44 protein-coding genes (1 of these 44 running past the window's edge) are annotated in these 57,671 nt (G+C 43.7%); 12 read left to right on the top strand and 32 right to left on the bottom strand.

The genetic code is table 11. The annotated features are described in order from the left end of the window. Positions 1–729 precede the first annotated feature (729 nt). Positions 730–3,447 (bottom strand): preprotein translocase subunit SecA, encoded by a 2,718-nt coding sequence (gene secA, locus ACHUGF_RS09340; RefSeq protein WP_394130644.1) that lies wholly within the window; start codon positions 3,445–3,447, stop codon positions 730–732. A 50-nt stretch (positions 3,448–3,497) separates the two neighbouring features. Further along, positions 3,498–4,400, bottom strand: coding sequence for a M23 family metallopeptidase (locus tag ACHUGF_RS09345; protein ID WP_394130646.1), 903 nt, complete (start codon positions 4,398–4,400; stop codon positions 3,498–3,500). A 27-nt stretch (positions 4,401–4,427) separates the two neighbouring features. Here ACHUGF_RS09345 and ACHUGF_RS09350 point away from each other — a divergent pair, with 27 nt between their 5' ends. Beyond that, positions 4,428–4,883, top strand: a complete 456-nt coding sequence (locus tag ACHUGF_RS09350) for a DUF721 domain-containing protein (RefSeq protein ID WP_394130648.1) — start codon at positions 4,428–4,430, stop codon at positions 4,881–4,883. Positions 4,884–4,885: 2 nt separating this feature from the next. Here the strand turns inward: ACHUGF_RS09350 and lpxC are convergent, their stop codons facing one another. From lpxC to mraZ, 15 genes are all read right to left on the bottom strand, one after another. Next, the gene (gene lpxC, locus ACHUGF_RS09355) at positions 4,886–5,806 is read right to left on the bottom strand and encodes a UDP-3-O-acyl-N-acetylglucosamine deacetylase (RefSeq protein WP_394130650.1); all 921 of its coding nucleotides are present in this window, start codon (positions 5,804–5,806) and stop codon (positions 4,886–4,888) included. 199 nt (positions 5,807–6,005) lie between these two features. Next, on the bottom strand, positions 6,006–7,193 hold the full coding sequence (ftsZ, locus tag ACHUGF_RS09360; protein WP_394130651.1) for a cell division protein FtsZ: 1,188 nt from the start codon (positions 7,191–7,193) through the stop codon (positions 6,006–6,008). A gap of 26 nt (positions 7,194–7,219) precedes the next feature. Further along, positions 7,220–8,455: a cell division protein FtsA gene (gene ftsA, locus ACHUGF_RS09365; protein WP_394130653.1), complete on the bottom strand. Its 1,236-nt coding sequence runs from the start codon at positions 8,453–8,455 to the stop codon at positions 7,220–7,222. Continuing rightward, positions 8,452–9,222 (bottom strand): cell division protein FtsQ/DivIB, encoded by a 771-nt coding sequence (locus ACHUGF_RS09370; protein ID WP_394130655.1) that lies wholly within the window; start codon positions 9,220–9,222, stop codon positions 8,452–8,454. Before ACHUGF_RS09370 ends, ftsA begins: the two co-directional genes overlap by 4 nt. Before the next feature lie 113 nt (positions 9,223–9,335). Further along, entirely contained in the window at positions 9,336–10,802 is a 1,467-nt protein-coding gene (gene murC / locus ACHUGF_RS09375; RefSeq protein WP_394130656.1) for a UDP-N-acetylmuramate--L-alanine ligase, read from the bottom strand. Continuing rightward, positions 10,795–11,910, bottom strand: coding sequence for an undecaprenyldiphospho-muramoylpentapeptide beta-N-acetylglucosaminyltransferase (gene murG, locus ACHUGF_RS09380; protein ID WP_394130657.1), 1,116 nt, complete (start codon positions 11,908–11,910; stop codon positions 10,795–10,797). The genes murC and murG overlap by 8 nt, the downstream gene beginning before the upstream one ends. Further along, entirely contained in the window at positions 11,907–13,124 is a 1,218-nt protein-coding gene (gene ftsW, locus ACHUGF_RS09385) for a cell division protein FtsW (protein WP_394130659.1), read from the bottom strand. The genes murG and ftsW overlap by 4 nt, the downstream gene beginning before the upstream one ends. Then, positions 13,117–14,436: a UDP-N-acetylmuramoyl-L-alanine--D-glutamate ligase gene (murD, locus tag ACHUGF_RS09390; RefSeq protein WP_394130661.1), complete on the bottom strand. Its 1,320-nt coding sequence runs from the start codon at positions 14,434–14,436 to the stop codon at positions 13,117–13,119. The genes ftsW and murD overlap by 8 nt, the downstream gene beginning before the upstream one ends. Positions 14,437–14,440: 4 nt before the next feature. Then, positions 14,441–15,523: a phospho-N-acetylmuramoyl-pentapeptide-transferase gene (gene mraY / locus ACHUGF_RS09395; protein WP_394130663.1), complete on the bottom strand. Its 1,083-nt coding sequence runs from the start codon at positions 15,521–15,523 to the stop codon at positions 14,441–14,443. Further along, positions 15,524–16,894, bottom strand: a complete 1,371-nt coding sequence (locus tag ACHUGF_RS09400) for a UDP-N-acetylmuramoyl-tripeptide--D-alanyl-D-alanine ligase (RefSeq protein ID WP_394130665.1) — start codon at positions 16,892–16,894, stop codon at positions 15,524–15,526. Then, entirely contained in the window at positions 16,891–18,378 is a 1,488-nt protein-coding gene (murE, locus tag ACHUGF_RS09405; RefSeq protein ID WP_394130667.1) for a UDP-N-acetylmuramoyl-L-alanyl-D-glutamate--2,6-diaminopimelate ligase, read from the bottom strand. The genes ACHUGF_RS09400 and murE overlap by 4 nt, the downstream gene beginning before the upstream one ends. Next, positions 18,375–20,111, bottom strand: a complete 1,737-nt coding sequence (locus ACHUGF_RS09410) for a peptidoglycan D,D-transpeptidase FtsI family protein (protein WP_394130669.1) — start codon at positions 20,109–20,111, stop codon at positions 18,375–18,377. The genes murE and ACHUGF_RS09410 overlap by 4 nt, the downstream gene beginning before the upstream one ends. 13 nt (positions 20,112–20,124) lie before the next feature. Then, complete coding sequence (gene ftsL / locus ACHUGF_RS09415; RefSeq protein ID WP_394130671.1) at positions 20,125–20,439, bottom strand: cell division protein FtsL; 315 nt, start codon at positions 20,437–20,439, stop codon at positions 20,125–20,127. A 12-nt stretch (positions 20,440–20,451) separates the two neighbouring features. Beyond that, positions 20,452–21,393, bottom strand: coding sequence for a 16S rRNA (cytosine(1402)-N(4))-methyltransferase RsmH (gene rsmH / locus ACHUGF_RS09420; protein WP_394130673.1), 942 nt, complete (start codon positions 21,391–21,393; stop codon positions 20,452–20,454). A gap of 47 nt (positions 21,394–21,440) precedes the next feature. Beyond that, positions 21,441–21,899 carry a division/cell wall cluster transcriptional repressor MraZ gene (gene mraZ, locus ACHUGF_RS09425; RefSeq protein WP_394130675.1) on the bottom strand — a complete coding sequence of 153 codons (459 nt, stop codon included), beginning with the start codon at positions 21,897–21,899 and terminating at the stop codon, positions 21,441–21,443. 543 nt (positions 21,900–22,442) lie between these two features. Here mraZ and ACHUGF_RS09430 point away from each other — a divergent pair. After that, a complete protein-coding gene (locus ACHUGF_RS09430; RefSeq protein WP_394130676.1) occupies positions 22,443–22,715 on the top strand; it encodes a hypothetical protein in 273 nt (90 codons plus the stop codon). A gap of 26 nt (positions 22,716–22,741) precedes the next feature. Here ACHUGF_RS09430 and glpK read toward each other — a convergent pair whose 3' ends face one another. The 3 genes from glpK to ACHUGF_RS09445 all read right to left on the bottom strand — a co-directional run bounded on the left by glpK (position 22,742) and on the right by ACHUGF_RS09445 (position 26,275). Beyond that, a complete protein-coding gene (gene glpK, locus ACHUGF_RS09435) occupies positions 22,742–24,241 on the bottom strand; it encodes a glycerol kinase GlpK (RefSeq protein WP_394130678.1) in 1,500 nt (499 codons plus the stop codon). A gap of 14 nt (positions 24,242–24,255) precedes the next feature. After that, the gene (locus tag ACHUGF_RS09440; protein ID WP_394130680.1) at positions 24,256–24,783 is read right to left on the bottom strand and encodes a nuclear transport factor 2 family protein; all 528 of its coding nucleotides are present in this window, start codon (positions 24,781–24,783) and stop codon (positions 24,256–24,258) included. Between the two features lie 145 nt (positions 24,784–24,928). Continuing rightward, the gene (locus ACHUGF_RS09445) at positions 24,929–26,275 is read right to left on the bottom strand and encodes an outer membrane protein transport protein (protein WP_394130681.1); all 1,347 of its coding nucleotides are present in this window, start codon (positions 26,273–26,275) and stop codon (positions 24,929–24,931) included. Positions 26,276–26,790: 515 nt separating this feature from the next. On the opposite strand from ACHUGF_RS09445, the gene ACHUGF_RS09450 reads away from it, so the two are divergent. After that, positions 26,791–27,702 carry a hypothetical protein gene (locus ACHUGF_RS09450; RefSeq protein WP_394130682.1) on the top strand — a complete coding sequence of 304 codons (912 nt, stop codon included), beginning with the start codon at positions 26,791–26,793 and terminating at the stop codon, positions 27,700–27,702. Here ACHUGF_RS09450 and ACHUGF_RS09455 read toward each other — a convergent pair. Next, positions 27,699–28,625, bottom strand: coding sequence for a LysR family transcriptional regulator (locus tag ACHUGF_RS09455; RefSeq protein WP_394130684.1), 927 nt, complete (start codon positions 28,623–28,625; stop codon positions 27,699–27,701). The two genes, ACHUGF_RS09450 and ACHUGF_RS09455, sit on opposite strands and share 4 nt — an antisense overlap. Before the next feature lie 199 nt (positions 28,626–28,824). Between ACHUGF_RS09455 and ACHUGF_RS09460 the strand changes: the two genes are divergently transcribed. After that, entirely contained in the window at positions 28,825–29,901 is a 1,077-nt protein-coding gene (locus tag ACHUGF_RS09460) for an efflux RND transporter periplasmic adaptor subunit (protein WP_394130686.1), read from the top strand. Positions 29,902–29,904: 3 nt separating this feature from the next. Beyond that, a complete protein-coding gene (locus ACHUGF_RS09465) occupies positions 29,905–32,988 on the top strand; it encodes an efflux RND transporter permease subunit (RefSeq protein WP_394130688.1) in 3,084 nt (1,027 codons plus the stop codon). A gap of 168 nt (positions 32,989–33,156) precedes the next feature. Here the strand turns inward: ACHUGF_RS09465 and ACHUGF_RS09470 are convergent, their stop codons facing one another. Beyond that, on the bottom strand, positions 33,157–33,438 hold the full coding sequence (locus tag ACHUGF_RS09470; RefSeq protein ID WP_394130689.1) for a hypothetical protein: 282 nt from the start codon (positions 33,436–33,438) through the stop codon (positions 33,157–33,159). 68 nt (positions 33,439–33,506) lie between these two features. Here ACHUGF_RS09470 and ACHUGF_RS09475 point away from each other — a divergent pair, with 68 nt between their 5' ends. From ACHUGF_RS09475 to ACHUGF_RS09485, 3 genes are all read left to right on the top strand, one after another. Beyond that, positions 33,507–34,520: a LysR family transcriptional regulator gene (locus ACHUGF_RS09475; RefSeq protein WP_394130691.1), complete on the top strand. Its 1,014-nt coding sequence runs from the start codon at positions 33,507–33,509 to the stop codon at positions 34,518–34,520. 120 nt (positions 34,521–34,640) lie between these two features. Beyond that, positions 34,641–35,327, top strand: coding sequence for a hypothetical protein (locus ACHUGF_RS09480; RefSeq protein WP_394130693.1), 687 nt, complete (start codon positions 34,641–34,643; stop codon positions 35,325–35,327). Between the two features lie 130 nt (positions 35,328–35,457). Beyond that, positions 35,458–36,210 carry a substrate-binding periplasmic protein gene (locus tag ACHUGF_RS09485; protein ID WP_394130695.1) on the top strand — a complete coding sequence of 251 codons (753 nt, stop codon included), beginning with the start codon at positions 35,458–35,460 and terminating at the stop codon, positions 36,208–36,210. A gap of 88 nt (positions 36,211–36,298) precedes the next feature. Here ACHUGF_RS09485 and ACHUGF_RS09490 read toward each other — a convergent pair whose 3' ends face one another. The 5 genes from ACHUGF_RS09490 to dmeF form a co-directional block, all read right to left on the bottom strand. After that, a complete protein-coding gene (locus ACHUGF_RS09490; RefSeq protein WP_394130697.1) occupies positions 36,299–38,581 on the bottom strand; it encodes a carboxypeptidase-like regulatory domain-containing protein in 2,283 nt (760 codons plus the stop codon). A gap of 248 nt (positions 38,582–38,829) precedes the next feature. Continuing rightward, a complete protein-coding gene (locus tag ACHUGF_RS09495) occupies positions 38,830–41,286 on the bottom strand; it encodes an alpha/beta hydrolase family protein (protein WP_394130699.1) in 2,457 nt (818 codons plus the stop codon). A 225-nt stretch (positions 41,287–41,511) separates the two neighbouring features. Beyond that, positions 41,512–42,588, bottom strand: a complete 1,077-nt coding sequence (locus tag ACHUGF_RS09500; protein ID WP_394130701.1) for a DUF4382 domain-containing protein — start codon at positions 42,586–42,588, stop codon at positions 41,512–41,514. Positions 42,589–42,704: 116 nt separating this feature from the next. Then, positions 42,705–43,127: a MarR family winged helix-turn-helix transcriptional regulator gene (locus tag ACHUGF_RS09505; RefSeq protein ID WP_394130703.1), complete on the bottom strand. Its 423-nt coding sequence runs from the start codon at positions 43,125–43,127 to the stop codon at positions 42,705–42,707. A gap of 2 nt (positions 43,128–43,129) precedes the next feature. Next, entirely contained in the window at positions 43,130–44,137 is a 1,008-nt protein-coding gene (gene dmeF, locus ACHUGF_RS09510; protein ID WP_394130705.1) for a CDF family Co(II)/Ni(II) efflux transporter DmeF, read from the bottom strand. 420 nt (positions 44,138–44,557) lie between these two features. On the opposite strand from dmeF, the gene ACHUGF_RS09515 reads away from it, so the two are divergent. The 3 genes from ACHUGF_RS09515 (at position 44,558) to sigZ (ending at position 46,894) form a co-directional block, all read left to right on the top strand. Continuing rightward, positions 44,558–45,112: a TMEM165/GDT1 family protein gene (locus ACHUGF_RS09515; RefSeq protein ID WP_463602289.1), complete on the top strand. Its 555-nt coding sequence runs from the start codon at positions 44,558–44,560 to the stop codon at positions 45,110–45,112. 161 nt (positions 45,113–45,273) lie between these two features. Continuing rightward, positions 45,274–46,155: a glutathione S-transferase family protein gene (locus ACHUGF_RS09520; RefSeq protein WP_394130707.1), complete on the top strand. Its 882-nt coding sequence runs from the start codon at positions 45,274–45,276 to the stop codon at positions 46,153–46,155. A 157-nt stretch (positions 46,156–46,312) separates the two neighbouring features. Further along, the gene (sigZ, locus tag ACHUGF_RS09525; protein ID WP_394130709.1) at positions 46,313–46,894 is read left to right on the top strand and encodes an RNA polymerase sigma factor SigZ; all 582 of its coding nucleotides are present in this window, start codon (positions 46,313–46,315) and stop codon (positions 46,892–46,894) included. Here the strand turns inward: sigZ and ACHUGF_RS09530 are convergent. Further along, a complete protein-coding gene (locus ACHUGF_RS09530) occupies positions 46,891–47,877 on the bottom strand; it encodes an NADH:flavin oxidoreductase (RefSeq protein WP_394130711.1) in 987 nt (328 codons plus the stop codon). The genes sigZ and ACHUGF_RS09530 overlap by 4 nt on opposite strands. Positions 47,878–48,138: 261 nt before the next feature. Between ACHUGF_RS09530 and ACHUGF_RS09535 the strand changes: the two genes are divergently transcribed. Next, complete coding sequence (locus ACHUGF_RS09535; RefSeq protein ID WP_394130712.1) at positions 48,139–49,320, top strand: MerR family transcriptional regulator; 1,182 nt, start codon at positions 48,139–48,141, stop codon at positions 49,318–49,320. Positions 49,321–49,465: 145 nt separating this feature from the next. Here ACHUGF_RS09535 and ACHUGF_RS09540 read toward each other — a convergent pair whose 3' ends face one another. The 4 genes from ACHUGF_RS09540 to ACHUGF_RS09555 all read right to left on the bottom strand — a co-directional run. After that, complete coding sequence (locus ACHUGF_RS09540; protein ID WP_394130713.1) at positions 49,466–52,648, bottom strand: efflux RND transporter permease subunit; 3,183 nt, start codon at positions 52,646–52,648, stop codon at positions 49,466–49,468. After that, positions 52,645–53,907, bottom strand: coding sequence for an efflux RND transporter periplasmic adaptor subunit (locus ACHUGF_RS09545; protein ID WP_394130715.1), 1,263 nt, complete (start codon positions 53,905–53,907; stop codon positions 52,645–52,647). Before ACHUGF_RS09545 ends, ACHUGF_RS09540 begins: the two co-directional genes overlap by 4 nt. Further along, positions 53,904–55,292 (bottom strand): TolC family protein, encoded by a 1,389-nt coding sequence (locus ACHUGF_RS09550; RefSeq protein WP_394130717.1) that lies wholly within the window; start codon positions 55,290–55,292, stop codon positions 53,904–53,906. The genes ACHUGF_RS09545 and ACHUGF_RS09550 overlap by 4 nt, the downstream gene beginning before the upstream one ends. 368 nt (positions 55,293–55,660) lie before the next feature. Beyond that, positions 55,661–57,671, bottom strand: partial view of an ankyrin repeat domain-containing protein gene (locus ACHUGF_RS09555; protein WP_394130718.1) — the 3' portion only. Its footprint extends 1,022 nt past the window's final position; the window shows 2,011 of its 3,033 coding nt (coding positions 1,023–3,033); its start codon lies off the right edge, out of view — the gene reads right to left on this strand; its stop codon occupies positions 55,661–55,663.

The following is a 57,671-nucleotide window of genomic DNA, read 5'->3' on the forward strand; positions in this document are numbered from 1 at the left end:
TTGCATGTGTTAGGCCTGCCGCCAGCGTTCAATCTGAGCCATGATCAAACTCTTCAATTAAAAGTTTTTTCGAACTTTCGTTCGACTCAATGAATTCTACTGTCATGCGCTAACTTTAATGTGTCAAAGACAATCAAAGTTAACTTGTGTCAAGTATGAACATTCGTTGAGATTTAAATTTTGATGACTTACCTTTCTAATGAAAGAAATGAGTAGGTCATTTCGAATTTCTCAACACTGTGAATGTCCACACAGATTATTTGATAAATTGTTAAAGAGCGTTGACCGTTTCAACCGGTCAGGGCTGCGTATTTTACGCATTCCCGTTGTGGCGTCAAGGGTTTTTTCAAACTTTCTTTTCGCCGTTGATTTGGATGCTCATTTGCGATTCAAATCAAGCTGTCACGTTTGCTGCATACCGAAATTGTTTGCCGCTGTGCCGTGTCAGTGGATGCGCATTATAGGGAGATTTAGAAACCGCGCAAGGGCTTTTATACAAAAAGATCGCTTTTTTTATGTTTTTTTTGCACTGGCCAGCTTACCCACATTTGACCCACCATTTACCCCCAAAGTTATCCACATTTACTGTTTTTACGGTCAATTTTTCAGCACACTGATCTGTGATGCTTTCCAATTCAAAGTGGTTATTTAGCTAAAGGTTGTTTTGTTTAAACCTAATAACAAAAAAGCAGCGAATTATCGCTGCTTTTCATTTTAACCCAATTTAAATTAGGTCAGTTTGCCGTGGCATTGTTTGTACTTCTTACCAGAGCCGCATGGGCAAGGGTCGTTACGACCAACTTTTTCACCATCACGAATAACTGTTCTATTCGCGGCTGGTGCTGGCTCATCTTCATTTAGGCCTTGAGCTGCAGCGTGTTGGTAATCGCGTTGAATTTTCTCTTGTTCTTCACGGCGACGTTGCTCCATTTCATCTACATCAGATTGTGCTTGTACCTGAACTTTAGATAATACGCTGATGACATCATGTTTGAGTGTTTCCAGCATTTGCTGGAATAGCTCAAATGATTCGCGCTTATACTCCTGCTTAGGATTCTTCTGCGCATAACCACGTAAATGGATACCTTGGCGTAAATGGTCCATTGCAGCTAAATGCTCTTTCCACAAGCCATCGAGTGTTTGTAGCATCACAGCTTTTTCAAATTGGCGTAGCACTTGTGGGCCAACCATCTCTTCTTTCGCTTTATAAGCTGTGGTCCATGTTTCTAGAATACGCTCACGTAATGTTTCTTCGTGAAGGTCATCTTCTTTGTCTAGCCACTCTTGTACAGGCATAGATAATGACAATTCATTTTGTAAACGCTGCTCTAGACCTGGTACATCCCAAAGCTCTTCAACTGATTGCGGTGGTATATATTGATCAATGATGCCTGTGATAACGTCTTCTTCAATATTCTTAACGGTATCTTCAATGCTTTCGGCATCCATCAACTCGTTACGTTGTGAGTACACAACTTGACGCTGGTCATTGGCAACATCATCATACTCAAGTAATTGCTTACGAATATCAAAGTTACGTGCTTCCACTTTACGCTGTGCATTTTCAATCGCACGCGACACCCATGGATGCTCAATTGCTTCACCTTCTTCCATACCGAGCTTTTTCATCATGCCTGATACACGGTCTGAGGCGAAGATACGCATTAAGCTATCTTCCATAGAAAGGTAGAAACGAGATGAACCCGCATCACCTTGACGACCAGCACGACCACGAAGCTGATTATCGATACGGCGTGATTCATGGCGCTCAGTACCTAGAATATGTAAACCGCCTGCTGCAAGTACTTCATCGTGACGCACCTGCCAATCTGCTTTGATTTTGGCGATTTGCTCTTCAGATGGATTATTCAGTGCAGCGATTTCCATGTTCCAGTTGCCACCTAACACGATATCGGTACCACGACCTGCCATGTTAGTTGCAATGGTAACCGCACCCAACCGACCTGCTTGAGCAACGATGTCGGCTTCTTTTTCATGGAATTTAGCATTCAGTACACTGTGAGGGATTTTAGCTTTTTTCAGTAACATAGCTAAAAGCTCTGACTGCTCAATAGATACAGTACCGACTAGCACAGGCTGACCACGCTCACGACAGCCTAGGATGTCCTTGATAATGGCATCATGCTTTTCATCTGCCGTTAGGTAGACTAAATCGGCCATGTCATTTCTAACCATAGGGCGGTTTGTTGGCACAACAACGGTATCTAAACCATAAATATGCTGGAACTCAAACGCTTCAGTATCAGCTGTACCAGTCATACCCGCTAGTTTTTCATATTGGCGGAAATAATTCTGGAATGTAATAGAGGCGAGTGTTTGGTTCTCGTTTTGGATTTGAACACCTTCTTTTGCTTCTACAGCTTGGTGCAAACCTTCTGACCAACGACGGCCAGGCATTGTACGACCTGTATGCTCATCGACAATTACGATATCACCATCTTGGACAATGTAATCGACATCACGCTCAAATAAGGTGTGTGCTCTAAGTGCTGCATTAACATGGTGTAGCAATGAGATGTTTGAAGCAGAGTAAAGCGAATCGTCTGCGGCTAACATGCCACGCTCAATTAGCAGTTGCTCTACTTTTTCCTGACCACGTTCAGTTAAGTGAACTTGCTTTGCTTTCTCATCAACACTGAAGTCACCCTCACCTATTTCGTCTTCTGTGTCTTCTTTTTCTTGCTGGATAAGATTAGGGATCAGCGTATTTACTTTAGTATAAAGCTCTGAGCTGTCTTCAGCTGCACCAGAGATGATCAATGGTGTACGCGCTTCATCAATTAAAATTGAGTCAACTTCATCGATAAGTGCATAGTGCAATGGACGCTGGACACGCTCTTGCGGTGAAAACGCCATGTTGTCACGCAAATAGTCAAAGCCAAACTCATTGTTGGTACCATAAGTGATATCTGAGTTATATGCTTCTTTCTTTTCAGCTTGGCCAAGACCGGCTACGTTAATGCCAACCGTTAAACCTAAGAACTCAAATAACGAACGGTTAAACTCAGCATCACGTCGCGCTAAGTAATCATTGACCGTAATAATATGTACGCCTTTACCTGTAATACCATTTAGATAGGCAGGTAAGGTTGCTGTCAGTGTTTTACCTTCACCAGTTCGCATTTCTGCAATACGGTTACTGTCTAACACCATGCCACCTAACAACTGCACGTCGAAGTGGCGCATTTCAAATACACGCTTTGAAGCTTCGCGAACAGTAGCAAACGCTTCTGCCATAATGGCATCTAAGGTTTCGCCTTTTTCTAAACGCTCACGAAATTCTGCCGTTTTTGCTTTTAGTTCTTCATCAGACAGTTTTTCATATTCTGCTTCTAATGCATTTATGTTTTTGACAACTTTGCCAAGGCCTTTTAATGTGCGGTCGTTGCGGCTGCCGAATACTTTTGTCAGTAATTTACCTAACATCTTAATCACTTTTCTCTAATTGGTTGGCGCTAAAAGCGCAATTACCTGATTTATAAAATAGCTTTGCGATAAACAAATTTTCGCGGATCAATTTGTTGTCCATTTCGCAAGACCTCGTAATGCACATGGGGGCCTGTGGAACGACCTGTGCTTCCCATACTGGCAATTCTATCGCCTTTGGCAACGACATCACCAACGTTTACTGACAAAGATTTATTGTGCCCATAACGAGTGTGGTAACCATTTCCATGATCAATTTCCACTAACTCACCATAGCCAAACATACTTCCCGACCATGTAATTACACCTGCTGCGGTTGCAACTACATCGGCACCCTCACTACCCGCAAAATCAATGCCTTTATGCATCGTTCTACGACCGTTGAAAGGATCATTACGTAAACCATAAGCCGACGATAACCAGCCTTTGGTTATCGGTCGCCCTGAAATGTAGCGTTCTTTATCTATATGGAGATTAGAAGCGACGGTTTCAAGTAACGATAATTGCAGATTATTATTATCGATTCTTGACGCCAAAGAATTCATGTCGTTGATGAGCTGATTTAGCTCAATTTCACGGCCTGCTTCATTAAAGCCACCTAGGCCAACTTCATTAGCGAAGTCGAACTGGTCTTCAATTGAGTTATTGTCAGCGACTTGCTGACCTAAGGCCTCTAGACGTGTCACTTTTGCCTGCATTTTGGCCACATGAGTGACCAACAGTGCAAGCTGTGACTCAGTTGCTGACTTTAAATCATCAACTTGTTGTTCTTGCTGTTCACGCAGCTGATTATTATGTTCAACTTCAGCTTGCTGTTGCTCAAATTGATTTGAGCTGTGTTTGTAAAGACCGGTACCTGCCACCATCAACATAATGGGGAGTAGCAACCAACGTTTGCCTGGTTGCCAGCGGGTTACTCCATTCCGACCTTGAATAAAAACTGTTACACTCATAGCCTATCTTAGCCATTTAATTATCATATGAAAAAGCCCCCTCAAGATCTCAGCAACTTATTACACTTGTCAGGTAAATTCCCTGAGCTTGCTGAGAAAGCAGAACTACTAAATCATCTTAACCAACATGTTAAGCAAGCTTTAGCAGGTCCTGTGGCAGAGCAGCTTCATGTGGCTAACCTCCGCCAGGGTGTTCTTGTTATTGAAACAACATCTGCAGCTTGGGCTGCAAGAGTTAATTTTCAAAAGCCTAAACTACTACGACAACTTCAGGCTGAAACTTTACCGATGCTAACTGCTATTGAAGTAAAAATAAATCCTAGATTAGCAATAGTTGAATCCAACAAGCCAATTAATCAATCAAAACTGAGTCTTGAATCAGCAAAACACATTGAAGCATTAGCAGAACATGTTGAAGGGTCACTCGGTGAAAAACTAAAACGGCTGGCTGCATTAGCCAGCCGTGATAGGCAAAACAAATAAGTTTAGGCGAGTACAGCGCCGCCTGGCACCATAAAGCTCACAGGCACTTCAGCCTCGGTATCAAAGCTCACTAATTCCCAAGCATCTTGCTGGGCAAGTAACGCTCTAACTAATTGGTTATTAAGTGCATGACCTGTCTTAAATGCACAGAACTCACCAACGATAGCATGACCAGCAACATACAAGTCACCGAATGCATCTAAAATCTTATGCTTAACGAATTCATCGTCATAACGCAGTCCATCAGGGTTTAGGACACGATATTCGTCAAGCACAACTGCATTTTCCATGCTGCCGCCTAACGCAAGATTATTGGCACGTAGATATTCAATATCACGCATAAAGCCAAATGTTCTTGCACGACTGATATCTTTTACAAATGCAGATGTTGAGAAGTCCATTACCATATGCTGTTGGCTTCGAGAGATTTCAGGGTGATCGAAATCAATCTTGAAGTCGACTTTAAAACCTTTGAAAGGTTTTAGTTCAGCCCACTTATCACCGTCTTCAACACGGATAGGCTTGGTAATTTTTAGGTATTTCTTAGGCGCAGCTTGATCTTTAATGCCTGCACTTTGCAGCAAGAAGACAAACGGGCTAGCACTACCATCCATAATCGGAATTTCTGGCGCATCAACTTCAATGATTGCATTATCAATGCCTAAGCCTGCTAATGCTGCAAATAAATGCTCAATCGTCGAGATTCGTACACCATCATCATTCACTAGTGCTGTACACATAGTGGTTTCACGTACAAGATCTGCCTTCGCCGGAATTTCAACAACCGGATCTAGGTCTGTACGCTTTAAGATAATACCGGTATTGACCGGGGCGGGCATAATGCACAGAGTAACCTTGTTGCCAGAGTGTAATCCGACACCAGTACTCTTCACCATTTTTTGAACAGTTCTTTGAAAAATCATTCAGTTACCCGTAAATATTCTTAATAAACAATCAGATGCACTAAAATACTATAAAGCCTTGCGCAGAGCTGGACACGCATACTATCACAAGTTTGGCATTTCACAAAAAAATAGCTAATTTATGAACGTAATACGTGAGCTCAATAACAAAAAAACCATTACACTCAACAAGTTTGTAACTTATATCTTTACTAGCAAATTAATCTGCTTGCTTACGCAAAAATGCAGGAATATCTAAGTAATCTGCATCAGTACGTTGCATTGGCGCAGGTTGCTGCTGTGTCGCAGTATTACCCGTTGTTAGACCGTGTTGTACTGTTGGTTGCGCCGCTGGTTCGTCTACTGGCTCAACCGCTGCAGGCTCAATCGTAATTGGCTCTGGCTTTGGCGTCGCAACAGGCTTTGTTACTAATTGGATATCAGGCTTTTTCTCTGCGCCAATACCAGTAGCAACAACAGTAACACGTAGCTCTTCACTCATTTCTGGATCAATGACAGCACCCACAACAACTGTAGCATTATCTGAAGCATATGCCTTAACATGGTTACCCACTGTTTCGAGCTCTTCAATGCTAATATCCATGCCAGCAGTAATGTTAACCAATACGCCGCGTGCACCAGCTAAATCAATATCTTCAAGTAATGGGCTTGCTACAGCAGCTTCAGCAGCTTCTTCTGCACGGTCATCACCAGTTGCTACACCAGTGCCCATCATGGCATTACCCATTTCTGACATAACCGTCTTCACGTCTGCAAAGTCGACGTTAATGAGACCAGGGCGTGTAATAAGTTCAGCAATACCTTGCACTGCACCTAATAAGACATTATTCGCTGCTGCAAAAGCATCTAATAATGTCGTGCCACGGCCGAGTACTTTTAGTAGCTTTTCATTAGGGATGGTGATCAGTGAATCAACATGTTTTGCGAGTTCTGCAATCCCTTGATCAGCAAACGTCATACGCTTTTTGCCTTCAAATGGGAACGGCTTAGTCACGACCGCAACGGTAAGAATACCTTCTTCTTTTGCAATTTCAGCCACTACCGGTGCTGCACCTGTACCAGTACCACCGCCCATACCAGCAGCAATAAATACCATGTCAGAGCCTTTGATTGCAGCGCGAATATTTTCACGATCTTCTTCTGCAGCTTGACGGCCAACTTCTGGGTTAGCACCTGCTCCTAAACCTTTAGTGACATCGCGTCCTAATTGAATAGTTGAGCCAGCTCCTGATTTACGCAATGCCTGTGCATCCGTGTTTGTGACGATAAACTCAACACCTTCAATGCTGTGTTTAACCATATGTTCGACAGCGTTACCACCGCCGCCACCGACGCCGATGACCTTAATCACCGCTTCGTCTGAATGAGTGTCCATGATCTCAAACATTGTCTGATCTCCGTATATTTGCGTTATTAAAATTCACCCTTGAACCAGCTTTTAGCTCTATTTAAGAAGCTGGTAACCCCTTGACGTTCAGGTCGTTCAGTTTGTCGCTCAATGACTCTGTTCGCCCCATAGTGCAACAACCCTATACCCGTAGCGTAAATAGGCTGGTCCACATATTCGTAAAGCCCTTTTATAGGCAATGGTGTTGCCACACGTACTGGCATACCAAATGTCGCTTCGGCAATATCAACAGCTCCATCAATAGATGAAGTACCACCCGTTAATACAATACCTGCCGCAACTTGATCTTCTAGGCCACTCTCTTGCAGCTGTTTAAGCACTAACTCAAATAGCTCTTGATAGCGTGGCTCAACCACTTCAGCTAAGGTATGACGCGACATGCTTCTAGACGGTCGCCCACCCACTGAAGGGACTTCAATACTTTCCTCTCTGCTCACCGTGTTACTGCGAGCTGAGGCATATTGCACTTTAATTTGTTCAGCATTTGGCTGAGGTGTTCTGAATATCTTGGCGATATCACTAGTCACTTGATTCCCCGCGACAGGGATCACTGCACAGTGTCTTAATGCGCCATTGGTGTAGATTGCAATATCTGTGGTACCGCCACCGATATCCACTAAACACACACCTAAATCTTTTTCATCGTTAGTGAGTACGGCATCTGCTGAGGCAATCCCAGAAAACACTAAGTCATCAACGGTTAAATTACAGCGCTCAACGCTTTTAGTAATATTTTTGGCCATATCATTGGCACAGGTTACGATGTGCGCTTTGGCTTCCATACGCATACCCGACATGCCAATAGGACTCTTAATACCATCTTGAACATCGATTGAATATTCTTGAGGTAACACATGCAAGATGCGGCGTTCTGTTGGTATTTTTACCGAACGAGCAGTGTGAATAACGTTATCGACATCTTCTTGAGTCACTTCTTCATCGTTAATCGACACCATGCCATTTTCATTCTGACAAGCGATATGCTTACCTGAGATACTTAAATAAACAGAAGCAACTTGGCAATCAGCCATCAGCTCTGCCTGATCTAAAGCTCGCTTAACACTGCGCATAACAGAGTCGAGATCATTGACCCCCCCTTTGTCCATGCCACGAGAAGGATGATTCCCTAAACCTATGACGCTAATCTCACCATCGGGAAGTACCTCTCCAATAATGACAGCTACTTTTGATGTCCCTATGTCCAACCCTACAATCAGGTTTTTTTCCAGATTTTTGGTCATTTATCGTCGACTCTCTTTTCTGTGTTATGCCAACCAACGGCAAACCCCGTGTCGTATCTCAAATCAATTGTTTCGATCTGTCTGTCACTTTGCATCAGCGTTGGATATACATTAATAAAACGCTGTATACGCGACATCTTATCTTCACGTCCTAACTTGACCTTTATGCCATTGCCCAATACAGCCTGCCATGCATGGCGTGGACTCAAATTCAAACTGGCAAGTGCGAAACCATTTATACTCAATAATTCATTCAGTTGCTGATAAGCAGTTAACACTTCTGCAGCTGTATCATCAGGGCCTGCTAGTTCTGGTAAGTCTGCAACTTGTGGGTGAGCTAAGGCGTCAAACACTTCACCATTCACATTCACCCAAGATTCGCCATTCCACTTAGCAGCGGCTTGCTGTTCCTGCAGCGTCACTTTAAATCTAGCTGGCCATTCGCGCCTAACTGATGCATGGTAAACCCAAGGCAACCCCTCTAGGGCTTGCTGCACATCCATCACATCAGCACTAAAAAAACTATTCTCTAACATCGACTGCAGGGCAGTCTGGATTTCCTCATCAGAGGTAAACCTTCTGTCCCCTTTTACGGCAACAGCTTCAATTGGGAGTGCGTCTGCATCATTTAACAATGCATGTAACGAGTACGCTGACCAAAAAACACCAAACAATACGCTAATTAGAAACAGTAACCCAGTACATAAATACCAGTTAACCTGCCTGAAACTTTGCGCTACTTGACGTCCTTTTTCTCCCCAAGACACGGTTAAAGCCTCTCTACACGATGAATGTGATTATACTCGCAGAGATCAGTCATTATATCGACCAATTACACACTATTAAAGTGTGATTTATCTCAGAAACAAATCCACACAAATCAATCATTTCCGTTAATACTTTTGATCAAATCAAAGCCTAAACAACTTGAAGCTAAGTTTTTTGACAATGCGCCAATATTACCTGCGCCTTGTGTTAGCAGTAGATCGTCGTTACTCAACACGTCTGGTAACACCGCCGTAAGCTGCTCAGGACTTGATACAAATACTGGGTCAAGTTGCCCACGAGCTCTGATAGAACGGCATAAAGCGCGTCCATCTGCACCAGGAATTGGCGCCTCACCAGCGGCATAAACATCTAATAGCACTAGGCAATCGACTTGAGATAGCACATCCACAAAGTCTTCATATAAATCACGTGTACGACTATATCTGTGTGGCTGATATGCCATCACTAATCGTTTGTCAGGCCACCCTGCTCTTGCCGCCTTAATCGTGGCTAATACTTCACTTGGATGATGACCATAATCATCAACCAGCATCACGTTACCATTCGGTGTATCAAAATCACCTAAATGCTGAAAACGCCTGCCAATGCCTTCAAACTTGGCTAACGCTGCGACAATAGCAGCATCATCAATTTCATCTTCGGTTGCCACTGCAATCGTCGCTAACGCATTTAATACGTTGTGAGCGCCGGGTAAATTCAACACAATATCTAAGTCAGGTTTACCTTGCCTTTTCACGGTAAAACTAGAATGATTGCCTTGCTGAACAAAATTCACAGCTTGCACGTCAGCATCAGCGCTAAAACCATAAGTCACAATTTGACGGCCGACTCTTGGCATAATTTCTCTGACGATTGCATCATCAATACACATCACAGCTACACCGTAAAACGGCAAGTTATGCAAAAAATCGACGAAGGTGTTCTTTAACACCTCTATATCACCGCCATAGGTATCCATATGGTCAGCTTCGATATTAGTGATTACACTCACCATAGGCTGTAGATGCAAAAAGCTAGCATCACTTTCATCGGCTTCAGCAATCAGGTAACGACTGGTACCTAACCTTGCATTGGTTCCTGCGCTATTTAACAGCCCACCAATAACAAAAGTCGGATCACGCTCTGCTTCACCATATACACTTGCAATTAAACTCGTCGTCGTGGTTTTACCGTGAGTCCCCGCAACAGCAACGCCATGGCGATATCGCATTAGTTCAGCCAACATCTCTGCTCGGCGAACAATGGGAGTACGATTTTCTTTCGCAGCAACAATTTCAGGGTTTTCACTATCAATTGCAGTAGAAACCACTACCACATCAACGTTGCTAACACTCTTGGCTTCATGACCAATAATGACTGTCGCGCCAAACTTAACTAAACGCTCGGTAACACTATTCTCGGCAATATCAGAGCCACTGACCTGATAACCTTCATTGAGTAATACTTCGGCAATTCCACCCATGCCAGCACCGCCAATTCCAACAAAATGAATGCGCTTAATGCGTCTCATTTCTGGGATCATACTTCTGAGCTGTGCATACTTTTCTGTCTTAGTCATTTTTACCCTTACCCACAAATGAAGCACATACATTGGCGACAGATTCCGTTGCATTCACCACAGCCACTTCATTTGCTTTTTGCCCCATCAGGGCTAATTTATCTCTATCTGCGGCTAGACTCCCTAGCACGCTGGCCAAACTATCAGCTGTTAACTCGGGTTGAGGTAACAAGACCCCAGCACCAGAATCAACCAACACTGATGCATTTATTGTTTGATGGTCATCAACGGCATGTGGATAAGGTACTAAAATGCTCGGTAAACCCACAGCTGCTAATTCAGATACGGTTAACGCACCAGAACGGCAAACCACCACATCAGCCCAGCGGTATGCCGCTTCCATATCATCAATAAACTCAGCCACGTTGACTGCCACTAACTGACGATGTGCTTGATAAGCAGCTTTTACAGCATCAAGGTTATTCTTTCCAACTTGATGCCACACCGTAAAGCTATGCTGTTGGCTCAATTGCGCCACAGCTAAGGGCATTGTGTCATTGAGCACTTTGGCCCCTAAACTTCCACCCACAACCAGTACTTTTAAATCATCTTGATGATTAGCCTGCCTGTGCTTTGCCAGTGCCACTAATTCTTGGCGAATTGGGTTGCCTACTACATCTACATTGTTTACGTCTGCTGCAAATGTGTTGGGAAATGCACACAACACCTTATTTGCCATTTTTGATAATATTTTATTGGTCATCCCAGGTATGGCATTTTGCTCATGCAACACTAGCGGAATACCGCTCAACTTTGCGGCAACGCCGCCAGGGCCACTAGCAAAGCCCCCCATACCTAGCACGACATCAGGTTTAAATTCCGCAATAACCTGCTTTGCCTGAATAATCGAGCGTATAATTTTAAATGGCGCGGCGAGTTTCCTGATTAAACCATTGCCTCTGACGCCTTTGATATCGATATATTCAATATCAAACCCATGCTGAGGCACCAAACGAGCTTCCATGCGATCTGCCGTGCCTAACCAGCGTACTTGCCAGCCTTTATCAGCTAGATACTTAGCTACGGCTAACGCTGGAAATACATGACCACCAGTTCCACCGGCCATGACTAATATTTTTGGTGCACATGTTGATGCAACCGAACTCATGTTCTGCTCCTACCCTGAACGGCTTGGACTAAACTCAAGCGCCGTTCGTGGTCAATTCTCACTAATAACATTACTGCTGCAGTCATCACCCAAAGGCTACTACCGCCATAACTAACAAAGGGCAAGGTTAAGCCCTTAGTTGGCAACATGCCGATACTCGCACCGACATTCACCACAGTCTGAAAACAAATCCAAATGCCAACACCATAGGCCACATAACCTTCAAATGGTTTTTGCGCCATCAAACATAAATTGCCTAAACGGATGGCTCTTAGCGCAACAAAGAACAACACCAAGAGCACTACAACAATGCCAATAAATCCAAGTTCTTCACCAATAACGGCAAAAATAAAGTCGGTGTGCGCTTCAGGCAAATAAGCCAATTTTTGAATGCTATTACCTAACCCCTGCCCAAACCAATCACCACGACCATAGGCCATTAATGACTGTGTTAGCTGATAACCACTGCCAAAAGGGTCATCCCATGGATCCATAAACGATGTCACACGTCGCATTCGATATGGCTCAACCCAAACTAAAAATACAAAGGTTAAAAAGCCAAGTAGTATCAATACAATAAAGTGTACGATTCTCGCACCAGCCAAAAACAGTAAACTGACAGTACACACAAACAATACAACCACTGTGCCTAAATCTGGCTGGAACAAAATGAGTAACGCAAACAAACCATAAACACCGATAGGTTTATAGAAGCCTTTGCGATTCTCTAACAACTCGCCATGGCGCCTTACCAAGTAGCCAGCCATATATACAATAAATATAAACTTCGCTATTTCAGCTACTTGTATACGTATTGGACCAAGTACTAGCCAGCGTCTTGCACCATTCACCGAAGTACCAAACACCAATACCGCAATCAGCATGGCTAATACGACAAGCATGAGCAAACCACTGTGTTGTTCCCAGTATTTCACCTCAAATTTGAGTACCACTGCAGCGATAAAAAAGCAGCCAATCAAATAAAATGCATGACGATTAATAAAGTAATAGGGATCGCCCTTTAATTTGGTAGCTTCCGGCATCGAAGCCGACATCACCATGACAAAACCCAGCCCCATGAGTGCAAGGATTGCCACAACAAAACTACGGTCATACAACTGTAAACCTGTAGTTTTTTCTTCACCCAGCAATGACGGTAAACGCCATTTAGCGCCTTGTTTGAACAAACTTAATTGTTGTTCAACATTAGGCATCCGCAATTTGCTCCACACATTGGGTAAAATCATCACCCCGTGCCATAAAATTACTGTACATATCTAGGCTGGCGCAGGCTGGAGACAAGATAACAATATCGCCAGACATCGCTTCAGCGGCAGCATGTTCAACCGCTTGTTTCATATTTTTGACTTGCACAGTGCCAGACTTCAGCTTGGCAATTTTGTCGCCGTCTGCACCTAAGGTAATCAGCTCAGTCACTTGTGACAGCACGCCCTCAAGTGGCGCAAAGTCAGCACCTTTGCCGTCGCCTCCGGCAATGAGGTAAATATCGCCTAAATGCGAATCAAAACCTTCAATGGCAGCAACGGTAGCGCCAACATTGGTCGCTTTAGAATCATTGATGTAATACACACCATTCTTCTCTGCCACTAACTCACAGCGATGGCTTAAGCCTTTGAACGCTTTAGCAACATTGACCATACTGTTTTTATCAACGCCACAAGCATCAACTAATGCCATTGCTGCCATCACATTGGCATGGTTATGACTACCAATAATGCCAATGTTATCTAGTGCCATGATCTCACTAGTTCCGTGAAAAATTTGTCCATCAACAATGCCCCAACCATCACTCTCTGGTACATCTAAGCCAAAGCTATTCTGATTCATGGGTTCATCAGGTTTAGTCAACTCATCTTCGCGGTTATACATCAAAAAGCGTGTTTGCTGATATAAGCGTACTTTGGCGTCTCGATATGAATTGATATCACTGTATCTATCCATATGGTCTTCACAAAGATTCAAGCAGGCAGCGGCAATACAATTGAGCGATGATGTGGTTTCTAACTGGAAGCTTGAAAGCTCTAACACATAGAAATCAGCGTCTTGGCTAAGCAAATCGAGCGCAGGCGTACCAATATTACCGCCCATCACCACCTTATGACCTGCATCCGCCAACATATCTTTGACTAATGTGGTGACCGTCGATTTACCATTTGAACCAGTGATGCCAATCACACAAGGTTTACGTGAGGCTAGTTCCCTGGCAAACAGCTCAATATCACCAATCACTTCGATACCCATATCAAGTGCAGCACGCACTTCAGGGGTATCTAACGCAATACCTGGACTGACGATCAATTGCTGAGCTTGCACGATATAACGGCAATCAAACCCTCCTCGCACTAACTCTATATCAGGGAATTCATCAGCTAACGTCTTAGCGCCAGGAGGCTGCCTACGGCTGTCCATCACCAAAGGTGTTATCCCTTTTTGCATCAAAAAGCGCACGACAGACAACCCCGTCGCGCCCAGTCCTAATACAATGTGTGAATATCGATTTTGCATAGGGTTACCTTAGCTTCAGCGTTGCTAAACCTAGCAACACTAAAAACAGCGATATAATCCAAAAGCGCACGATCACCCGTGGCTCAGGCCAGCCTTTTAACTCATAGTGATGGTGAATCGGCGCCATTCTAAAAATACGTTGGCCACGTAATTTATAAGAGCCAACCTGTAAGATCACTGACACGGTTTCCATCACGAATACACCACCCATGATCACCAATAAGATTTCTTGTCTCACCAAAATAGCAATCACACCCAGTGCTGCACCTAAGGCAAGAGAACCTACATCACCCATGAACATTTGTGCAGGGTAAGTGTTAAACCATAAGAAGCCTAAGCCTGCACCTACAATTGCGGTGCACACAATCACTAACTCACCTGCCAGCGGCAAATGAGGAATATTCAAATAATTAGCAAACTGAGCATGACCAGATAAATAAGCAATTAAAGCAAACGCTGCTGCAACCATCACGGTTGGCATAATAGCGAGACCATCTAGGCCATCAGTAAGGTTCACCGCATTACTTGAGCCGACAATGGTAAAGTAAGCCAGCACTAAGTACATTAACCCCAGTTGCGGCATAACATCTTTGAAGAACGGCACCACAAGCTGAGTTTCACCTGGTGTTTGTGCCGTCACATACAATACAACGGCGACAACTAAGGCTGCGATTGACTGCAAGGCATATTTCCATTTGGCGATAAGCCCCTTGGTGTCTTTTCGTACGACTTTTCGATAGTCATCAATAAAGCCAATACCACCAAAACTCGCCAGTACAAATAAAGTGACTAATACGTAACGGTTACCAAGATCACCCCACAACAGCACACTGATAAAAATCCCCGCAAGGATTAACAGTCCACCCATGGTAGGCGTGCCACGTTTACTAAAGTGCGATTCAGGCCCGTCGTTACGGACTACTTGACCAATTTGCATGACCTGCAAACGCTCAATTAATTTTGGTCCCCACCACAAGCTAAAGATCAATGCCGTCATCAAGCCCAAAATGGCTCTGAATGTAACGTAAGAAAAAACATTGAACCCGCTATAAAACTGGGTTAAATATTCGGCCAAATATGCCAACATTTACACTAACTCCCCACGCTCAAAAGCGCTTTTTAATTCTTCAATCACCCGTTCCATTGCTGCACTGCGCGAACCTTTTACAAGTACAGTGATTTTCCCTTGAACGCGATTTAACTCATGCTTCAGTGCTTGCAGCAACGCCGGCAGTTCATCGAAGTGGCTACCAGAAAACGCTGCACTTGTATAAGTGGTTAAATTCCCACAACAAAAAAGTGAATTTATGTGTTTATCTTTTGCATATTGCCCAATCTCTGCATGCAAAGGGGCAGCATTGTCGCCTAATTCGCCCAAATCTCCCAGCACTAAACAACGATATTGTGTACTTTTGTTAAGCCAATCGATTGCGGCTTTAACCGAGGTTGGGTTGGCGTTATAACTATCATCAACTAATAAAAAGCGGCCTAGCTGTTGTGGCTGCATTCTGCCTTTAACTGGTAAAAGGCCCATTAGACCTTGTGCAATATCAGCTAAATCAATGCCTACCGCGACGCATATAGCACAAGCAGCAAGGGCATTACTTACCTGATGCTCACCTGCTAAGGGCAATTGCACTTGAACCGACTGTTGCTGGTAATGCATCGCAAAGCCAAAACAGCCATGCTCATCCATTACCACATCAGTTGCAGTTACTTCAGCCTCTGCACCCAATCGTGAAAAACGAATAACGTTTTTGCCTTGTGCTTGCTCAATCATGAAATCGCTGTACTTATCGTCCGCATTGATAATCGCAATACCATCGTCACGTAAGTGATTAAAGATTTCAGACTTAGCGGTAGCAATCCCCTGTTCTGAGCCGAAACCCTCCAAGTGGGCGCTGCCGATATTGTTGACTAATGCCACATCTGGTAACACTAAAGATGAAGTGTAATTAATTTCACCCTGATGGTTTGCGCCTAATTCGAACACTCCAAATTGGTCACTTTCGGTCAAACGCAACAAGGTTAATGGCACCCCGATGTCGTTATTAAAGTTGCCATCAGTAAAAAGTACCTGATGTTGCTGGGCTAAAATCGCGGCGACCATTTCTTTAACGGTGGTTTTACCGTTTGAACCCGTTAATGCAATACGCTTAGGATTGATTTGCTCGCATACCCATGCACCGATGTTCCCTAAAGCCGTGTGCGTGTCTTTGACGATAAGTTGAGGAGTTGCCACTTCTAATTGATGGTCAACAACTAGTGCTACTGCACCGTTATCTATGGCTGTCCCAACAAACTGATGGCCATCAAAGCGCGCACCTTTCAGTGCCAAAAACAAACCATTAGCATCTATCTTACGGCTGTCGGTTGTGACCGACTCAATAATAATATCGTCGCCAACTAACGTTGCGTTTAAAGCGGTTGCGAGTTGACTCAAGGTGACGTTAATCATAAGGCCGCCACCATCAACTTCGCTGTGAGTTCACGTTCATCATAGTGGCGTTTTTCGCCCGCTACTTCTTGATATGTTTCATGACCTTTGCCAGCTAACAGCACCACATCACCTGGCTTAGCGAGCGCAACCACTTGCTTAATCGCTGCAACACGATCGACTTCAAACAATGCCTTCTCAGGTGTTTCAAGCCCTTGTTGAATATCGTCAATAATGGCTTGTGGATTTTCGCTACGCGCATTATCACTGGTAACCATTAGTTTATCTGCGCCTTGCTCAGCGGCTTGCGCCATTAATGGTCGTTTACCTTTATCTCTGTCACCACCGCAACCAAATACACACCATAATTGCCCTTGGCAATGTACTCTCAATGCACTCAACGCTTGAGTAAGAGCATCAGGTGTATGGGCATAATCGACCACTAACGTGGCTTTATCAGCTCCACTGAAGCGCTCCATTCGCCCTGGAACGGGTGTCACTTTTGGCAGCACATTGACCATTGCAGCCATGTCGTAACCTTGCTGATGCAAAGCTGCAATCACAGCTAATAGGTTGGATAAATTGAACGCACCTAATAATGGGGATGTGAGTTGCAGCGTTTGCTGACCACCAAATGGTGCGGGGTAATGTATACGGGCATCAACACCTGCATCATGGAATCTAATATCCGAACAATAATAATCAGCTTGTTCATCTTGCATGCTGTATGAACAATATTTTGCATCATCGAGTTCGGCCAACCATTGTTTGCCGATCTCATCATCAAAATTAATGATGCCATGCTGAACTTGCGGGAAGTTGAATATACGCTTTTTCGCGGCGGCATATGCTTTCATATCACCATGAAAATCTAAATGATCGCGACTTAAGTTGGTGAAAACAGCCGTAGTAAAAGGTACCGCTTCAACACGACCTTGCACTAAACCATGACTCGATACTTCCATCGCACAAACTTGGCAGCCTAATGTTTGATAACAACGCAGTTGATTCATCACAGTAATGGCATCGGCAGTGGTGTTACCGCTATCGACTAAATCATGTAACAAACCATTGCCTAGGGTTCCCATAACCGCAGCTTTTTGCTGCATTAATTCAATAATTTGTGCTGCAATTTGGCTAACTGAGGTTTTGCCATTGGTTCCCGTAATCCCAATAATCGCCATCTCTCGAGGATTCACTGGATAAAACTGAGCTGCGATGGCAGAAAGCTGGCGGTGCAGCTGGAAAAAATGAATCACGGGGATCTGTGCATCAGTCATATCTACCTGACCATGCGCTTGCGGTTCATCCGTGTGACTCAGTACTGCGGCTGCGCCTGATTCAATGGCTTGAGTAATAAATTTTCTGCCATCTACCTGAAAACCAGGCAAAGCAACGAACAAAGTACCTGTAGATACTTTGCGACTGTCTAACGTGAGCGCACTAATACGCTCAGCCCCTGAGTAATGAAACCATGGGGCTAGTAAATCATTTAACAACATCATTCTGCGCTCCTTGGCGCAGCAGCCAAATTAATGGCTTCTCTTTTAGAAATAGGCTCAACATTTAGCATCTGCAACGCACCTGACATGATATTGGCAAAAGCAGGGCCAGCGACATCGCCGCCATAATACTTGTCACCTTTGGGTTCGTTAATCACAACAGAGATGGCTAATTTAGGGTTATGTACCGGTGCAACGCCAGCAAATAGCGCGACATAATCATCACCATAACCACCGGCTACAGCTTTACGACTCGTACCGGTTTTACCTGCAACTGGATAACCTTCAATGTGAGCTTTACGCGCCGTACCACCCGCTTCGGTTACGCCAACAAGCATACGCATCACATCGTTGGCAACCTCAGGAGCAATAACTTGTTGCCCTTCAGGCTGATGCTTCAATTTCATAATAGAAACCGGATACAACATGCCACCGCTGCCCAAAGTGGCGTACATTCTGGCAATTTGAAGCGGCGTTGCTGTAAATCCATAGCCAAAAGATAATGTGGCTCTTTCAAAGTCTGACCAACGACGGCGGTCTTGAATTAAACCTGCACTTTCGCCAGTCAGGTTAATGCCGGAATAGTTGCCCAACCCCATCGACTGATACGTGCCTAAGAGCTGTTGTACAGGCATAGATAACGCAATTTTACTGATACCCACGTTACTAGAACGCACAAGAATTCTAGAAAGTGACATGTCACCATTGTTACTCGAGTCACGGACTTGGCGGCCGCCAATTCGCATCCAGCCCGGTGAAGTTGGAATTAATTCATCCCTTTGCACTGTGCCAGCTTCAAGCGCTGCAGCGACGACAAAAGGTTTCACTGTTGAACCCGGCTCAAAGGTATCTGTCAACGCACGGTTGCGCATCCGGTGTGACTGTAAGTTTTGACGTGAATTGGGGTTATACGAAGGCGTATTCACCATGGCTAACACTTCACCCGTATGTACATCGAGCACGACAACTGAACCTGAAGTGGCCTGATACATTTCGGTGGCACGCTTAAGTTCACGATAAGCTAGCTGCTGAATACGCTGATCAATACTCAGTACAATATCGTTAGAGCTTTCTCCCTCTTGCACGATATCTAGGCGCTCAACTACTTTGCCGTCTCTAGATTTACGTACTTTCTGCTTAGACGGTGTGCCGGTTAGCCAGGTATTGTAAGTATTTTCAATCCCTTCAATGCCCACATCATCAATGTTAGTAATACCAATCAATTGCGCAGAGATTTCTCCACCCGGATAGTAACGACGTGACTCAGACTTCAGGTAAATGCCACCAATCTTTAACTTCTGAATGTAATCCGCAACTGCAGGGGTAACTTGGCGCTTTAAGTACACAAAACGACGCTTCGGATCACGCTGTACTTTGTTTACTAATTTATCAACGGGTTCATGTAATACATCAGCAAGTGCTTGCCAGCGGCGCATGTCGCTGAATGCATCCTTGTCATGAGCATGCTTTGGATCAGCCCAAACCGCTCGCACAGGGACACTAACCGCCATCATTTCACCATTACGATCGGTAATAAGGCCTCGCTGTACTTGATTACTGGTGGTGCGCAAGGTGCGCATATCACTCTCTTGACGTAACCTTTCAGGCTCAATGATTTGAATGTAGGCGGCGCGGGCAATTAAACTACCAAGCAACAAAAAAACGAACCCCACCACAACGTATAAACGCCATGGAATAAGTGTCGGATTCTTTTTTCGCTTCGCTTGTCTTGCCATTATCCCTAACTCATTATTTGTTGCGAATGACCACTTCCTCACGCGGTAGTGGTCGTGCCATTTGCAACTGTTTACTTGCGATACGCGTCACTCGGCTGTGTTCAGAGAGTGATTGCTCTTCCAAGAGCAAATTTCGCCATTCAATATCTAAACTGTCTTGTTGTTGTAACAAGTTATCCCACTGTGATGTGAGCTTGCGTGTCGCATCACTGGTATGTACCACTAAAATCGCATTAGCCATCGCAATGATGGCTAATAACACTATCCACTTGTGATGCCATATATCTTGCAACACCACACGGGGTAAATTCAGTGATGATTGAGTCACGTCACAACACCCTTAATAGTCCAACCTTTCCGCCACACGCAGAACTGAACTTCGCGCACGCGGGTTTACTTCTAATTCTGCTTCCGATGGCTTTAATGCTTTACCTAAGCCTTTTAACTTTTTGTTTTTATTTATTTGGTCTTCGGTAATCGGCAAACCATGAGGCACACTTTCACCTTGGCTATGACGACGAATAAAGCGCTTTACCATGCGATCTTCTAGTGAATGAAAGCTAATCACTGACAAGCGACCTTGCGGTGCCAATGCTTGTAATGAACCTTCCAGCGCCTGATCGATTTGCTCAAGCTCACTATTGATATAAATGCGTATCGCTTGAAACACTCGCGTTGCAGGATGTTTATTTTTTTCTTTTTTCTTGGTGATCCTAGCGATCAAATCAGCAAGTTCTTTGGTACGCGTGAATGGGGTTTCTTCGCGATCGGCAGCAATACAACGCGCAATATGGCGTGAGTTTTTTTCCTCTCCATAGGTTTTGAACACCCATGCCATGTCTTCAATTTCAGCTTTAGCTAACCATTGCGCAGCCGTTTGGCCTTTGCTGTTATCCATGCGCATATCCAGCGGACCATCACGCAAAAAACTAAATCCACGTTCGGCATCATCCAGTTGTGGTGACGACACCCCTAAATCCAGTAACACACCATTGATTTTGCCGGTTAACCCGAGTTCTTCCACATACTCGGCTAATTGACCAAAGCCGCCATGTACAATTTGAAAGCGAGGATCATCGGCAAATTGTTTCGCCGCTTCAATTGCTTGAGGGTCACGATCGATCGCAATCAATCGACCGTTATCACCCAGCTGCTTTAATACTTCTCTTGAATGTCCACCACGGCCAAACGTGCCATCTATATAGATGCCGTCCGGCGAAATATTGAGGCCATCTACAGTCTCTTTAAGCAGTACCGATAAATGTGCAAACTCTTGGGTCATGGTGTCTTCTTATCTCGTTGATATTATTAATTGATAAACAAAAAAGTTTATAGAGAGAAATCTGCAAGTCGCTCACTACTAGACAAATCAATCGATTCGATAAACTCATTATCTTTTGCTTGCTGCTCTTGCCATGCGTTCTCATCCCACATCTCAAATTTGTTACTCAAACCCACTAACATGGTTTTTTTCGACAAATTGGCATATTGCTTCAAAGCTGCGGGTATCACTATTCGGCCATGGGAATCCAATTCACAATCCTGAGCGTGACCGAGTAGTTTGCGTTTAAACACGCGTTCATCGGGGACGGTATCCGACAGGGCAATAAGTTTAGTTTCAACTTTTTCCCATTCATGTAACGGATATATCAAAAGGCAGGCTGCACTAATATCTACCGTAATCACGACAGTGCCGTCATGTTCAACACGCAATGCGTCACGGTATCGCGCTGGTATAGCGATCCGTCCTTTAGCATCCATATTGATAGCACTAGCGCCTCTGAGCACGATTTCTGTTCCCTGTTTTTATCTTTTGATCCACAAAGATCCACTTTTTCCCACAATTGTTAAGTTTAGGGACTCTATGCAATGGTTGTCAAGGAAAGAAAAAAGATATTAAAGCCAGATACCAAGCGGTTTAGCAGGCGATTGAAACAACTGTAAAAATCATCAAAATTTTGAGTATGAGATCGATACAGATCCTGCTTACTTGTTCAATTTATTACACTAATGATTATTTTTTGTACTGAGCAGTATTGAGATGAAGTAATAATACTGAGTATTTTAATCCGCTTAATAGATTAAAAAGACATAAATGCAACACAAAAACAAATACTAGATACATTAATGACGTATTTAGTCATTCTTCGGTTGCAAGTTAGGGTATCATTTTGACAATGGCTAAATTTTATTCAAATGCGACCGATAATATAAATAAGAGGCTGAGTATTTATGGGCGCAAAGCGAAGTTAATCGCAAGTCTAAAAGAAAAGTATTTAGTCGTTATCAACAAGCAGAGTCGATTGGAATGACAGAATTAAGGCGGAGCCTATGACGGGATTAGACAGCATATATGCCATGTTGGCGACACCTAAGCGCATCAAAATAGATAAAAAGCGCCGTGTTGAACAGGTAAACGTTGGCGCTGCCATCAATGCGGACAGCCATGAAGCGCCGCAATCACAGCTGCCACCAGCTACGCAGCAAGCTATGACTTCAAAGAGTCAAACAACGCGTAGCCACGTGAGGCAAGATGACATCACAGACGACGATGCAGTGCTGACTAGCACGACTGATAAACATAAAATTGATGTCGAAGTGTAAAGTGTAATACTAACGAGTTAACTTATTCAGCTTTCTATGGGTAAGTGATCACTTACTTGTGCGATAGCACTTTTCCAACCAATTAACCTTTGCTGTCTATCTTCTGATGGCATTCGTGGTGAAAATTGCCTTTCAATATTCACCACATCAACTAACTCATCTGTAGATTGCCACACCCCAACAGCAAGACCCGCTAACAAGGCAGCTCCTAACGCTGTCGTCTCAATAACTTGCGGCCTAGCAACTTCGACATGGCTCATATCCGCTTGAAACTGCATTAACAAATCATTGGCAGCAGCGCCGCCATCAACTCGGATCTCAGTGAGTTCAACCTCAGAATCTTTGATCATCGCTGCAATCACATCACATGATTGATAAGCAATCGCTTCTAAACCTGCCCTCACTATATGATAGCGGTTCACTCCCCGCGTTAAACCGACAATCGCCCCCCGTGCATCAGCATCCCAATATGGCGCGCCCAAGCCTACAAATGCGGGCACTAAATAAGCCCCATTGGTATCAGCGACAGACTCAGCAATGGCTTGGCTTTCTTTTGCATGAGCAATTAATCCAAGCTCATCACGTAACCATTGCAATATCGCTCCGCCCATAAATACCGAGCCTTCTAGGGCATAACAAGGCTGACCATTTTCACCTACTGCCATGGTCGTTAATAAACCATGGTGAGATTCAACGGCTGTCTCACCTGTATTCATTAACAAGAAGCAACCTGTACCATAGGTGTTTTTCACCATACCTTGGTGGATACATTGCTGACCAAATAATGCCGCTTGTTGATCACCGGCCATGCCCGCTACCGCTATCTTGCCACCGACAATGCCAGTATCACCATAATGACCACAAGAAGGCTTAACGTCAGGAAGCATTTGAGGTGGAATATCAAACAATTGCAGCAAATCGGTATCCCACTGCTGTTGATGGATGTTGAACAACATAGTACGGCTAGCATTGGTCGGCTCAGTCACATGCACTTTACCTTGAGTCAGCTTCCATACCAGCCAAGTATCTACCGTACCAAATAATAAATCGCCAGTTTCAGCTCGCTCACGCGCGCCCTCGACATTATCTAATATCCATTTGATCTTGGTCGCCGAAAAGTAAGGGTCCAACACTAATCCTGTTTTAGCTCGAATTTGCTCTTCATGGCCTTGGGCTTTTAACTGCTCACAGATATGTTGGCTGCGGCGACATTGCCACACAATAGCTGGATAAACAGGTTTACCCGTCAACCGATCCCAGACAATTGTCGTTTCTCGTTGATTAGTAATACCAATCGCAGCGATTTGTTCATGAGTAATACCCGCCCGTGATAACACTTCGGTCAACGATGAACTTTGCGATGACCATATTTCCATCGGGTCATGCTCCACCCAGCCAGCTTTAGGATAGTGCTGGGTAAATTCACGTTGAGAAATAGCCACTATATTTGCTTGGCGATCAAACACGATAGCTCTTGAGCTTGTTGTACCTTGATCTAATGCAACAATAAATTGTTTATCGGCCATCATTTATCCTTATATTAATCGCACTTGTGACTCGGGTAATACCAGACGGCCTTGACTAACTTATGCTCTATTTCAAACACTGCCACACTGCATTGTGAAACACGCTTACCTTGTGAGCTGTTATAGGTCACTTTTTCGACTGTCGATACAAAATTGGCCGACGATAAATAATCCAAAATCGTTGACTTAGTTGCATATTTTGAATCGAAATAAGCTCGCATGCTCTGCATTAAAGCCGCTTTACCCTCAGTCTGAATGTCCATCTTAGCCACACTGACGTTGAACCATTTCACCTCATCAGCCACTAATTGCTCAATGAGTGGCAAATCTTCCCCATTAAATGCATGTATCAAGGTATGTACCAGATCAACAGCTTGAGGATTTGATTCAGATTTCTGATTAATAGGCGTGACAGAAGATACATCCGATTGCTGTGCTACAACACTCAAGCTGAGACCCGCACTAGTACACATCAAAACTGTCACGATAAATAAGGTGGTTATCCGCAGCACATTCATTCCCAAATCACTAATTGATATCATGATTATAGCTACTGATTTTGATCAAAAAAGCCCTGAAAATATCAGGGCTTAATATTTGATAAAATAATCATAGCCAATAGCTACATTATTCAGTTACAGCACAATTTCCACTCACTAAATAAATACAGTGGAATGCCAAAACCATTTACAACTTATAGTTTAATTGTATGCCTGCCAACCAGACATCACCGCTTGCTTCACCATCAAAGGTCACATTCGCTAAACCAAATAAATCTTGGTGCTCAGTGATTGGCGCATCACCATGCATGTTAATGTAGGTAACCGCAAAATCTACGCTTAGTTTATCACTGGCTTGGTAACCTGCCCCTACACTAAACCATAAACGGTCAGCATCAGGGATAGTAGTGGTACGATACTCATCATCAACTGCGGTTTTATCTAACGCGATACCGCCGCGAAGTAACCACTTATCATTTAAGTCGTAAGTGGTACCAACTGCAAAACGCCAGTTATCTTTGAAGTTTTCTACTTTAACCAAATCTGATGGCTCGCCTGAAATCGGTTTATCATCAGGGAAATAAGCCACTAACTCTTCAAACACACTCCACTGAGTCCAGTTTACACTTGCGTGCATCGCCCAATTTTCAGTGAGTTGATGATGTGATGCTAATTCAGCAAAAGCAGGCAACTCTAGTGGTAAGTAGCCTGGGATCTCACCGCCATCTGCACCCACATAAGCTAAACCAGAAGCATGACCATCAAGTTCTAATTCCACACCACTGTGATAAGCAAGGCCAAGACGATGATTTGGATTAATCTGCCAGCTAGCACCCATTTTCCAACCCAAAGCAATATCATCACCTTCCATTGCTTTTAGTGAGGTGCCTGCACTTGGAATTTGTGCTTTCACGGCATCAGGTAAAGTTGGAATCGCTTTTAATCCTTCCACCCATGCAGGTGTTGAGGCACTGATTTCGCCTTCACCATAAACAACACGGATACCTGCACCCACATTAAATTGCTCATTCACTTTGTAAGCAATGTTTGGATTGAACTCAACAGTAGTAATCGCTGTAGAATCGCCAAAAATGGCTGCTGCATGAGCACTATCAATTTCAGTCGATAAACCATAGTTAGAATTAACCGATAAACCCCAGGTCCACTGATCATTTAATTGGTTTGAATAGTAGAAGTTAGGAATTAATGCGCCACCAGCTACGTCTGTTGCATCACCATTAATCATGATGGCATCAGCAAGAAGTGCTGATTCCACACTGATATCACCTAATACATCAATGTTTGGCTGAACATAAATGCCACCTGCTGATAACTGTCGACCTTCAAGGTATGTCAACATAGCAGGGTTGCGTGACTGTGCAGAGGCGTTATCAGCCATTGCTGCTTCACCTGCAAAAGCACGGCCTAAACCTGTTGCCGAATATTCAGCTAGTTGGAAACCAGCAGCAGAGACTGATGAGCTCATACTAAGAACGACTGCACTAACAGCCAAAGTAACGATTGTTTTTTTCATTATGCTTCTCTCGTTGATTGGCGTGTTTTGTTTACTACGAGCGATTTGCGACAGTGATAATTCCGCAAATAGAGTAAAAACTCAACACAAAACGGGGGCACGTTACTCTTTTGTTAGATGCTTTGCAATAGTGCAACTAGCCAGTTCATTAGGGGAATTATTGTGACAGAGGTCTCATTTTGCGCATGTGACAAAACAAATTGATAAACACTTGTAAGCCAAAGTAAGCAGCGTATAAAGTAGTTAAATACAAGACTATGATTTTAAATGTAAATATGTGTAACAAACAGAGTGAGCACTCGCTGAAAAACGTGACCAGAATCATACTATTATGTAATCCTCTGCTACAAAGGAATTAAAAAAGATCAAAAAATTGTAGACTGTCACCAAATAATTGCTTTATTTGCTGTTTGTTTTTGAATCATTAACAACTTTGAAGACTTTGTAGAGCGCTTTCGTCAAAATGAGTGTGGTAGACACCTTAAAATCATGGACTTTGGTTTAAGCTTATTCATATGACCCTTAAAAAATATTTGTCTATTATCTTATTCAGCTTATGCATGCCACTCATGCTACAGGCAAATGACACCTTCATTTTGAATCACGCCACGTCAGCTGATGATCAACGCTATCTCTACAGTGTAAAACTATTGAAACTCATCATTTCAGAAACCGAAGCAGAATATGGTGAAGCGAAATTGGACTTTTATCCCACCACGATGAGTCGCGATCGTACATTAAAGGAACTTACTGAAGGGCAAAACATCAATGTCGTCGCCGAAGTCTCAACACAACAATGGAATAAACAATTATTATCAGTGCAGCTCCCTATTCGTAAGGGGATTCTGGGATATCGTATTTTTATTATTCGTAAAGACACAGAATTTGAGTTTTCACAACTGCATACATTAGCGCAATTGCAAACTTTCCCGACTGGCACTATTAGCACATGGTCTATCCATAGCACGCTACAACAAGCAGGTTTTCAACTCATCGATGGTTCCAGTTATTCTGGACTGTTTCATATGCTTCAGAAAGGTCGATTTGATAGCTTTAGTCGCGGTATCAATGAAGCGTATAAAGAAATGCAATATTATCAGCCCAAATACACTGACTTAATGGTGGAGCCAACATTATTGCTCAAGGTGCCACTGTTCAGTTATTTTTATATTTCTCCCAATACACCACACATCGCTAAACGCATTGAGTCAGGTCTGAATTCATTGATAGCTAATGGAAAATTTGATGCTCTGTTTTTTCAGGAACATTGCAGCGCACTAATTAATAGCCAAATGCATTTGCGTAGAACCTTCGAGATCAGCAGCCCACATATTTCTGAGAGCCAATACGCTACTATGCAGCAGCAAAATGACTTGTTACTTTCCTCTGATAAAGACTATACGCAGGACTGTCAGCCCTATTACTAACCTACGGCCAGTTCAGCGCCAATCTGTTCATTTATACGACTGCAGCGTTGAATTTCATCAACAAAATGATCAATAAACCGCTGACAAGCAAGGCTAATATAGCGTCTAGATGGATACACCATAAATACATTACCTTGGTATGGCTCGATGTCAGGAAACAGTTTCACTAATCGACCACTCTGCAAGTGATCTTCACAAAATGGCAGTGGCATTAATGAAATACCTCTACCAGCAAGGGTCGCATCCATACATACATCAAGATTATTCACGTATAAATTACCCTTCACCTTTATTTTTAAGTCATTGCCGAAAGGGATTTCATTAAACACTTTGCCATTGGGGTAGCGAAATAAAATTGAATTGTAATTCTGTACATCTTCTGGGCCTGTTGGTGTACCAGCCGCTGCCAAGTAATCTGGACTGGCAAATATATGCACCGTTTCACTGAACACTTTGCGCGCCACCATTTCACTCTCATTGAAGGCTTCTTCTAACATGAAGGCAATATCAATGTTGTTACGGATCATATCCTGTGGTTCAGCGCTGATAATAATCTCTACCGTGACTGACGGGTGTAAATCCATAAAATGATAAATGGCTTGGCAAATTTGCAGCATTTCTGGAATAGGAAATAACAGAATACGCAAAGACCCGCCAACTTCAGCTTTAGTGTCAGTTATTTCAGATAAGGTTTGCTCTAGATAAGACATCATATCTGTGGTTTTTTGATAGAAATGGCTACCTGAGGCGGTCAGGGTCATTGCTCGACTTTGCCGGTGAAAAAGCTTGACTCCCAGTTCGTCTTCTAATTGCTGCAAACGTCGACTCAGGGTGGATTTAGGCAAATTCAATATATCAGCTGCCTCAACTAAACTGCCTGTTTCTACAATTCGATGAAACAAGGAAATATCTTCTGTTTTCATGATTTACCCCTTACCCAAATAGCATCCATATAACAACTTGCTCACATGCTTATAGATAATTCAAGCTAATATAGTCTCAATTTATGGAACCCATAGTTTCAAATCATTCCGTTTTTATCAACTCCATTAGCTGTTAGAGTAGCGGCGTTGACCAAATAAGCAACATTTCATCTATTTAAATCACATTTGAGAACCACACATGAAGCCTTTATCAATGGCCGTTTTTGCCATGCTAATAATGTTGACCGTTACCGGTTGCAACACCGAGTCCAAAGAAGTGGCCGCACAAACGATTAGGCCGGTGAAACTCATGGAAGTCACTCATTTACAATCACAATCTCTTAGAGTATTTCCAGCCAAAGTGGCTGCGACTAAGCAAGCAGAGTTAGCCTTTAGAATTTCTGGACATCTCGTCGAACAATCTCTATTTGAAGGGCAAAGTGTAAAGCAAGGTGATTTACTTGCCCGCTTAGATGATCGAGATGCGCAAAATGCACTGCTCAATTATGAGGCTGACTTCGCTTTAGCCAAGGCCGACTATCAACGCACCGGAGAGCTATTGCGTCGTTCATTAGTGTCTCAAGCTGAATTTGATTTAGTCGAAGCCAAATTAAAATCTGCCCAAGCCAATTTATCGACGGCCAAAGATCAACTCAGTTATACCGAACTACACGCACCATATGACGGTACGATAGCTAAGACCAACATTGAAAACTTTCAGATGGTACAAGCCAATCAGACTATTTTAACCATTCAAAAAGATGCCAACATCGATGTGGTCATACAAATACCGGAATCTTTAGCGGGTCATATCAGCCAACTCGCAGCCAAGCAAATAGCGCAAGTACGCTTTAGCGCTAATCCAGCAAAAGCTTATGACATCGAACTGAAAGAGTATGCAACACAAGTGACACCAGGTACGCAAAGTTATCAAGTGGTGTTCACTCTTGCACGCCCAACAGATCTAGGTGTATTACCCGGTATGAGTGCTGAAGTCAGTATTGATTTTAGTCCTACGGTAAATGGCAAAGTCAGTGCTGTCGTTCCCTTAACCGCTGTTAGTAAGCGTGATCTAGATGGACAACACACAGTGTGGATATTTGATCCTGAGAATAAAGTCGTTAACCAACAAGCAGTCAATATTGGCAATGTCACCACTGATGGTATTGAAATCACCAGTGGTATTAAAGTGGGTGATCAAGTTGTGGTTGCAGGTGTGCAATATTTATCAGAAAACCAAGCAGTGAAACCGCTTCGCTGGCAGCGTGGAGTATAGTCAATGAATTTTGCACAGTACGCCATTACCCATAAGGTAGTCAGCTGGATGTTTGCTTTGTTGCTGCTGATTGGCGGTAGCATCTCATTCCTGAACTTAGGTCAGTTAGAGTTTCCCGAGTTCACCATTAAAAATGCATTAGTGGTCACCTCATACCCAGGTGCATCGCCTGAGCAAGTGGAAGAAGAAGTCACTTTGCCATTGGAAGATGCGCTCCAGCAACTCGATGCCATTAAGCACATCACATCGATTAATAGCGCTGGCCTGTCACAGATTGAAATTGAAATCACTGATAACTATGACCAAGCAGCCTTACCGCAGGTTTGGGATGAAGTGCGCCGTAAAGTGAATGATACCGCCGTAACACTGCCCCCAGGTGTCTACACGCCCAAAGTGATCGACGATTTTGGCGATGTATTCGGTATATTGCTCAATGTGAGTGGTGACGGCTATAGCAATCAGGAACTACAAAACTACGCCGACTTTTTACGACGCGAGTTAGTCTTGGTTGATGGCATTAAAAAGGTCGCCATTGCAGGGCGTATTAATCAACAAGTGATCATTGAAATTTCGCAGCAAAAGCTCAATGCCTTGTCACTGGATCAGGATTACATCTATGCTCTGATTAACAATCAAAACGTGGTATCAAACGCAGGTAGCGTAGTCATTGGTGACAATCGCGTCCGTATACACCCTACAGGTGAGTTTGACAGTGTCCAGCAAATGCGGAACCTGCTGATCAGCGCGCCGGGGAGCACAAAACTTGTTTACCTAGGTGATATTGCCGACATTTATAAAGACACCATTGAAACGCCTGACAACATTTACCATGCCAATGGTCATGATGCGCTCTCAATCGGGATATCATTTTCAAGTGGCGTCAATGTGGTTGAAGTCGGCCAAGCCGTGAATCAACGCATGGCAGAGTTGATCGGGGAATTACCACTCGGTATGCAGCTTGAAACTGTTTATGACCAAAGCCTAATGGTTGATCAAACGGTACGAGGCTTTCTGGTCAATTTAGCGGAATCCATTGCAATTGTGATTGGTGTACTGCTGATATTTATGGGGGTACGTTCTGGCATCTTAATGGGGTTAGTGCTGCTATTAACCATATTGGGTACCTTCATCATGATGCAGATACTCAATATTGAATTACAGCTGATTTCACTCGGCGCACTCATCATTGCATTGGGGATGCTAGTCGATAATGCCATTGTGGTCACAGAAGGTATTCTCATTGGGCTAAAACGAGGCCAAACTCGTCTTGAAACTGCAAAACAGGTGGTTTCTCAGACTCAATGGCCGTTACTTGGAGCCACGGTTATTGCCATTATTGCGTTTGCACCGATTGGTTTGTCTGACAATGCCACGGGCGAGTTTTGTGTATCCTTATTCCAAGTCCTGCTGATCTCATTAACTATCAGTTGGATCACAGCGATGACGTTGGTGCCCTTTTTCTGCAACTTGATGTTTAAAGACCAACCATTACAAGATGATAGTCAAGAAGATCCTTATAAAGGATGGCTATTTTTGGTCTACCGAGCAACTTTAAAAACAGCAATACGTTTTCGTGCTGTGACTATGCTGCTGGTTATTAGTGCACTCATTATGGCTGTGATGGGCTTTGGCCACGTTAAAAATGTTTTCTTCCCAGCTTCAAATACACCGATTTTCTTTGTTGATGTTTGGATGCCAGAGGGGACAGATGTTAAAGCGACCCAGCGTCATCTGCAGGCGATGGAGCAATATCTGTTAACTGATCAAGCTGATAATCAAGTGGGTATGGTTAACCTCACCACGGTTATTGGCCAAGGTGCACAACGCTTTGTTTTGCCTTATGTACCTGAAAAAGGCTATAGCTCATACGGTCAGTTATTGATTGAAATGCAAGATTTAGCTTCACTGGATGCCTATATGCGTCAGCTAGAGCAAAAAATTAGCATTGAGTTTCCTGAAGCAGAGTACCGTTTTAAATATATGGAAAACGGCCCAAGCCCAGCAGCTAAAATTGAAGCACGTTTTTATGGTGAAGACCCAAAAATATTGCGCCAACTCGCGCAGGAAGCAAAAGAGATCTTCGATGCAGAACCCACCGCAGTTGGAGTGCGCCATAACTGGCGTAATCAGGTCAACGTAGTCAGACCGCAGCTAGCAGAGGCACAAGCTCGTGAAACCGGGATCAGTAAATCTGATTTAGACGATGCCTTACTGACCAACTTCAGTGGCAAGCAAGTGGGTACTTATCGCGAAAATAGTCATCTTTTTCCGATTATAGCCCGCGCACCTGCTGCTGAGCGACTCGATGCACAAAGTATTTGGAAGCTACAAGTGTGGAGTTCAGATCACAATGCCTTTGTACCCGCAACACAAGTGATTTCAAGCTTTGAAACTGAGTGGGAAAACCCATTAATCATGCGCCGTGATCGTAAGCGAGTTATTTCAGTGCTTGCCGATCCAATGAATGGCATTGATGAAACTGCTGACTCCGTATTCAGGAAAGTGAGACCATTGGTTGAAGCGATGGAGTTACCTGCAGGGTACGAGCTTGAATGGGGCGGTGAATACGAAACGTCTTTAGAAGCACAAGAGTCAGTATTCAGTTCCATCCCAATGGGCTATCTGGTGATGTTTTTGATTACTGTGCTGTTATTTAACTCAGTCAGGCAACCGCTAGTTATATGGTTTACCGTGCCATTAGCACTCATTGGTGTGGTATCAGGATTACTTATTTTTGATGCGCCCTTTAGCTTTATGGCATTACTCGGACTGTTAAGTTTAACAGGTATGATCATCAAAAATGGTATTGTGTTAGTTGACCAAATCAATCTCGAGCTCAGCCAAGGTACAGCTCCCTATCAGGCAGTGATAGAGTCATCAGTTAGCCGTGTTCGCCCCGTATTAATGGCGGCAATTACGACAATGTTAGGTATGGTACCGCTGCTCACCGATGCCTTCTTTGGATCGATGGCCATTACTATCATCTTTGGTTTAGGCTTTGCTTCAGCGCTAACCTTAATTGTGTTACCTGTGGCTTACACTATCGCGTTTCGGATCCCGTATCCGAGCAAAGTTTCAGTAGAGTAGTTGGTCACAATTAATATGATTACTTATTTGGATTAAATGGCAACACTAAACCAACCGGTCTAATTGATGATTGCCGTTTTGTCATGTTCTGTTTTGACCTATCATGACACCCGCTTTTAGAGTGAGTTAGATAACAAAATAGCCAGCTGTTACAGTAAGCTGGCTTTTTTACTGGTCGAATTGGGGCTTGTTTATCATTTTATGAGTACCATGGTTAAGCTTAGACACAACAGGATTTAGCGGCTGAGTGAGCTCAGACACCATAGAGCCAATCACCTGTTCAGCTAATTGCCCTGCCTCTTGATGAAGTTGTGAGTGACTGCCTGCAATAGAGTCATCATTACCTGGGTTGACCGCTAACGCACTCAGTTGCTTTAGCGATTTATTGGTCAACTTTTTAGATTTCTTCTGTAGCTTATTAAGCTTTTTTAATGCGTTTTTCGAACCCATTATCATTGTCTACCACTTAATGACATGCCCATAAAGTAGCAAAAAATACACCTCAAATTGTGATTTCAATGATAAAAAACTACACTGAACAAACGGTTAAGTTTGCACAAAACGAACAAGGAACGACATTGATATCATCGCTCACTAAACAGCTCAGTTTATTTGTCGATGTGGTGCAACAAGGCTCTTTTACTAAAGCCGCTACTTTGCATGACATGGATAATTCACAACTATCCAAACAGATAAAAAAGTTAGAGTCTGAACTTGGCGTGCAATTACTCAACCGCTCTACTCGTTCGTTTTCTCTCACTTCTGCAGGCGAAGAAATCCTTAAGCAAGCGCAACAATTAACAGACACTCTAGACCAAATTAAAAACATTGCCGATGCTTATCAGTCTGAGCCTAAAGGTATTATCCGAATTTCGTCGTCTCACTTTTTTGGGCAGCTATACCTGCAACCTGTGATTAATCAATTTATGCAGCGCTATCCCAATGTTAAAGTCACTCTCATATTAGATGACAAACTTACGGATATTATTTCAGATCAGTTTGATGTGGCCTTTAGAGTTGGCAAACTCACTGAGTCTAACTTGATTGCTAAAAAAATTGCTAAAACCCACTTCGCACTTGTGGCCTCAGAAGCATTTATTGCACAACATGGTTTGCCCACCACGCCACAAGACTTGGTGCAACTACCCGCCGTTACCTATAACAATGGTAATGTACAGCTCGATCAGTTAGTGATCACCGAAGAACCGCACGGACAATGCTATCAAACATTCAAAATGCAAGGTAACTACAAAGTCAGTGATGTACGCAGCTTAATTGACGCTGTCACGGCTGGAGTGGGATATAGCCTGATAGATCTATTCAATCTTGAAGCTCCCATTGCCGACAATAAGCTTGTGCAACTATTAACAGAATATCCTATTTCTACTATGGATACAGGTATTTACGCAGTTTATCCGCACCGCAAACAGACTATGTTAGTCAGTGAGTTTATTAAAGCGGTGCAAGATTACATCGGTACACCACCGTTTTGGATGCAACATATTCCCGACTACTCCATGCAATTTAAGTAATTAACTAAACTGTTGAGACTCGACCACTTACGTATGAATTTATACCTGCAAACTTGTTGAAAAGCCGCACTCTGATACGCTATGCAACTCATATTTACTTCAACGATTAAAGGACTATCAATGAAGCTCGTCACTATGTTTGCCTTCGGGGCGCTAATCCTATCGCCTTTCACTCAGGCCAACGCTCCGCAAAAAATGACCCAACAACAAATTGATGCCATGGTGGCGTTTTCTGTACAACAAATGCACCGTGAAGGTGAGTTTTCCTCCATGTCACAATGTACTGGTGTGAGCGCGCAAAAGTTAGAACAAGCATTTCGTCACTCACTCAGCACCTGCTTTAGCCACCATAGTGTGGACGAGCACAAAATGGATGCTTGTTTTAAGCAAGAGATCATCGCACAAACAGGCTTGTCACAATCGACAATTGATAACTGCGCTGGGGAAAATGACGTTCAGGATGAACAGATTACACAGCTCGAAGTGCAAATCGAAAAGTTGGAACGAGACATTGAGCATACAGAGGAGCATGCACTGTCTGATACACAAACAGCACAACTAGAAGACAAGATGGCTCAGTTAGATCACTTATATACCGAATTACATCAGTTGCAAGACCAAGCTATGTACGGCCAATTATCAGAAAATGAAAAGCGATTAGAAAAACTCTATCAAGAGCTTGGCGACAACGCGCCTACGGCAGCACAAGAAGCAAAAATGAAACAGTTAATGGATGCTATTGCGCTGGAAAAACAACAAGAGTTATCTCAATTGATGCAAGTCATTGGTGATTCTCAGCGTCAATGAGCCCTCGCACATATGTTGTTTATTGACAGCACATAACCGCCAAACTGGTTGACGCATTGATTACCGCCAACTAGGTTTATCCATAGCAAGGAGCGACATCTCGTACAGATTTTACTAAAGGACATCCTCAATGAAGGCTAATCGCGCCTCAAAACTCACGCTGTTGTGCAAAATACTGCTCGGGCTTGTTTGCGGATTATTCTCTCTGTTTAGCTCCGCTTTACTCAGTAATACGCTACATTTCAAAGGGATTGAAAACCTTTCAGAGCAAGAGATTGGCAATATTGTTTTCAATCAAATCTGTCATGAGATGGGACTTAAAGTAAAGGTTGAGTTACTCCCAGCCAATCGCGCTGAGCGCGCTGTTGCCTCTGGTCTCGCTGCAGGCGAAATCATGCGTATATATTCATACGGTGAAACTAACGATCAAGTAGTGCGCGTTCCTACTCCTTATTACTCATTAAAAACCACCGCTTTTGCATTGACTAACAACTCACAGGCAACAGACTTACTGCCCAAGCTAGAAGAGGCCAACGTCGGAATTGTACGCGGCGTAAAGCACACGTTGAGATACATAAAAGAAAGCAAACAAGCCATGCAGGTGATGTCTACCGAGCAGCTCATTGAGCTGCTGAGAATGAAACGAATCGATTTAGCCATCACGAGCCATGTCGATGGCATACAGTTTCTTAATAAAAATCTGATCGCTGATATTCGCCCCTTACAACCTATTCTTGCAAATCATCACCTCTATATTTACCTCAACAAGCGATACGCCAGTTTGGTGCCATTATTTGATGACAAAATTAAGCAGTTGCAAGCATCTGGCAAATTGGATGTAATGATCCGTGTCGCTGAAGAGCAAGTGATGAGTATTCAATAATCTTCCAGCAAAAGTACGGCAATATAAAATAGAAAAGCACAAAGACGAATAGTCTTTGTGCTTTGAGCTAGTTAACGATACGAATATGTTACCGCGCAATATTGGTATAATCTAACTTGCTGCGTTCACGTTCAATATTGATACGCGCTGGGATAAAGGTATTAAACCCAGGCTCACCACCAAACCATAATTCGGCATCGCGCTCTTCACGCTCCACAATATAGAACATACGCTGACCTTCAATCACTGTGCTAGCAATCGGGTACCAGTAACGCTTAGCAAATGGCGAGCGTTCGATTAACAACGAGCTTGGATTAACCACATAATTTACTGGTCCAGCATCTGTAAATTCAATTGAACTTAAACCATTAGCGTCGGGTGTGCTCCATTGCAGCCCCCAAGTGTTAGTCACATCGTTTGGTGTAAACGCCCAACCCCATAACTGATTAGGTTGCAAATAACCTAGTTCATCATAAAGACTTGGGATCCAGGCGTTAATTTCTCCCGCCCAAAAATGATCACCGCTTAAGTTAGTTAAATAGCTAACATCAAGTGCGAAGCTTGGATCTGCTTTCACCCAAATGGTATAAGTTGCGTAGCGCTCAGCGCCATTATCAAAGGTTGAGAACACACCATATTCAATGCCAGACTGCTCAAGAATTTGGTTAGTCTGCACCATGCCATTGGCATAGCTGATCACCAACTTACCCTCAGCATCCACTTGCCAACTGGCATCAACACCCGACACTTCACCACTGGTTGAGTTATCCCCAGCGAAAGTAATCAGCTCACCATAAGCAGATTCAGGAAAGATAAAGTCATCATAAGCACGCTTACCTTCTGAGAAATGATATATACCGCCCCAAGCCCCCTCAACACAGGTGCCACCAACGGCACACGAGGCATCAAACGCAATCGGTGTCACATCAAGGCTAGAGCGCAGAGTTTGATTACTATTTTCAATGGCAAGCTTAGGGTCAGCGATGCTCAAGGTAGACCCATCGAGTAATAAAATATCTGGCGTGACTAACTCGCGGCGAGTTTCTACCGACACCACATCCACCAGATTGCCGTCTACCACTCTGGTATAGGCTCGTTGGAACTCAGTACTATAATAGTTAAAGCCACTTTCGGTACCGCCACCTGCATAGAAGGCATCAATTTCAGCCTGATTGTCGGTCACAGTTTCAATCTCGTGTGATAGCTGCTCAAGTTGCTCAGGCGAACTAAGCGTGACAACCAATCGGCCATTGTCCACCGCCCAGGTAAAGACTTCATTTATTGCGATGCCATTATAACTTTGAAACTCTAACGCGTTACCCGTATTGTTGCTTGCATCAAACTCTAGGGCTGACCCCGTGCGCGCCATATAGCCGGGCTGAGCAACGGCAGTGACATAGTAAAGCTCTGGGATATCATCTGCGCTAAAGCCCGCCACCAAGTCGCTGTCGGCTAAAATCGCCGCCACTGCGCCATCAATGTCTTCAGTCGGCGTAGCCTGTACAAACGTCTCTACCGCAGCTTGGTCATTAACAAAGTCGAGCACACTGTCATAGCCAGCTGGCAAGCTATAATTTGGGTCATCGACAATCAGTTTGATCACCGCCGCTAACTCAAACAACTCTGTGGCATCGACCGAAGTCTCAGCGGCTTGTAGCTCAGCAACATTGGTTGGCTCTGTACCACCATTTGCCTCGACCACTAGCGCGTAGCTTGCAGTAGTAACATTGGTCACATTGATTGGGTCAGTTTCAGATAGCACTTTCTCAAATGATCCCACCATATTAACGAAGTTAATCTCGTCACCCGTTTCTGCTTGCGTGGCGCTTGATTCAATCACCAGTAACTGCGCAACATCTGTAGTTAATATATCTAAGCTATAGGCGCCGTTTGCATCTGCAGTGGTAGTGAAGGTTTGCCCATTTAACGTTACTGTTACTGTTGCAAATGGAATGGGTTCATCAGTGATAAGCCCTGTAATAGTGGCACTGTAGCCACCACATTGATCAGGTGCCTTTCTGACTTGAGCATAAGCCATGTTGTCGATATCACCATCAACAATTACCCCTACTTGGCAAGGAATATAGCCTAAATCTGTTGTGCTTATATGAGCTTTAAAAGACTTATGCGCTTGCTGCTGTGCAAGAACAAAACTGGGATTATTAGCATCAACTATCTCGATGCTTTTGGCGGAGTGTTTATTGTGATGGTGAGACTTGTTGTGTTGATATTTATCTAGCTTCCCTTTTACCACAAGAAGCTGCTTACTTTCTTTATATTTTGCTTTCTGTATTTTGATATTGTCCGCCAAAGCTAACGAACTGAAGAGCATCATTATCAAAGGCAATGATGCTATCAATCTAATAGACATGAGTTAATCTTCCGTAATTGTTCGTGTTGATACCGAACTTATCTCCTTACCGCTAGAAACAGCACGATTGCAAAGATTGCAGCGTAAATTTAATCATTCATGCTGCGGGTGATATAAAAATAGTACAACACTCGAGAGATGCCACTATTTGTAGGGATATTGTGATTCTGAATGATTATCGCTAATGCATTGGCTGACTGCACTAAAAAGCCCTGTTAAATAACAGGGCTTTGTAAGCTAATCGACACTTACTCCGCGTCTTGCGGGTACAGTTTATTCCACCATTGTGGTTCGTCTTTTAGGTGCATATCAAACCAAGCTAGGGTTGCATCCCACCAGTCAAAACGGGCTTCACGGCCATTAATATGATGATCTTGGCCATTAAACTCGATGAGCTCAACCGGCTTATCTAACATCTTCAATGCGGTATACATATAGTGGCTCTCACCCACTGGTACGTTAGTGTCGGCATTACCATGGAGTAACAGCATTGGTGTGTTGATCTTATCTGCATGATAAAGCGGACTATGCTCGACATACATATCACGGTTATTCCAAGGGAAACTGCCTTTAGTTGCTACGCCAGAATAAGCGTAACCCCACCAGCCGTGGCCCCAGTAAGAAGATAAATTACTGATCCCCGCGTGAGACATAGACGCCGCGAAGATATCGGTTTTAGTGGCAAGATACATGGTCATAAAACCGCCGTAAGACGCGCCCATATTACCGACACGTTTAGGGTCAACAAAGCTGTGGGCATCAAGGAACTTCTGCGTGCTTTCAATAATGTCGTCAGCGGTATATTCACCCCATGCATTAACATGGCGACCACTGAACTTTTGTCCATAACCTGTCGCGCCAGTTGGCTGCAGTACATACACCACATAGCCTTGCGCAGCCCATAGGTTGAACGGCCAGCGACCAGTAAAGTTACGGCTAACAGGCGAAGTGCCGCCGTAGTAGTAAACTAACGCGGGGTATTTTTTGTTAGCATCGAAATCAACCGGCAGGTATACGCGACCATCAATATTAACGCCGTCTTTGTTGGTCACATCAAAATCTTGAATGTTACCAAGGCGAGTGTTGGCATAGCTGCTTGCTTGGCTATCAAACAACACCTTCTTTTTGCCCGACTTCATTACATACGCTTTTTGCGGTACGGTAGCTGAGTTACCAGCATAAGCTATCACAGACTTAGATTGATTAGCAGCAACACTGAAGCGGTTAACCATATCAAGGCCGGTATTGATTTTTTTGAAGTTACCGCGGCTGATATCAAATAAATATAGTTGTGCGCGGTCACCCTCAGTCACACGTAACACCAGATCATCATTACTCAGCTTTTGCGCAGAGCCAATAGCCGGGTCAAATGTCTTGCTCAGTGCTTTAACTTCACCTTTATCATTGCGCCAATACAGCTGACCATCATAGTTGTTCACCACAACAGACTTATCTTGCACACCAAGGCCGTCCATAAAATCAGGTCCAGCCATCATGTACATGCCATCTTCAGTATAAATAGCATCATTAAGTGTGCGGAATTGACCGATTTGGGTTTCTTCAAGGCTGGTAACATCAAGCTCAAACAGCTGAGTCAGAGTATGTGCTGGTTGCTTGTAATCAACTGGATAACGCGTCAATAAAAGCTTGCCACGTTCAACATCACTGTCGACCAAATTACTGCTTAACTGTCCATGTGTGAGTTGGCGCATAAAACCAGACGCCACATCTAATAGATAGATCTGGCTGTTGTTACGCCAATAACTCCAGCGATCTTCTAAGGCTTTAAAGCGCTTATTGGTCGCTTTATCGTCCGCCTTAAATGGCTTTTGCCAACTAAATAACAAGTTATCGCCATACCATGTTAGCCCTGACACACTATCGACGCCTTCAGCAAGTACTTTGATATTACGGTCTTTAATCTTGAGTAATTCCAACTTGCCGTCTGCTATATAAGATAACTGCTTTCCATCATTTGACCATGCTGCACTTGCAGGTAAATTAGCTTGCCAGCGGTACTGTACTGATTTGGATGATGCGTCGACTAACTCAGTGACTTTAGTGGGCTTACCGTCATTGCCTGGTAAATACTCGGTGGTGGTTTGCAGTAAATACTTACCATTTGGAGATAAACTTAAACTGCTGATGATTTTTGAATCAAATAGTTGCTCGTAAGACACCCGTTTTTTGCCAGTTGCAGCAAAGCTTGGAGCATCAACCTCACTTTTGCCTTGCCAGTCTAGGCTCACTTCACCATCTTCAGCACGACCGTCCGCCAGTACCATGATTTGGTAATCACCCGTGCGCAGATCTAACTCCACTTTATTGGCTGCTTTAACAAGCTGACCATTAACATATACCTGCGGCTGCTCAAGCCCTGTAATGGTTAAAGTTCCTTGGGTGTAACGCTCAGTGCTCAGCTGCAATTTATACGCTAACCAACCAGTATCGCCATCCACTTTTTTAGTGGCGCTGTCCCAGTCAAAATCCTGACCAAATAGCGTGATACCAGAATTCGTTTGGGTTAGCGACTGCACTAAGTTAAGACGAACACTGTCGGCGTGATCACCAGCAGAGAGTGGCTGAGAGGTATTAATGGCAACTGGGCCTAAGCGTTGAATATTGGCTTTATCAATTTCAGCACCATGGCTGAATGATGACCAAGCTAACGCAAGACTGGCGCAAACCAGCGAGACTGATTTCATGGAGGCATCCTTGTTGTTATCGTTCTTCTATGTCGGACAATCAATGAAAGTGCTGTCCGTGCATTTTTAGGGCTACAGTGTGGCAAAAAAGGACCAATAAATCATCCCATTTAACGCTGGTCGGCAGTGTTGTTTTGCAAAAAAGTGTGTCGATAGTCACCCAATAAAAAAGTGAGCTAGGCTTGGCCTAACTCACTTTCCAATAATAAGCTGTATCTTTAATAGCTAACCCTGAGGCGAATAACCCATAGGGAAGTTACGTTCAGTGGTAGCACCATCCTCAACACTCACGTCTATCTCAGCAGCATTTAAGAAAAAGACTGCAGAGCCATCATCGGGCTCACTGACGTTAGTATCTTCAGGATCGTCATTTTGTGCTAAGCAAGTATAGCCAAGACTATAAGTAGCAGCGCTCACAAATCCGAATTCATACTGGTAACCTTGTACTTGACCATTATCATCTAATACTGGGTTAACTCTCGCAGAGGCTATTGGAGCCACTTCGCCCTCAGCATACTCTCCCTCTCTAAAGTCGGCCATTTGCTCAAGGGTAGTTGATTCAGGGTAAAGATAGACTGCTTCAGCAAATTCTGAACCAGCAGCTGCCGTTTCACAATCCGTCATAGTTTGTGGGCTGATCATGCCCGAGATAGCGCCGACATCAGCAGTATTGACTAATTGAACAGCAGTAGGTTTCAACGTCCAATAATCTTTATTACCCTTAGGCCCTTGTAATCCTTTAGTCAGATTAAACTCTGCAACAAAGGCATTGTTTCCCGCGGCAATGGTGAAGCTCTTATTGAAAAATAAGCGCCCAGTATCTTCTTCCTCGGCCCCTTCACCGCCACAGGAGCCATTACTATTGGTTGTTAGTCCTTCAACAACGCCGCCGACCCATTCTTGAGTGTCTGGGTCAAAGGTGGCTTGTGATAACACATAAGAACTATCTGTGCTTTCTACCTCATTGTTTTGCATGTAGATACACATCTGATACTCGCCAACAGGCACTTCTTGGCCTGATACCAAGGTTTCAATGGCGCTACCTTGCACGCTAAGCAAGTCAACGTGCTGTAAACCAGTTTCATCGACATCGACGTTGAATGAAATAGCACCATCACTGTTTTTTAATACGACTTGCTTGAAGGCGATATTGACTACATTGGCATCCGCAGGATTGTCTGAAACTCCCAGACTAAATTGGCCAGTTTGCGGAGCAGGATCACTTGAATCCGAACCGCAAGCACTGACAAGTAAGCCTAATGACACTGCGACAGTGACTTTACTTAAGCCAAGTGATTTCATAAATAACCTCATTAATGAATACGTTAGGTGGAGATAATGGAGCCGCCCATCAAATAGAGCAGGAATATATGCGCTAAAGTATAGCAGCTGAGGTACAACTTTCTGATGAGAGTAAATTAAAATTCACGATTGATTTTAGCCATGCAAGTGAGCAATACCTGCACTTGTTCAGCTGATAAATCACTGGTTAAGTCTTTCATTAAATCTACATGTAACTGATTATGCTGGCGATGAATGGCTTCACCGTCGCTCGTCAGTTTAACCACAATGGCACGGCGATCATCGGGATGGTCACAACGCTCAATTAACCCAGCATTCACCAGCTTATCTACCTGAACCGTTAATGTGCCTGTGGTAATCGCGAGCTTTTCAGCCAGTTCTTTCATCCTCAATGCACCGTGACAGCCTAATACTTCAATAGTGTGGGTTTGTGCCAAACTGTAGCCAGTCTCTTTGACAACCGACTGTTCCCAAGATGACATTTTGTCGTAAAACTCAGTCAATGAGTGATTAAGCTGTTGAATGTGGTCTAGTGACATAATTAACTTTCTTGTGTTGAGATAGCTGGATGAACTTCCAACGTTAAGTGGCTAATCTTATCAAATTGACTCAATATTTGTTTATATTCTGTCGCCGCTTTCTGATGATTTGACTCTATGATTATCGCCGCGGCGTAATGATGACCGCTGATTTTCCACATATGTAAATCCTTCACTCTAGCGTAAGGCTTAAGGGCAATTTTTATCGCGTCTCTGTAGCTGCCCTCAATATTCTCATCTAACAATACTGGTCCAGTTTGTTGCATTAAGCCATAAGTCCATTTAAGGATCACAATCGCGCCGACAATGCCCATGACCGCATCCAACCAGTTCCAACCGTAAAACTTACCAAACAGTAGCGCGACAATCGCCAGCACTGAAGTTAATGCATCCGCTAAAACATGCATGTAGGCTGCACGCAGATTATGATCATGATGCTGCTCGTGTGAATGGTCACCAGCATGTTCATGAGAGTGGCTATGATCACTAGCGTGAGAATGACCGTGTTCATGGGAATGGCCATGAGAGTGACCATGGGAATGACCATGATCGTGATGATGGTGATGATGGTGATCACCCAATAAAAACATACTTGCGACATTCACGGCCAAGCCAATAAACGCCACCATAATCGCTTCATTAAATTGAATAGTATGTGGGTTCATCAATCGAGATATCGACTCCACAATCATCATCAATGCCACAATCCCCAGCACAATTGCACTGGTGTAACCACCAAGCACACTCACTTTACCTGTCCCAAAGGAATAACGGTCGTTATGGGCATGCTTACGAGCATAGCGATAAGCAAATAAGGTGATACAAAATGCCGCGGCGTGTGTGCCCATATGCCAGCCATCAGCTAGCAGTGCCATTGAGCCGAACATTGTGCCCGCGACAATTTCTACCACCATGGCGGTGACCGTTAATATCAACACGTACCAAGTGCGTCGTTCACCCGTTTGATGTTGAGACGAAAAGTCATGCTGATGTTCAATTGGAAATGCCATTACCTGCCCACTAGTTTGATTATCAAATTATTTGCACTAACTTTATTTTGACTATCAAACAAAATCAACCCAAGTGATGCGATTTTTGTGATCTAATCGTTACATTTATGTAGGACTAGCTATCTAATTTGCATCACTGAATACATTTTCCGCTGACTTCAGGCTTGCAAAAAATCTACGCACAAATTAATATTGCCGCGTCTTTGGGGAGTAACTTGCCACTGCATTATCCAACACAATGGGTCATATAGTGTGTTTGTACGTCAACATAATTGGTGCAAAATCACCATGGCGTATGAGATCTTCTTGCCACATCAGTGACATAGGGTTTAGTGAGACCATAGACAATACACACGAACCGAGGTGGGGAGTGGGGTATTGTCTTGGTTTGAAAAATCCCACCTCTATAAGAATCTAATTGTGAGCGTACTAGCTATTTCTATCACCACTGTCGCACTGGCTGAGATTGGTGACAAAACTCAACTATTGTCTTTGCTGCTTGCCAGCCGTTATCGCAAACCTATTCCAATTATTGCCGCCATCTTCTTAGCGACAATTGCCAACCATGCGCTTGCTGCCTACCTTGGTGTTGTAGTCGCTGACTATTTATCACCGCAAGTACTTAATTGGGTGCTGGTTGTAAGCTTTCTCGCAATGGCTGCTTGGGTGCTAGTACCAGATAAACTCGATGATGATGAACAGATTTCCAATCGAGGTCCTTTTGTCGCCAGTTTCATTGCGTTTTTCATCGCAGAAATCGGCGACAAAACCCAAATCGCCACCTCTATTTTAGGGGCTCAATATGCTGATGCACTTGCCATGGTAGTCATCGGCACCACCATCGGCATGCTATTGGCCAATGTGCCTGTGGTGATTATCGGGAAACTGTCAGCAGATAAATTGCCATTAGCGTTAATCCGTAAAGTGACAGCACTTTTGTTTGTGTTACTGGCTATTGCAGCAGCCATTTACTAGCACCATCATCCAGATGAAATAAAGCTAATAGAAAGAATTTGTTAGCTTTCTTTTCATTATATCCCCAAGCAATATTTGATTTTTTAATCACGAAATTTCGTCTTTTCTTAAGCTTCTTCGTCTTATAAGTAACTTGAAAAAACTAAAGAGATAGACCGCTCATGCTTAAGATTGTCAGCTTTAAAATTTGCCCATTTGTTCAACGTGTCACAGCGGCACTCGCCGCCAGAAATATCGCTTTTGAGGTGAAGTACATTAGCCTCAAAGATAAACCGCAATGGTTCTTGGATATATCACCGAATGGCCAGGTGCCAGTGATGATCACCGAAACTGGCACCGCACTGTTTGAGTCTGATGCCATTGTTGAGTACATCGAAGATGAATATGGCCCATTAGAACTCGATGTTACTAATGAGCAGAGAGCACTAGACCGAGCATGGAGTTACTTGGGCACTAAACATTACTTGAGCCAATGCAGCACCATGCGTAGCAAGGATGAGCAAACCTTTGTTGAACGCTGCGGCAAGTTACATAAAGCGTTTGCTAAAGTTGAGAAACAACTTAACAGCCAAACTCAAACCGGCAAAGGCCACAAGTTCTTTAAATCAGACACCATTTGCAATGTCGATATCGCCTGGCTGCCGCTATTGCACCGTGCACATATCGTTAAACAAGCAACCGGACACAACCTGCTGTGTTGTCTACCCAAAGTGCAGCAATGGCAACAAAACCTACTTGATTCAGGGCTTATAGAACAATCTGTAGCTGATGATTTTGTTGAAAAGTTTACTGATTTTTACCTCAGCAATACCTACATTGCCGACAATGCACCGAGCTGCTCAGATAATTGCGACGAGATGTGCTGTGACATATGCTGCGAACAATGTTGTAGCGATGATTATTGTGTTGACGGTTGCTGCAATGAAGTATGTTGCAAAGAAAATTGTTGCAATGAAGCATGCTGTAAAGATGACTGCTGCAGTGAGAAGGTTAAAGCTAATTGCTGCACAGCTTCAACTTCAACAAAAGGCAGCTGCTGCTAGCAATTAACAATTAACAATTAACAACTACCAACCCGAGCTAGGCGAGCTGCCATCAATATCGATGGATAACACAGCGCGCCTAGATGGTTTTGTATATATTTAAAGCTAGTTAGGCAGTATTAAGCCATAACTTAAACAAGGTTGTAAGAGAGCAAATATGACAGCAAAGATTGAGATAAACATTGAACTGATATGGGCGCAGTACCGTAGCAGCTTGCGCGCTTTTTTGACTAAGAATGTGGCTAACCTTGATGATGTGGATGACTTACTGCAAGAAGTGCTAATCAAAACCTACAACAATCTAGACTCAATTAGAGATACTAAAAAGCTTAAATCCTGGTTATTCCAAATTGCCAACAACACCATCATTGATTTCTATCGCAAGCGAGGCAATCATCCAACAACAGCGCTGACAGAACAACACGATATGGCAGACGAACATGGACTGAGTCAAAACGAAGAGATGTTTGCGCAAATGAGCGACTGCATTACGCCTTTCATTAATGGCTTACCCAAAGATCAAGCCGATTTACTTAGCGCCATAGAAATTGAAGGTGTTGCTCAAAAATCTTACGCTGAATCTCACAATATCAAATATTCGACACTCAAATCTCGAGTGCAAAAAAGCCGCCAATCGTTATACCAGCTGTTCAATCAATGCTGTGAATTCACCTTGGATAATCAAGGTAATTTGGTGGCTTATACCCCTCGAATAAACAGCCAATGTGGGAGCTGCTAGGACATCACACGATCAGCAAATCCAGCAGGGTTTGATAAAATAGCCCGCCCTACAGCAGTAAAATCACACCAGTTATTCGATAATGCCTGTTCAATATATTCTGCTGTCTCAATGCCACCCACGCCAATGACCGGCACGCCTAGTTCAGCTTGATTAATATGCGCAGCTTCATCAATTAAATAACCTTCACCGCGCTTCTCTTTAGGACGATTCCAGCCACCAATACCTGATGATATATTGAGCATGTCCACCCCAGCCTCAATGAGTATACGGCTGGTTTGCAGCATATCTGCTCGGCTTAACCCTTGTGGATAGAAATCTTGTCCAGGAATACGTACCGTCACGCGTAACGACGTTTTCGCTTTTATTTGCGCCACAATTTCACTCACAATACGACTACGATTAACCTGATCGCCGCCATATTGATCATCACGCTGATTGGTTAACGGTGATAAAAACTGATTCAAGCCATAACCATGGGCACAATGTAGCTCAACTAAATCAAAGCCTGCTTGTTGTGCACGCATTGCTGCCGCCACAAAGTCTTGTTGCCATTGTTCAATATCTGCTAACGACATAGTTCTAGGCTGAGGCAGCACTCTGTCATATGCAGGTACGGTTATGCCTGAAGGTCCCATTAAATCAGGAGTCTGATCTAACTGTGCTTTACCGCCACAATGGGTCAATTGCAGTGCGGCCAAGGCGCCCGAGTCATGTATGGTGGTAGCAATCTGCGCCAATCCCGCCACGCATTCATCGATATGTGCACCGAGTTGATGAGATTCACTTCGGCCACTTAGCGACACAAAACTGTATTCCACCATCACTAATGCCGCCTGAGATAACGCCAGTTTTTGATAGTGTGCAACAGTCGTTGCCGTTGCTATACCAGCTAAATCAGCGGTTTGTGAAGCCATGGGCGCCACAACCAAACGGTTAGCAAAGCATAAACCATTGACAATAAGTGGGGTAAAACGATTCATTAAACATCCTTGAGATTTAATTCGATTAACTGAACCAAGCGAATAATCAGATAGCCATTTTCAATACCTGCATAAAATACCTTAATCACCGAGTATTTGGATCAATTGAAGTGTAATCAATTGCAATACCTCAGCTTACTTTCACTGGCTAAACATTACTTTCTACATCAACAGCTGAATTAACCAATAGTGGATTTATCGACTTGACCTGTCTATAACTTTATAGTTTACAGTACACCTAAATCCCATGGAGATTCACCTTTGGACTATCGTATTTCTCAACTAGCAACCGCTGTCGGATTATCACGTACTGCGCTGCTTTATTACGAAAAGCTTGAGTTAATCAAAGGCAAACGTGCCGCCAATGGTTATCGCTTATATAGCGACAAGGATTTACAACGAGTGAGATTAATTCAAAAGCTGCAAGCCGGTGGATTAACACTCAAAGAATGCAAAGCGTGTCTGGAAGCTAAAATTGATAAATCTCTGTTAGCGCAAAGGCTAACTGTGCTGGAGTCAGAAATAGCCCAAAAGCAAAAAGCCAGAGATTTGTTAGCTGCCATGTTAGGTAAAGCAGATATGAAAGCTTGGCACACAAGCATGGATGCCGACGCACCCGATGCGCATTTACAATGGTTAAAGACCCAAGGGTTTGATGAAAAACAAGCCCTACGACTGAAATGGTTATCTAAAGATATGAACGAACACGACAGCTACATGGCAGACTTTATGAAAGTCTTTGAAACACTTGAACGCTGGGGGCCAGGCGATGAATCAGAAACCCTAAAAGCGTTGCAATCGTTACCCATCGCGCCATCACAAATCCTCGAAATTGGCTGCGGCAAAGGGTTAGCAACACAAGTATTGGCGCAACACAGTCAAGCCAATATTACCGCTGTGGATAATGAGCAATCAGCATTGGACAGACTTGCTGAGCGCTTTAGTGAAACGGACTTCGCCAATCGCATCACAGGCGTCAGTGCCAGTATGACTGAACTGCCATTTGCCCCAAAAAGCTTTGATCTCATTTGGGCTGAAGGCAGCGCCTACATTATGGGAGTCACCAATGCATTGGAACAATGGCGGCCACTGTTGAAGCAAGATGGCATGATGATGGTAAGCGACCTAGTATGGCTAGCTGATAAACCACACCCAACCGCAAAAAACTTTTTGCAACAAGAATACCCAGACATGCAAACGGTCGACACCCGCTTACAACAGATTACAGCGGCAGGATACGAAGTTATCAGCCATTTTTCACTCAGCCAGCAAGCATGGCAAAACTACTACATGCCTCTGGGTGAAAGAGCGAAACAACTTCAACAACAGATGCCAGACTCTCAAGCGGTAAAAGATATTACTGCAGAAGTGAAGATTTATGAGCAACACTTGCCAGATTTTGGCTATCAAATGTTTGTGATCCGTAAAGTTGCTAAAGCGTAAACCTTATCGGCATTGCACTCATAAAAACGCCACCTTACTCAATTGACCTGAAATCAACTGAATGAGGTGGCGATTTATTTGTGTTCTATTTTTGCTTACTTCTTTTGTTTGCCACAGCAGAAATTAAACGGCTTTATTTAAGCAATTAATTCGTCGCAGTGCTATTTACCGTTGTTGCGCTATTCACAGTAGCTGCGCTTGGTACAGCAAAACTATCACCGTAGTCTTTATCAAACTCAGCTTCATCCACTTTTACACCTTTCAAGCGCTCAACCACCATGTAATTAACTGGCACTAAAATGAGCGTAATAAAGGTGGCAAAGATAATACCGAAACCAAGCGAGATAGCCATTGGGATCAAGAATTGAGCCTGAGTAGACTGCTCTAATAGCAGCGGCATCAAGCCAATAAAGGTCGTTAAACTGGTTAGCATTACCGGTCTAAATCGTTTAGCGCCTGCAGTAAGCACGGCTTCGACTAACGCCATACCTTCACCGCGCTTTTTGTTAATAAAATCAACCAGCACTAATGAGTCGTTGACCACAACACCAATCAAGGCCAACATCCCTAAAAGACTAAAAATCGTTAAGGGTGAACCCATGAGCCAGTGGCCCATAACTGCACCAATTAAGCCAAATGGGATCACGCTCATTACAATTAATGGCTGAACATACGACTTAAACGGAATTGCCAGCAAGCTGTAAATCATAAAGGCAACAAAGATCAGCCCCCATTGCAACGAACCGAAACTTTCACTTTGCTCCCTCGCCTCACCTTCAAGCGAATGACGCACTCCAGGATACTGCGCAACTAAACCATCTAGATAAGTCTTCAAGTCCGCTTGCAACACAGTCATATTGGTATTGTCTTTTTCAACATCGGCTGTGACATTGAGTACCCGGTAACGATCAATACGTTTAATGGTCGAAGGGCTCTTGCCTGAGGTCATTTTAGCAACATGCCCAAGTGGCACTTGGGTACCTTGGCTTGTTGTAATGAGTACCTGTTCTAAGTCTGACAATGATTGACGTTCATCTAGCGGCAATCTAACCATCACTCGAATATCATCTCGGCCACGCTGAATACGTTGCACCTGAGAACCATAGTAAAAGCTGCGGACCTGATTGGTGACTTCTTCGCGGGTTAATCCCAGTGCTTTACCTTGTTCGGTGAGTTCAATTAATAACTCTTCCTTACCGTTAGATAAACTGTCTGAGATATCGAATACCGTTGGGTAGGTGGCTAATTTCTGTTTCACTTGGTCAGCAATTTCTCGCAGTGTTTCAAGCGAATTCGCACTAAGCTGTACATCAATTGGGTCTGAACTACGGCCAATTTCTGCTCGGTAAGTCACCGATTCAGCACCAGGAATATCGCCCACCATACGACGCCACTCAGTCAATAATTGCCCTGATGTGATGTCAGATTCTCGCTTTTCAGGCGGAATAATTTCAAAACGTACGCCACCCGCATTTGACGTCCCACCTCGACCACCCGTTGTGGCCAAAATATTCATAATGATGCTTTCATTAGTGTCTTCATCAATGTACTTATCTTGTAATATTTTGGCTTTGTCTGAGATGGTTTTAATATGCTGATTAGTCACTTCAAACGGCGTGCCCGCTGGCATAGTTAAATTTAAACGCACCGTTTCACTGGGAATACGCGGGAAGAATGTAAACTGCGTCCATCCCGTCATAATCAATGCACCAATAATCAGCAGCACCCCAGAAAATAAGCTTAACGTAGCAGTTTTGTTCTTTAACGCAACACGTAAAAATGGTTGGTAGAACTTAATAATGGCACGCTCAAACCCGTCAGCAAAATTCTCCTGAAACTTCTCAAGCCTGTTCTGTTTCTGCTTTTCATGGCGCAGTTTGACGTACTTAAGGTGAGCAGGTAATACAAACTTAGACTCAATTAACGAGAACAATAATACGGGGATCACCACGATAGCAATTTGCGCAAAAATGGCGCCGCGATTGCCTTCAATAAATAGCATCGGCAAAAATGCCGTGACTGTCGTTAAAATACCAAAGGTAACTGGGGCTGCCACTTCCTGCGTGCCTTTAATCGCCGCAATTTCGCCATTGGGTGAGGTTTTTAAGTGACTGTAGATATTCTCGCCCGTCACAATGGCATCATCAACAACAATACCTAGCACCAAAATAAAGCCAAACAGACTCATAATGTTTAGCGATACATTGAAAAATGGCATGAATATGAATGCCCCCATAAATGACACAGGGATACCAATAAACACCCAGATAGCAATTGATGGTCGCAAGAATAAGGTCAATAGCAAGAGTACTAAAATGCCCCCTTGCATGGCACTACCGACTAAAGTTGAAATACGGTTTTTGACAATTTCTGAGTCGTCATCCCAGTAACTTAATGTATAGCCTTGTGGCAGTGTCGCTTGGCGAGAATCAATGTAGCCTTTGACTTTATCAGCAACATCAATCGCACTTTGCTGGCCAATTCGGTACACATCAATAAAAGCAGCTTGCTGACCATTAAAGCGGGTACGCACAGGGGTTTCTTCAAAACCATCCACCACATTGGCAATATCAATGAGGCGAATTATGGTGCCGTCAGCCGCGGTTTTAATGGCAATGTTGGCAAATTCATCTTTGTAATAAGCCTGACCTTTCGAACGCAATAAAATGTCGCCACCTTGAGTTTTTAGGTTACCCGCTGAAATATCAGTACTGGATGCATTAATCGCACGGGCAATCTCACTCAACGTCAGGTTATATTGCTGTAACTTATCTTGGGGTACCTCTAAAGTGACTTCGTAATTACGTACACCACTTAAATCCAGTTGTGTCACACCTTCAAGACGCAATAGTTCATCGCGCACAACTTCAGCAAACTCTAGGGTTTCTTTCTCGCTGTATTCACCGGTTACCGTCACAGCGATCACTTCACGCTTACGTTGCGCTAAGGCAATAACAGGCTTTTCGGCATCAGCAGGAAAGGTGTTAATCGAGTCTACGCGACTTTTAATATCAGCCAATAGCTCTCGTGGGTCATAGGCGCTTTCAACTTCAATGCGGACACTTGATGATGACTCTGAAGAATTTGAGGTGATTTTCTTGATCCCTTCAAGATCTTGCACCGCTTCTTCAACGCGAATCGTCACCCCTTGTTCGACATCTTCAGGGGTCGCACCACGCAGTGAGATATTGACCGACACCACCTCAGAATCAACACTTGGAAACACTTCAAGCGGTATGCGAGTTGACAATGAACCTAGGCCGAGCACCAACAAAAACAACATCAATAAGTTGGCAGCGACATGATTTTTAGCAAACCAAGCAATCATTGCATTATCTCCATATCGCCTTTAGGTTTGCCCTTGCCTTCACCTTTTGGGCCTTTGGCCATTTCACGATTAGGGCGGTTGCCTTCTCCTCTAGTGGCTGGCTTTTCTTGCCCAGCAATCGACACAGGGGTACCAGAGCTGACTTGCCCTAGCGAGGTTAATACTAGCTCGTCACCCGCTTTAAGGCCGCCAGCTATCACCGCATCTTGGCTGTTTTGCCAAAGAATACTGACATCTGTGCGCAGTAGCGTGCCATCTTGTACAACATAGACATAACTACCTTGATAAATCGCCTGTGTCGGGATCACAATGGCATCTGATAACACTTTACCTTTGATTTTGGCCGTTAAATACTGACCAATTTTCAGTGGCATCTGTTTATAGTTTTTAGCCGTACTTTGGTAAGTGAAAGGGTCATCGATTTGCGCGACGACATACAGCTGCTGTGAGTTATCATCAATTGCCCCTTCGGTACGGTCTAACAGTCCCTGCCAATGCTGTAAGCCAATCAAATCAGACTCAAATTGCACAGGTGCTACGGCTTTTTTACCTTGCTCAGGTAGTTCAACTAACGCTAAGTCTCTGTTGTTAATGGGTAGGCGAATTTCCACATAATCCGTGGCGTAAATGGTCGCCAACTGTGCATTGGTTGATACAACTCGACCTACATCCACCTCTTTTTGCAAGATACGGCCATCAAATGGCGCCACAATTTTTGTACGCTCTAAGGCAAGTAATGCTTTATCTAATTGTGCTTGATTAGACAACATCGCCGCCTGTGCAGCAGCTAGCTGCGGCTTACGCAACACAAGGTCATTGGGTTGACGGTCATTACCTAAGCGCTTCCAATCAATTAACGCTTGGTCAACCCGCGCTTGTTCTTCTTGTAGACCTTGCTTGGCTTGTAATAAACCTGCTTGGGCTATTTTCACTTCAGCTAAATAATCTCGATCATCGAGCTGCACTAGCACTTCATCTTTTTTGAAAAAGCCACCTTCTCGGAAGTTAGGACTAATTGATAATATTTGTCCTGAGGCTTGAGTCACTAAGCTACTCTGGGTTCTAGGCTTAACGACACCAAAACTGCGCACCTCTACTTGATACTCTTTAGAGGTTAAGGTTTGCGTTTCTACCATCACCTTATTAGCTGGTTTCTTACCACCTCGTTTGGCTTGCGGCGGGTTTGAGGTAATCACAAAAATGATTAACACCACCGATATAACGATAGCGACTGGGATAAGGTATTTTTTATTGATCATTGTTGTTCACCCTGAGTAATCCCCGCATCGAGATCACCACCTAAGGCTAGGTGTAATTGAATACGGTTGGCAATAATTTGGTTTTTTAAATTGATAACTGAAGTTTGCGCCACGAAAGAGCGAGTTTGAGCGTCGAGTACAGTTGTGTAGCTCTCTAACCCACTTTGATATTTTTCAAAAGATAAGGTCTCAGCTTGTAAGGCATTTTCTTGAGACTGTAACGTGGCCTGATATTGCTTTTGTAGGCTTGCATCTAAATCTAGCGCATTCTCAACTTGCTCAAAAGCGCCAAACAATGTGCTTAGATACTGCTGCTCTTGCTGTTTTAATATGAGTTTTTGCTGCTCAGTCTGCGCCTTTAATCGTCCCGCATTAAATATCGGCGAGGTTAGCCCTGCAAACACCGACCAACTACTAAAGTCACCGTCGAATAAGTTATCAAATTCACTTCCGCTAGTCCCTACACTGCCACCTAAACGCAGTGCTGGATAGCGCTGTTTTTGGGTATAAGCGACTGTTGCATCTTGGGAAAGCAGTTTATACCAAGCACTTTGTAGCGAAGGCTTACGTTTAACAAGTTCACTCGGGATCCCCACTTTAATTCCCTGGGGTAATAAAGGTAGTTGGGCATTGACCATTAATTGCCCCGCAGGGTAACCACCTAAGAGTCTTTCAAGGGTGCGAATATCAGCTTGGAGTCGGCTGCGCTGGGCGTAAAGATTGGATTGTTCGTTATAGAATTCGTTTTGAGTTAAATACACATCCAAAGCATTGTTTAGACCTTGTACATAACCCGACTCAATGATTTCAAAGCTGACTTTGGCATTTTCAGTACGACGTTCATAAAGCTTTACCAACTCTTGAGACGTCACCACCTGATAATAAGCATTAATCACATCGGCCACTAAATTATCTCTGGCTTGCTGGTAATCGGCTTCGGCTGTCAATAAATCTAATTTCGTGGCTCTGGCGTTATCAGACAGTTTGCCCCAAATATCTAACTCGTAACTTAAATCTAAGTTTAAGCTGTTAGTGTTTGTGGTAGTGTCATTATTGCCATTTCGCCCACTGGTTAGCCCAGCAGATAACTCAGGCCAAAAGCTAGAATCACTGATCGTAAGTTGCTGCTTTTTCACTTCAACGGCTAAGGCAAGTTGGATTAACTCTTGATTGCGGTTCAAACCAATACTGGCTAACTCCAATAATTGATCAGTCGCGATGGCTTTTACCCAAGGCTGATTCTCTTTCAACGCTTGAGCCGTGGTATACCAAGTTTGTGGCAATTCTGGTGTTACCTGCTTTTCATCTATATATGAGTTACTGGAGCAACCAGCAAATACACATAAAGACACAGCCAACGCCACAGCCTTGAATTGTTTGTTCATTGATATCAATCCCAAAACACTATTATTTTTATGTTAACGATTTTAGTTATTTGCAGTGAAAAATTAAACACTATTAGCTGTACTTTGCACGCCTTTACAAAGTTACTTCATTTAGATAGGTAAGGTATGTACGGTAAATAACACTGATGGGATTAAAACCGAAATACACACTGTAAGCGATTATCGCTTTACACTTTAAAATCAAAAGCTTGTGCGAGATGCGTGATGGTGGGCATTATCATTTAACAAAGGGCAGGCAAAACTTACATAACGAAACACTTTGTAACAATAGTGATTTTGTTGAACAAAATGTAAATCATCGAACCACAGCAACACACTTCCGTGTGCTGCTATGGCATCAATGGTATTTATTGATGCGTCAATACAAAGTCCGTCACGCGACCCGTTTTAAGTAACCACCTTGCTTGATCTTTTGTAAAGCAATCGCGTTTTTCAAAACCACTATAACTGCACACAACACCATTCCAACTGGGTGAGCCAGGTGTATTAGAGCCATAGTCAGCATTGGCTTTCGGCACTGTAGGAGATAGTTTTACATATCCGTACGAGCGACCACTGCTCACTTTCACTAGTACAGCCATTTGCGATGGCAAACGTTGCTGTGCACTCTCTTGAGATTCCCAACGCCATATGCCTCTTACAACGGGTTCACCGCCTAAGCCAGATACATTAAATTTAACTTCTAACTTGTCGATCACCACAGAACCCACTTTCAAGTTATGCTTAGTCAAGCTACCCGATAGCTCATTTCCACCTTCAACATCAGCAATGGTGCTGAGCCAACTCGCACTATTCTCCACAGGCTTAGGCTCTATGACGGTTGGCTTTTTTGGGGGTGATTGCTGATCACGTTTATTACTAGCAACTTGTGTTGAGGTACTACCTCGAGCTGCTGCCTTAGTTGGCGCTGCAGATTGCTTAGTGTTAGCTGGTATCGATGAGTGTGTTTTTGCCACTAATACTGACTGCTGCTCGGCAAGCTGTTGTTGCGCTTGTTGCTGCTGTACAAGCTGTTGCTGTGCCACTTGCCTTCTGACACTGGCTTCCAATTTAGCTTGTTCTAGGGCGCGTTGCTCTTTTTGTAAGAGTTTAGCTCGGCGGATATTGGCCTGAAACTGCGCTTCCATTTTCTGAGTTTCACGGGCCAATTTTGCATTAAGACTATTTAACGCGTTAATGGACATGCTTGCCCATGCATTGGAGTCATCAATATATCCATTCTCATCCACCTTAGCAAAATGGCTCGCTTCTGTTGCTGGCCAGCCGCCCATTGCACGAAATGTCTGTAACCGATCCCAATTCATACCACCAGCTTGGATCAACAAATCCATGCCGTTATTGCCATATTGATTGGTAATATTAATATCTGCGCCAGCCGCAATCATAAGCTTCACATGACTGGTTTCCCCCCAACCAGCAATCGCACTGATCATAGGATAGGAGTAATTGCCTCCCGTACTTTCAATGGCTGGGTCTGCCCCTGCTGCCAAGAGTGTTTTGACCACGTCATATCTCAACTCATCATCCACAGCCATATACAATAAGGTGTCTCCACGATTGGTTTTAGTATCTGCAGATACGCCCATCGCGAGTAACTTACGCATCATTGGCACCTGCTGGTTTTTGGTCGCCTTCACCAACAAAGAGGCTAAGTCTTTGGCATGCTGCGAGTCCTGTTCGTACAGTGGCAGTAATATATCCACAACTTCAGTCCGTTGCGCAGCTGCCGCTGCTGAGATTGGGCTAGCTCCTCGTTGAGTGTGGGCAAAAGGATCTGCACCTAAGGCTAAGAGTCGTGAAACCCCTTGAGTAAAGCCATTTTGAGCTGAAAGATATAAAGGCGTCATCCCGGCATTATTGGCTTGGTTAAAATCAATACCTTGAGCAATAAACTTATTCAGCTGTGCTAAGTTCTGATTTCTCACGGCTAAATGAATGAGGTTTTCGCCCTTGTCATTACTGGTATTATTGACTGTGACTTTGCCATTATCTGCAATATTGGCTAATTCATTTTGGCCATTTAACAAGGCATAGTTATAGATCCAGTTGCGCTGCGAATCAGTGATGTTTTCCCTACTTTGAAATAACTTAACAGCAATAGGCTGTTGCTTGCGCTTAATTGCGTAATAAAGCGCAGTCTCTTCAAACTCGGCATCAGCAAAATCCACAGCGCCATTATCCAGCAGCAACTCAGCTTGTTTTAACTGACCAGCTGATAAAGCTTTTACAATGTGGTTTTGAGGATCCCCCGCTACAAGATGATTAATTTGCGCCCCTTGTTTAAGTAGCATCTTGGTAATCTGCGTGTTGGGTTGTTCCACGGCCTCAGTGAGCAACCAAAAGCTTTCATCTACATAG

The organism is Shewanella maritima, assembly GCF_043643735.1.
Lineage (GTDB): Bacteria > Pseudomonadota > Gammaproteobacteria > Enterobacterales > Shewanellaceae > Shewanella > Shewanella maritima_A.

Excerpts from the sequence above, each read along its gene's own strand:
- ACHUGF_RS09430 (WP_394130676.1), top strand. The coding sequence starts at position 22,443 with ATGACGGGATTAGACAGCATATATGCCATGTTGGCGACACCTAAGCGC.
- ACHUGF_RS09400 (WP_394130665.1), bottom strand. The coding sequence starts at position 16,894 with ATGATTAACGTCACCTTGAGTCAACTCGCAACCGCTTTAAACGCAACG.
- ACHUGF_RS09455 (WP_394130684.1), bottom strand. The coding sequence starts at position 28,625 with ATGAAAACAGAAGATATTTCCTTGTTTCATCGAATTGTAGAAACAGGC.
- ACHUGF_RS09350 (WP_394130648.1), top strand. The coding sequence starts at position 4,428 with ATGAAAAAGCCCCCTCAAGATCTCAGCAACTTATTACACTTGTCAGGT.
- ACHUGF_RS09410 (WP_394130669.1), bottom strand. The coding sequence starts at position 20,111 with ATGGCAAGACAAGCGAAGCGAAAAAAGAATCCGACACTTATTCCATGG.
- murG (WP_394130657.1), bottom strand. The coding sequence starts at position 11,910 with ATGAGTTCGGTTGCATCAACATGTGCACCAAAAATATTAGTCATGGCC.
- ACHUGF_RS09465 (WP_394130688.1), top strand. The coding sequence starts at position 29,905 with ATGAATTTTGCACAGTACGCCATTACCCATAAGGTAGTCAGCTGGATG.
- ACHUGF_RS09500 (WP_394130701.1), bottom strand. The coding sequence starts at position 42,588 with ATGAAATCACTTGGCTTAAGTAAAGTCACTGTCGCAGTGTCATTAGGC.
- ACHUGF_RS09470 (WP_394130689.1), bottom strand. The coding sequence starts at position 33,438 with ATGGGTTCGAAAAACGCATTAAAAAAGCTTAATAAGCTACAGAAGAAA.
- lpxC (WP_394130650.1), bottom strand. The coding sequence starts at position 5,806 with ATGATTTTTCAAAGAACTGTTCAAAAAATGGTGAAGAGTACTGGTGTC.
- secA (WP_394130644.1), bottom strand. The coding sequence starts at position 3,447 with ATGTTAGGTAAATTACTGACAAAAGTATTCGGCAGCCGCAACGACCGC.
- ACHUGF_RS09485 (WP_394130695.1), top strand. The coding sequence starts at position 35,458 with ATGAAGGCTAATCGCGCCTCAAAACTCACGCTGTTGTGCAAAATACTG.
- ACHUGF_RS09540 (WP_394130713.1), bottom strand. The coding sequence starts at position 52,648 with ATGATTGCTTGGTTTGCTAAAAATCATGTCGCTGCCAACTTATTGATG.
- ACHUGF_RS09440 (WP_394130680.1), bottom strand. The coding sequence starts at position 24,783 with ATGATATCAATTAGTGATTTGGGAATGAATGTGCTGCGGATAACCACC.
- ftsA (WP_394130653.1), bottom strand. The coding sequence starts at position 8,455 with ATGACCAAAAATCTGGAAAAAAACCTGATTGTAGGGTTGGACATAGGG.
- ACHUGF_RS09460 (WP_394130686.1), top strand. The coding sequence starts at position 28,825 with ATGAAGCCTTTATCAATGGCCGTTTTTGCCATGCTAATAATGTTGACC.
- ACHUGF_RS09545 (WP_394130715.1), bottom strand. The coding sequence starts at position 53,907 with ATGATCAATAAAAAATACCTTATCCCAGTCGCTATCGTTATATCGGTG.
- ftsW (WP_394130659.1), bottom strand. The coding sequence starts at position 13,124 with ATGCCTAATGTTGAACAACAATTAAGTTTGTTCAAACAAGGCGCTAAA.
- mraY (WP_394130663.1), bottom strand. The coding sequence starts at position 15,523 with ATGTTGGCATATTTGGCCGAATATTTAACCCAGTTTTATAGCGGGTTC.
- sigZ (WP_394130709.1), top strand. The coding sequence starts at position 46,313 with ATGACAGCAAAGATTGAGATAAACATTGAACTGATATGGGCGCAGTAC.
- rsmH (WP_394130673.1), bottom strand. The coding sequence starts at position 21,393 with ATGACCCAAGAGTTTGCACATTTATCGGTACTGCTTAAAGAGACTGTA.
- ACHUGF_RS09495 (WP_394130699.1), bottom strand. The coding sequence starts at position 41,286 with ATGAAATCAGTCTCGCTGGTTTGCGCCAGTCTTGCGTTAGCTTGGTCA.
- murD (WP_394130661.1), bottom strand. The coding sequence starts at position 14,436 with ATGCAAAATCGATATTCACACATTGTATTAGGACTGGGCGCGACGGGG.
- ACHUGF_RS09520 (WP_394130707.1), top strand. The coding sequence starts at position 45,274 with ATGCTTAAGATTGTCAGCTTTAAAATTTGCCCATTTGTTCAACGTGTC.
- murE (WP_394130667.1), bottom strand. The coding sequence starts at position 18,378 with ATGATGTTGTTAAATGATTTACTAGCCCCATGGTTTCATTACTCAGGG.
- ACHUGF_RS09490 (WP_394130697.1), bottom strand. The coding sequence starts at position 38,581 with ATGTCTATTAGATTGATAGCATCATTGCCTTTGATAATGATGCTCTTC.
- dmeF (WP_394130705.1), bottom strand. The coding sequence starts at position 44,137 with ATGGCATTTCCAATTGAACATCAGCATGACTTTTCGTCTCAACATCAA.
- murC (WP_394130656.1), bottom strand. The coding sequence starts at position 10,802 with ATGACTAAGACAGAAAAGTATGCACAGCTCAGAAGTATGATCCCAGAA.
- ACHUGF_RS09530 (WP_394130711.1), bottom strand. The coding sequence starts at position 47,877 with ATGAATCGTTTTACCCCACTTATTGTCAATGGTTTATGCTTTGCTAAC.
- ACHUGF_RS09550 (WP_394130717.1), bottom strand. The coding sequence starts at position 55,292 with ATGAACAAACAATTCAAGGCTGTGGCGTTGGCTGTGTCTTTATGTGTA.
- ACHUGF_RS09505 (WP_394130703.1), bottom strand. The coding sequence starts at position 43,127 with ATGTCACTAGACCACATTCAACAGCTTAATCACTCATTGACTGAGTTT.
- ACHUGF_RS09345 (WP_394130646.1), bottom strand. The coding sequence starts at position 4,400 with ATGAGTGTAACAGTTTTTATTCAAGGTCGGAATGGAGTAACCCGCTGG.
- ACHUGF_RS09450 (WP_394130682.1), top strand. The coding sequence starts at position 26,791 with ATGACCCTTAAAAAATATTTGTCTATTATCTTATTCAGCTTATGCATG.
- ACHUGF_RS09445 (WP_394130681.1), bottom strand. The coding sequence starts at position 26,275 with ATGAAAAAAACAATCGTTACTTTGGCTGTTAGTGCAGTCGTTCTTAGT.
- glpK (WP_394130678.1), bottom strand. The coding sequence starts at position 24,241 with ATGGCCGATAAACAATTTATTGTTGCATTAGATCAAGGTACAACAAGC.
- ftsZ (WP_394130651.1), bottom strand. The coding sequence starts at position 7,193 with ATGTTTGAGATCATGGACACTCATTCAGACGAAGCGGTGATTAAGGTC.
- ACHUGF_RS09475 (WP_394130691.1), top strand. The coding sequence starts at position 33,507 with ATGATAAAAAACTACACTGAACAAACGGTTAAGTTTGCACAAAACGAA.
- ACHUGF_RS09480 (WP_394130693.1), top strand. The coding sequence starts at position 34,641 with ATGAAGCTCGTCACTATGTTTGCCTTCGGGGCGCTAATCCTATCGCCT.